This window comes from Donghicola sp. XS_ASV15, from assembly GCF_041224595.1.
GTDB lineage: Bacteria > Pseudomonadota > Alphaproteobacteria > Rhodobacterales > Rhodobacteraceae > Donghicola.
In genome coordinates this window covers 1-57,671 of record NZ_JBGFGN010000146.1, presented here as the reverse complement: position 1 = coordinate 57,671, position 57,671 = coordinate 1, and the positions used below count along the sequence as shown (strand labels likewise).

The following is a 57,671-nucleotide window of genomic DNA, read 5'->3' as shown; positions in this document are numbered from 1 at the left end:
TGAGCCCCAGATAGTCAGCACCCAACAGGCCAACGGTTTTGATATTCGATGAAATAGGTGGGCCGCTTTCTGCCGCCCCCTCGATCGGAAGATCGAGACCTCGCTTGAAAGAGTAGTGTTGCACTTGGATCGCCATCTCTTGATTTCCCGGCCCTTATGCAACGGGTTGTCGCCAAGAAAAACCGGTGATGGAACATTTTCTGTGTTCCGCGCCTCTTTTATCTATTTATTCGGGATTGTCGACGGTTGCAGACCCAAAGCGCAGGCCTTATTGAGACGCAACATCTAAATGTCAGGAGGCATGTACAGTGTCCGCAACTCTCCGATTCTCTCGTAGATCGTTCCTGATCCTGTCCGCATCGGCCCTGGCAGCCTGTCAGGCCGAAGATGAGGTTCTACGCCTCTCCGGCGCGACTATGGGAACGACCTATAATGTGATTGCCCTGTCCTCGGGCAACAGCGTGGACAAAGCCACGCTTAAAGCCGCGATTGAAGCCGCTCTGGCCGAAGTCGACACCCAGATGTCGAACTGGAACGCCGCTTCGGAAATCTCGCGCGTGAACGCCGCTGCCGCCGATCAGACAATGGCCCTGTCGCCCGCTTTGGCGCGTGTCATGCAGAACGCAGAGATGGTTCACACCGCCAGCGATGGCCGTTTTGACGTCACAGTTGGCCCGCTGATCGACCTTTGGGGCTTTGGCTCGGGCGCCGAAGTGCCGCATATCCCAGCAGACGCAGAAATTGAGGCCGCTCTGGCCATCAGCGGTCAGCCGCGCGTTCTGACACTGGTAGACGGCAGCCTGCGCAAGTCGGTCGACAATGCAGAAATTTATCTGCCCGCAATCGGCAAAGGCTACGGCGTTGACCGCGTTGCAGAAGCGCTGCGTGCGCTGGACCTGAAAGACTTCATGGTCGAAATCGGCGGCGATCTCTATGCATCGGGCCGCAACCCGAACGGCACACCTTGGCAAATCGGCATCGAATCGCCCGTCGCGAGCGAGCGGTCGCTGGATAGCGTCGCGACCGTGACCGGCATGGGCATGGCGACCTCTGGCGACTACCGCAACTTCTTTGAAGTTGATGGCAAGCGCTACTCGCACATCATCGACCCGACCACTGGCCGCCCAATTCTGCATGACACCGTTTCGGCAACTGTTCTGACCGAAAACGCGATGCTGGCCGACGCATGGTCGACGGCAATGCTGGTTCTGGGTCGCGAACGCGGCATGGAAATCGCCGAAGCCGAAGGGCTCGCGGTGATGTTCATTGACGATGTCGCAGGCCAAGGCCTAACCACTACGGCAAGCAGCAGCTACACAGCGCTTCAGGCCTGAGTGCTGTCAGCGCCGATAGATTGAAATGAACCGCCAGGCCCTTTGGGGCCTGCGCAGATCGGAGGGTCCCGTGCAGACGCTTTTTCTAGCTTTCTTCCTGCTCTGCCTCGTCATGCTTGGTATGGCAGTCGGGGTAATCTTCTCTGGTCGCCGGATCAAAGGAAGCTGCGGTGGTCTGAACGCGATCGCCGACGCGGACAAATGCCTCGTTTGCAAAAAAGAGATTGATCCGAACAGCCCGCTTCGCGAACGTCTGGCCTGCCCCCGGGCACGGAAGATGGTCGAAGACATGGAAGAGGGCCGCTGATCCGCTCTGGATGTCAGCCCATCGTAACCGGCACAAATCCCAACGTTAACAAGGAAACAGCCGCAACAAGTCCGTACAGCCAAAGCTGCCAGCGGGGCCCTTCGGCTTTCCAAACCGTGCGGTACCTCATTCCCGCCAAACATCCCACCACGAAAATCACGGTGGCGACAGCGGGGGTAAGATATGTCACAGAAGAAAAAATCTGAACCATTCCTGCTCGATTGCGGTTTAGACTGAGTACGTAAACGTTCAACTCAGGACACGCAAGGAGCCAGCGCATGCCCGAATCCTACCGCCCCCATCTGCGCAAGGATGACTCTCAGAACCGCACTGCAACGCAGTCGATCGAGACAAATACGACCGAGCAGCACGCTTTCGTCCGAGATGTCCTTGCCGAGAAAGACGGCACCCTTCACACCATCCGCCCCGAGCAGACCCTGCACGAAGCAGTCGTTCTATTGCGGGACCATCGCATCGGCGCCCTACTGGTGACAGACGTAGATGACTTGCTGGTGGGCATCCTGTCCGAGCGGGACATCGTCCGCAAATTGGCGGATGCCCCGGGCAAAACCCTGCCCCACAAGGTTGACGACGTGATGACACGCACGGTGGAGACCTGCAAAGGCGAAGACCCTCTGGTCACCGTCCTAACCCGCATGACCAAAGGCCGCTTCCGCCACATGCCGGTTGTCGAAGGCCCCAAGCTGATTGGGCTAGTGACCATTGGTGACGTTGTGCAGTTCCGGTTGAACCAGCTGGAATTCGAAGCGCTTCAGATCAAACAACTGATCGTAGGCTAGGCGCCTCCAGTGCCCTGCGTTCACGCGGGGCACCCTCTGCATCTCTTTGAACGCCCGCCAATCGCCATCACTTTGAGACAGTGAAGCTCGAACGTGCTAGGATTTCGCCAAAGACGATTTGATCCTACACCTGCTCGTTTCTTTCGGCCTTTGGATTTCAGAGAATGTTATTTCGCACGTCCCTGCCATCGCACCCCGCTTTTCGCGCCGTCCACTGTTTTCTGATCGCTGCCATCCTCTTTCTTGGATTATCCGGATGCGCCGAACGCCCGACCTCTGAAGTCCTGCTTCCGATCGCAGCACCGGACCTGAAAGGCACCATCGTCCGCGTCTATGCCGCCACAAACCGCGAGAGGGACGAGGCAGGTCGGGGGTTTGGTTCCGATCCCTCTTTTGAAACGACCTACATGTTCTATGACATCTCCGTGCCGCCTGTGCGCAAGCCAAACGTCGTACGATACAGATCGGAGCCCCCCAAATTCAGCTCGGAATTTCTGGTGGTCGCGTCTGGCACAATATCTCGTGCCGAATTCCGGCGCCGCGTGGCGCAAGAGACCCCCGCTGGATCGCAGCCTGGAATCTACGTTCATGGCTTCAACACGCGTTTTCCAGAAGCCCTTCTGCATCTGGCTCTCCTCAAGGCTGACAGCGGATACGATGGGCCGGCAATTTTGTTTTCTTGGCCTTCTTACGGGCATCCCCTAGAATATGTTGCTGACCGTCAGAGTGCGATCTTCTCTAGAGACGCGCTTGCCAGTGTGCTGACCGACACCACGGCAAACGGACAAAAGGCGCTGCTCTTTGCGCATAGCATGGGAAGCTGGTTGTCCATCGAAGCGCTTCGGACGCTCAAACTCAAGGCGCGCGAGGACGTACTGAAACGCCTCGAGGTGATCTTGGCTGCCCCTGATATCGACGTCATGGTCTTTGACCAGCAGATGCGCACCATCGGGAATTTGGGGCGACCACTGGTTGTTTTGGTCGCACGCGATGACAAAGCCCTGGCCGTGAGCTCATTGATCGGAACAGGGCGGCCCCGCTTGGGTGCGTTGTCGGTAGATGCGCCAGAGGTCCAGAACTCGGCCAAAGCGTCCAATGTTCGCATCATTGACATCGGTTCTGTCGCGGCGGACCCTATCGGCCACAGTCGCTACGTGCCGCTCGCCGCACTTTATACTTCCTTGCAAAAGGGGGGGCGTGGCGAGAATGAATTGGCCGTCGCAGGGGCGTACGTCCTGAACACCCTTACCGCCGAGATGCTGCGACCGGTTGCGGCGATCACACGCCAAGCACAGTAATAGATGGCAAAGCTTGTGACATTCTGGCCCGACTTGCTTAAACAGCGGTGAGAACAGCACTTTTTGGACAAGCCGATGCCCCACCCTACCCCTCTCAGATCAGAGCATGTTAAGCTCAACCGACGGGCCGGTCTTGCCTCCGTGGCGGTGGCGGCGACGCTTGTTGTTGCGAAAACTTGGGCACTGGCTGCAACCGGAGCGTTGTCCGTTGGGGCATCTCTGGCTGATAGTGCGCTTGACCTGATGGTGTCTCTGGCGGGGCTGGCGGCCATAACCTATGCCGCCCGACCGCCGGACGATGACCACGCCTATGGCCACACGTCGGCCGAAGATCTGGCCGCGCTAGGGCAGTCCACATTCATCCTAATCTCGGGTACTGCGATCCTTTATGCGGCTGGGGTACGCCTCTTCGGAGAGGCTTCGACCCCCTTGGCATCCGAGGGTGCAGGTATCGCCGTCATGGTCCTGTCGATTGGCCTGACACTCTCGCTTGTTGCGTATCAGCGTCACGTCGCGCGCAAAACCCGGAACAAGGTCGTGACGGCAGACAGCCTTCACTACATCGGTGATCTGGTGCCGAACCTTGGCGCGATCCTCTCGCTTCTCGCTGCGCAGCAGTTGGGGATTACATTCATCGACAGTATTGTGGCGATCGGTGCGGCGGTCTTCATGATGTTTGGTGCGGTGCGGATCGGCAAAGCGGCTCTAGATGCCTTGATGGATCGAAAAGCGCCGGATCACGAAATTGAAGGTATCGCAGAGATCGCGGGATCCTTTCCGGGCGTGCGGGATTTTCATGATTTAAAAACCCGGATGGCCGGGTCGCGGACCTTTGTGACACTTCACATTGAACTCGACGGCGATCAATCACTCTATGATGCACACGAGATAAGCGCGGGCCTAAGAGCCAAAATCCTGCTCGCCTACCCCCATGCAGACGTCATGATCCACAAGGATGTCTGGTTTCCCGCAAAAGACTAAAAAACCTTCCCCGCGGGGATGATCAGATGCAGGGCAGAACCAAACGCACGCGTGTCCCAACGCCTTCGGTGCTCTCAAGTTCGACGCGGCCACCACACTCATCAGCGAGCGCAATGACCGAGGCCGGACCCCTTCCCCTTGCCCTTGGTTGTGAAGTATTGCTGTCCGACTTTCTGAAGCAATTCCTCGCTCATGCCGCAGCCATCATCTGCGACGGTCAGGACCTGACACATTGGCTCACTACCAATGGCGGGAACCACATACTGCCGCACTGTGATCTGGCCCCCACCTTCGATGGCATCGCGCGCATTGGCGATCAGGTTGAACAGAGCAGAGCGAATACGCACAGGATCTGCCAGAACGCGGGTGGTGCTGTCCTCGGTGTCGATCTTCAGCGCAATCTGGCGCGACACCAAGTGATCCAAAAGCTCGACTTCGTTTTCCACGACCTCGGCGATATCGACAGGGACAGGCCCCTTGCCGTCGTCGTGCACAAAGTCCAACAAGCGACGGGTCATTTTTCGGCCAGAGCCGGCAGAGCGTGACAAGCGGCGCACAAGTGCGCTGAGAGCGTCATCCTCAATCTGCATTTCGAGCAAACGAGAGATCGCCTCTACAGCGGCGAGCAGGTTATTAATGTCATGCACAACATCCGAGGCCAGTTCGCCCATGATGCGCTGCCGTTCGGCCCGCTGTGCATATTCGGTTGCATCTGCAATATCGTGTTGCCCCAGCTTGGGAATAACACGTTCAGCAAAATCGATACTCTGAATCGGGCGTTCCAAAACCATGGTGCGAAGCCTTCTGTTTGTGCGCTCTTAAAAGATGTGTGCGCCTCTAAAATTAACTATTGCGCAACACGCCTTCGAAACAAACGACCATTACTGCAAAGGTGTTTATACAAATATCTATTGAACGTATTCCGATTAATGTAGGTGTATTCTACCTCAAACGACTATTTTGAAAAGCCCTGATCGCGCTACTGGATAGTCATTCTATCCTGCCGGATAGGCCTTCACGAATAATCCTTGTCTCAGGACAGTTTGGCACGCTTTTGGCTAGAGAGATCGTATGACCGATATACAGCACAACTTTGATCAAGCGATGCCCTGCCCCCGCGCTTTCCTGCGCTCTGACCCTCGATCCCTCGAGGTTGCGCTGGATTTCGGTGCAGGATTCGCCCCCCGTCCTGTCGGCACGCTCGACTGGGACGACACCCGCCGCCAGGCGGTCTTGCGATGGGACGCCCGATTCGAGGCCGACCCTCTGCCCCTCTCTCCTGTACTCGTGCGAAAACACGAAGGCAGCCTAAAGCCCCGACGCGGATGGGCCTTCGAAGGCGCACCTGCTTTGATCGGGGACAGCCTACCAGACGGGTGGGCGAGGCTGCTTGCCGACTACGAAATTCGCGCGAGCGGCGGGAGCCCCGAAGGCACCAGCCCTTTGACCCGCCTTTCCTTGGTTGGATTGCATGGGATCGGCGCCCTGACCTACAGGCCCGCCTACCCGCTCACCGAGCCCCAGGAGGTCTCCTTAGAATGGTTCGCAGGGCTTGCTGCGGATGTCGGCGATTGCGTGAAAATGGACGACCTCACGCGGCTGAACAACGCGTCTGGTGGCACCCACGGGCAAAAGCCGAAGTTTCTCGCACAGCTCTCTCCCGACGGGGAAACTCTACGGAACCACCGCGCCCCCCTGCCCCAAGGCTGGAAACACGTTCTGATCAAACGACGCAGCCGCAGCGATCGCAATGGCGCGGTCGAAGCCGAAGTCGCCTACGGTTTGATGGCCCGCGCCGCCGGCCTGCGGACCACTTGGATGGGCATGTTGGGTTCAAACACTCGCGAACAGTACTTCGTAACGCAGCGGTTTGATCGCCCCGGAACGAAGCGTCTGCACGTCCAGACCGCGGCTGCGCTCTTTGGTGTCGACTTCCGAACCGCAGACCTAGACTACATTGACCTGCTCAAACTGACGCGGGCGATCACACGAAACCAAGCGCAGGTCGAAGAGATGATGCTGCGCATGATCTTTAATGTTCGTGCGGTGAACAGAGATGACCACCTGAAGAACCACGCTTTTCTAATGGATGAACGGGGCAGGTGGGCTTTGGCCCCGGCTTACGACCTCTGCTATAGCTATGGTCGCGGCGGGCTTCATGCGCTTGGAATTGCCGGAAACCGAAACCAACCGGGCCGCATGCACTTCCACGATGTCGCCCGCGCAATCGGAATCGAACGCGAGTCTGTTTGGGATATGGTTTCGCAAGTCGATGCGGCGCTCGTCCGGTGGCCCGAATTTGCCGAAGCTTGCGGAGTCCCGCGCCTGCTGAAATCTAGCATTCAAGACGACATCGAATGCGCGCGAAGCTGGACATAACACGCGATTGCACCGCGCTGCTCCCGTTGGCGAGCAGGCGGTGACTCCCTATATCTCTGGTGCACACGGCAACTGCCGCATCAGAGGGTTTTTATGGGATATCTGAAAACAGCACTTTTTATGGCCGCGATGACAGCTCTGTTTATGGGGCTTGGGTATTTGCTTGCTGGAACAGGCGGTATGTTGATCGCCCTGATCATTGCCGCGGCCATGAATATTTTCACTTGGTGGAATTCGGACAAGATGGTCTTGCGCATGCACAACGCGCAGCTTTTGACCGCTGGCGACCGGATGGGCATTCAGCAAATGGTCGCGGATCTGGCGCGCAACGCAGACATGCCGGTACCAGCGGTTTACTTGATCGACACACCACAGCCGAACGCATTTGCCACGGGCCGCAACCCGGCGAATGCTGCGGTCGCTGTGACAAGCGGCATCCTGCGTGTCCTGAGCCGCGAAGAGCTTGCAGGCGTCATCGCGCATGAATTGGCCCATATCAAGAACCACGACACTGCGATCATGACGGTCACCGCGACCTTTGCGGGCGCGATCTCTATGCTCGCCAACTTCGCACTCTTCTTCGGGGGAAACCGCGATGAGGAAGGCAACGGCGGTCTCGGAATCGTGGGGACTTTGGCGATGATGTTTCTTGCCCCTATGGCGGCGGCGCTGGTTCAGATGGCGATCAGCAGGGCGCGGGAATACGAGGCCGACCGCATCGGCGCCGAGATTTGCGGACATCCTCTTTGGCTCGCATCGGCGCTCGAGAACATTCAAAGAGGCGCTGCCCAGATCGACAACATCGCAGCAGAGCGCAATCCAGCGACGGCGCATATGTTCATCATCAATCCGCTGCACGGAAGGCGGATGGACAACCTGTTTGCGACCCATCCGGCGACAGAAAACAGAGTCGCCGCATTGCGCAAGATGACTGTAAAAAAGGCATCCATGACACATCCAGAACCCACGGCCGCGACGTCTAGCATCCCGAAATCTGGACGCAGCCGTCGCAGCAAAGGGCCGTGGACGTAACGACAGAACCCGATCTTCCCCACGGGGAAGATCTTGCCCGACAGCTCCTTCTGACACATTCAGAAGATCAGATATCGCTTGCGACGACGCCCCAATACAGGGCATAATTTTGACATTCACGCTTTACTGCGGGCCTGTGCAAAGTAGATGTTTTCGAGTTTCCCCCGCTCTTTGGGAAACAAGATGGTACATCGTATCGCGAGCTTTCGGTACGCGCCGAAAATATCTGTAGCGCTTTCTATAATCGTTTTGGCGATCGCATCCATTGCTATGCTCGGATGGTTGCTTGGAATTCACGCCTTAACGAAGCCCTTTCAGAATGCCTCGCCCACACAGGCAACAACCGCAATCTGCCTTTTCTTAGGCTCACTTCCGACGGCTCTGAAAGGGAAAGCGTGGAGACCGGTTTTCGGGATATTTCCCTACCTCGCAGTGATGGTAATTTCGGGGCTCTCACTCACGTCGCACTGGGTCGAGGCAGTGAATTTTATCAATAGGCTGCTGCCGACTGAAACCATCGAAGCTGGCGCTCGCGCCGGTCAGATGTCAGTAAACACGTCGCTCTTGCTTTTAGCGACGTCTGGGTACGGCCTCTTTGTTCGCCTCATTCGGGGCCGACCAGTTCTCTCTGTCCTAAGCCAGGCCATCAACGTAGCGCTGCTTGGCGTGGTCATCTCGATGCTGGGGATGATCTTTGCCAACCTTCCACCGCCAATCCATTGGAGCGCGAACCCGACGGATACTGGGCCTCTGACCGCGCTCTCTTTGCTTCTACTCATTTTCGCTAAACTTGCTGCAAGCACCGATGAAAATGGGTTGCCTCTTAGGATTGTCGACCTCGCCGAGGTCGCCGCCACTGGGGCCATCGCAGGCGTCATTGTGTTCTATGGCGTTTTGTCCCTGACAGCGCCCATCTCCTTGAATGCGTCAAATATCGAACGCATTCACCGACATCTCGACGCAACGGCCACAGCAGCGACATCAAAATTCAAAGAAACGATTAATCTGGTCGGGCTAGGACCCCACAACGACCAGACCCATGCGAGGAATGATATTCGGGTGTGCCGCGCAGATCGTGGCACGTATGTCTTTAGCTTTGAGCTCCTAAAAAACCGCATTCACCAAGTCGACTGCGCTTATGGATTTGACCGTCCAAGTCCGGGTGGAAGCGTGTACTCTTACTTTGCCGATCTACATGAAGAACAATGGCTCAGCACAAACCCGACGTCATCGGGGGCTATTCTAAAACACTGTGAAACGGAGACACGCTGCCATTTGTTCCGGTCCGTGACCAGTAACGTGCAGCCTCAGAACGGTGCAATTTATGTCCTCATGCTAGATCTCAGCATCGAACTCAGGGACTACCTTCGGCTTGAGTTGGTGAATTCCGACTGGTTGGCGGATATCGACTTTCAAACGTGGATCAACACGCTTCCAATGGGCACAGATTATATTGACGCAGTTGAGAGCTTTGACGCCCATCTCACCGAAACGGGCTTTGCGTCCTATGACTTCCGTGGCAACCGGATCAAGACCGCAACGATCGCGATGACTGTGCTCTTGCTTCTGTCCATTCTTGGCGTGTTCGTTATGACGCAAATCAGCCAACGCACACATGTCCAGTTTATCGAGGCCTCGCGGCAACTCTCGATCCGTCAGTTCTACACGCGCCGCTTTGTCTATGCCGCTGCGCATGATCTGCGTGCCCCCCTGAGAGGGATCGAACAGCTCTCCGAATGGGCCCGGGATGACCTAGAGGAGGGTGATATCGAGGCACCCAACCGGTATCTGGGCATGATCAATGCGCGAATTCAGCATCTGAGCCGCTTGATCGAAGGCATTCTTGACCTTGCAAGGCTCGAGAACCGCGAGAGTCAAATCGAAGACCTGCCGTTGAGCGATGCCATCAACGCCGCCGCAAACCTGTATCGCGCGCCCAACATCACTGTTCTGACGAAATTCCAACCAGCAGGTCTAAGGTTGCAATATGAGTACGACGGCCTTGTGCGTGTACTGAACAATCTGTTGGCGAACGCCATTAGCCACCACGACCGCGAGACCATCAACATCGCTATCTCGTCGAGCGTACAAATCGACGCTTTGGAAATCGTTGTGACCGACGACGGACCGGGCATTCCCGAAGCTCGCCACGAGATGATCTTTGAGCTCTTTCGCACCTACTCAGAGAACAAAGAGCACAAGGGAGTTGGTATGGGGCTCGCAATGGTGCGCCGACTGGTCGAAGAATGGGGCGGCACCATTCACGCCGAGTCGCCAGTAGAACAGGGCAGGGGGGCCCGCTTTGTGATCAAGATTCCCCTTGATCTTGTTTGGAAGCGTGGTGTTTAGTTCCGTTTCGAACACAGCTGGAGACGCGCTTTGGCTCCCAAATCTTCTAGCTGGACACTGGCATGGCTGTCTTTGTTCTCGAGGCTCTCGATAATCGCTGTCAGTGCTGCAGAAAATTCATCCATACGAAACAGAGCGGCGATCCCGTGTAGCTTAAAGGCTGTAAAACATGCGCGCTGAAACTCTTTTTCAGCCACAAGCGTGATCATTGTATCGATGTCTTCGACCATTCGTGCAATGGCGTGGGGATACAGGTCCACCAAGTCTGGGTCTGTGAGCCCTTTGGGAAATGCAGCGTTCTTAAAATCTTCCATTGTCGTCATCCAAAACTCGCCTTCTGCGCGACTTTTTACACAGTTACACAGCCGCAAAAAGGGAGTTGCAGTCGTAGCTACCATTGAAAAGCGGCGTTCCCCGGCAAGAACAGGGGCTGTTTAGCCTAAAGAACAAAGAAAATTCCCTGTCTTTTGCAAAAATAGACACTGTGACCCAGACATTTCGTTCCAGATAGTGACCAATAAAACACGCGTAGACTAACAAAACTGGCGTCTGTCAGCCCACCAGAGACATCATATGGTCTAATATTTCTGAATCAGAACCCTTCGTCACTATATATAGTCCAGACTTCACCTTCCCCAAGGGGAAGAATGAGATGGGTACTCTGATACAAAGGCAGCTTTGCAATAAATTCGGTCTTACTAGGCCCATTTTTGGAGGCCAGAACGTATAGTCGAAGAAGGCAGCACATAGGCAGCGAACTTTACAATGCAGCTTTTCGAAACAATTCAGGAAATAACGCACCGACACGGTCGGAAACTGCGTTATGTGTTGCTAATTGCCTCTTGTGTCGCATTAGCGCTTTCGTGGATCTTCGGCGGTCTCACAATACCGTATGATCCAAAGACACTGCCATCAATGCCGGATAGCCTTGGTACCGCGCTTCTGGCATTTCTACTTCTCTACGGGGTTGGCGAAGGTTTGAAATCAAAAAGAAGGGTAGGGGCCTTGGCTCTACTTTTCACCGGTTTGATTTCTCTGATCGCTGCTCTCTATTTCAGTTTGCAAGCGCCATCGCCGCAAGACACTTGGCCCTACCATTGGTTCATGGACCCCGAAGTCGCCCTAGCGATCATCGTCTCCATACGCGCGAAGCTTCAGGACAAGAACGATACGGTGTTTATCCTGCTTTCAAGGCAAGCAATGGTCATCGTCATCGCAGGATTTGGGCTATTTTCCACGCTTACCGGGCTCTCCGCCCAACTCGAAAGCCATGGTTGGCAGCCGACACCTGGGATCAACCTATACATCGCAGCGATCCTCCTTCTCAGCGGGGCACTTGATTTCATAGATGCTTCCCAACGCGCGAATGCCAAAATCGTCGCGCTCGCCACTCCATTACCGGCGATCGCCTATTTCATATTCTCCGACATGTTCGCCCATCTCCAAAGCGGGGAGGGCGCGCACATCGCCGTCGACGCCCTTTTTATAGGAGTCCTCATATTTGGTGCCAGCAGCATCACCAAAGGGGTCGACGTCTTCCTAACAACAGTAAAGGAAAGCGAGACGCGTAACACGACGCTGGAACGTCAAAGCGCTGTTATTCAGGATCTCGTCTATGCTCTGGCTCACGACCTGCGCTCGCCAGCACGGGGGATTGTCCAGACCACCGATTGGCTGCGAGAGGACCTAGCAGATAAAGCCTATGATAAAATCGGATCGCGCGCGGATTTACTGGCAGACCGAGCAGAGACACTTTACGAGCGACTTGATGCTTTTGTCGCATATGTTGATCTGTGCCACTACGTTCCAAGGCGCACCAACGTCGCTATTTCACCCATCATCGAACGTCTGGTCTCAGCTCTCCCTACCAACGCGGTTGACGCCGTGGCGCTTCAGGGCGCAAACGTTTCTATTCATACGGATGAAAACGCATTGGCCTCGATCATCTCGACACTCATGGAAAACGCTCTCGGCCGCGCCGACCCATCGACGCCGAACGTCGTTGTCGCGTGGGCCATGGACCAAGAGGGCCTCGTCTTGACTGTAGAGGACAACGGCAGCCGTCTTTCCCACGCCGCACAATCCCGCATTTTTCAGCCATTCAGATCAAGCGGGACAGCCGAAACCCAGAATGATCTGTCGATGGCCTATGCGGGCCGATTGGTCGATGCCTTGGGCGGCAAAATCTCGGTCAGGCCCAACCCCACTACCAGTGGAATGCAATTTCGCTGCCTCTTCCCTAATATGGAAGAAGAGAACGCAGCCGAAAAAAAAGCCCTCCGGAAACCGGAGGGCCAGTGAGGCAGTCATCCCAATCGGGAACCGTTAATCCAATGATGTCAGCAGCTGTTTGATTGCAGCCTCAAGGCGCGCCTGGTCTATTGAAGAGAAATCTCGATCCAGTTTAATCTCTAGTTTTCCGCGCGCGGCCGTACACTTCGCCGAGCCTGATCCAACCGGCATTGAAAAAGTGCTGCGCGTTGGGGCAGGGCTCGCAGATTTTTTCTTGGCAGCTGTCACTTTTGCCCCGCCATCATTTGCAAAGCCACGCAGAATTTCGAGCTCTTCTTCAGCCGTGCGCGAAGGCGCAGCATCCAGCGCTTTGGCAATTTTCGCACCCGTCTCCAATTTTGCTTCTATGGCAGCAGCGAGCGCCAGCCCCAGAGACCGAGGTATCTGAGGCAGGTATTTGAGATGGCCGTCGAGTGCGCGAACAACACGGATGAAATTCCGAATGTAGCTGCGTTTCTGATAACCAGCCGATTTAAACAGAGTGGCAACAGCCTTGTCGGCGTCATGCTCTTCAGTCTCGGGATCATTCGCGTATTCCAAAGCAAGTTTTGCCATTTCCCCAAAGGAAATATCTTTGCGCACAAGGTTCTCATCGACCATACGCCGATATAGATCCTCGAGCGTATCGCCTGCCTCGGTCACAACGGCCGGGATTGCCGAAAATTCCGCATGTCCTGTCGCGTCAAATAGCTCTCGGTAGGCAGACAGCCGGCGATAGCCCTGTACCAATTCATAAAGACCATCCGAACGCGTCTCGAGCCGAATTGGGTTGGACAAGCCGATTTCCGAAATCGATTGCTTTAATTCCGCCAGCTCAAGGTCTGGGCCTTTGGCGCGATCCCGAGTCAACTTGCTCGTGGAAATGGCGTTTAAGGGCACCAATTCCATGATCAGGCCCATGCCCTTGAGCCGAACATGTTCATGAGCCAGCGCGTCGTTCTCAGCGCGGATCTTCGCTTCGATTTCCTGACGCTGCCGTGTGCTGTTTGCAGCCTCTGAGATCGCAGTAGCCATAGGCCCGCGACGCGGGGCAGGGGCGCTGCTCGGCACAGCCGCCTCGGGCGTGTCCGCAGGCAGATCCGTAGGCATGTTGATGTCGAACATCCGGCGTTTCTTGGCCATAGCCGTTCTCCTCAGATCTTGTCCCAAGCAGTGATGATGTTGCCGCGGAACTCCTCGTAGGCGCGATCAAAGCTGGCGCGCGCGCGGCGCCACGTCTCGCGTGTCATATCGCGGTAGTCGATCTCGTAGACCGACGCGAGAAAGCGGCCGGATTGCTCGACCGCACGCGTCATCTCAACAGGATTATTTGTCACGTGATCGCCAAAGACTTTCTGAAACGCTTCATACATTGCACGGTGCAGATCATTGCCGGGCTCGTATCGGGTCATCAGGAATTTTATGTCAGCAAACGCTTTGGGTAGGCTCATGTTGCAGCCCGGAACACTGCCCTCATAGCCAGCGGACAAATCCTCGAGCGCTTCGGCCAATTGGCCAATAAAGCTCGTTGTGGAGTCATACTCCCAGTATCCAGGTCCCGAGGGGATATAGAGCATATCAGCCGCGAAAACCGCATTCATCGACTGATAGCCAATCGCAGGGGGACAGTCGAAGATGATCAGGTCATATGCGTCGTCCGGCAGGCTATCCAGATAGCGCGATACACAAGCAAAGAAGCTCCATTCTGGGTTCAAATGCCGGTATTGGGCGCTCGCAAATTCGACGAAAGCTGCGTTGGCACAGCTGGGGACAACATCGATTGTGCTCCAAGCGCTCGGCTTGATGAAATCCGACGGGCGTAAGGAATCCAGACCCATCTCTCTGATCGATGCAGGAATCTGACGTTGGGGCAGGGCGGTTCCACTTGCCGCGCCGACCACAGCTGCGTTCATCCGGTCTGTCTCGCGGATCAAATCGCGCGCCATAATTCCCCAAACCGTGTATTCCTCGGCCACATCCGTAAGCCCCATCGAATGGGATAGGGTCGCTTGTGGATCGAAATCCACCAGCAAGACACGATAGCCATCCAGTGCAGCCGCATGAGCAAAGTGCAGAGCGACAGTAGATTTGCCTGCCCCGCCCTTGAAGTTGGCAATTGCCGCACGGAACGCACGCTTTCCTTCTGGCCGCGGGGGCATCAACGACTTCTTGTTGACCTTGATCCGACGGCGAAGCTCGTTGATTTCATCGAGCGTAAACCAGCGCTGACGTCCTTCGGGTTCAACCTCGCCACCGGGTAGGTTCGGATCCGCGGCCAGCCGCCCGCGAAACGTCGACTGATTGATCCCCAGGATCAGTTCGGAAACTTCCCAACTCGAAAAACGGCGCAAGCGCTTGATGTTTTCCGGGCTGAAGGTCTGCTGCCGGATCCAGCTCTGAAGTTTCAGAGATTGTGCCTGAAGATGGCTTAATTCGTCATGGGTGTACACGAGTTGTCTCACAACGTTATTTTCTGCTCTGCTCTAATTTACGTCGAAACCACTTCCAACGCAAAACAAAAACTCCTCACGATTAACGTTTACCGAGCCAATTATCTTGGCAAACACAACCAGATATCGTGTCGAATGCAACGCGTTCGGCATCACTCCCGCCAAATCTTGTCAAAACGCTTTTCCGAAGGACTTCCGGAAAAGTCTCGCACTTGTCACGAATGTGAGATCCCTTGGAAAAACGGTTTTGAAGTGATGGCGACGAAAAAACGCGTTCTCTCAATGAGTTGACAGCTGTCAACCTTTCCAACACCCCCCAAACTGCCCTGACCATCACACCGCCTTTTGGTTGTCAGTCGCCAACAACGCCATGATCATCGGGCCAGGTGAAAACGCTCCGTCCTCGGCCTTTGAGGTCAATGCACGCAAATATCCGCCCGGACTTCTGATCTCACTCGCGCGCTGCAAGATGCCAACGACAGTGATTGCGGCTGCCTCGGCGCCCATTGCGGTCTCGGCTCGTCGCCACGCATCATCGGATATGCCAAGCATAGGTCGAATGAAGTTGGCAGCTGCCACAAGCTCTGCCCATGAATGCACACCAGAGGGCACATAGTCATTCAGATCCGGACAAGCTTTCACGACAAGATAGAGAGGCAGCTTGCTCTTCGGTCCAGTTGAGGGCTCAGCATCCGCCGCCCTTTCCTTTTCTAAGGAAGGTTCAGAATCTGAGTGTTGTATGTTTGAATATTGTAAGTGCCGCTCAGAAACGTCGTCATTGCCGCCCATTAGTTCTGTATCAGATTTTACAAGCACGGTATTCACTTCTGTTAGAAGTGTCTCGGCTTCCTGATTTAACTGAGCCAAGTCGTCTGCATAGAGCTTGCGTCGCATCGAACGTTGAAGAAGCCGTAGTCGGTGCTGCAGTTCGTCCCAATCTGCTTGGACCTCTTCTTGCCCAAATGCGATGAGCTTTGCCGCATCGCGCAGACGTAGCACGACCGCCTCGCGCAAGCGCTTGAGCCGCAGCGCAGCAGCGCGTGCCTCGTGTGCCGCCGAGGCGATCTCTGGCAGCCGCACCAAGAGCGGCCTCAGGTCAAAACCAAAGGCCCGATCGATCCCCCCATTCACCCCACGCGCCGCGTAGCGTTTGCCATTCGGACTATCGTGACGAATAATCAACTGCGCGTTGACCAAAGCCGCGAGATGGCGTCGTAGCGTGCTTTCTGCCATCCCGTGAGCCCGTTCCGACAGCGCAGCGTTCGAAGGAAAGACAATTGTCCCCTCTCCCTCTGCAAGGCTATCGTGCGGATGAAAGCTGACCAACGCGTGCAGAACTGCAAGATCGCGATCCGTGACTCCAAAGGCCAAGCGCGCGGCAGTCAGTTCTTTGATGATGGTCCATTTGTCAGGCACGACATCAGGGATCGGCGCCTCGAGCATCGCTTGCGCCGCCAATTGACCAGCCGAAACTGATCGCCGCCCAAAGGGCGTCGTTGAAATGTGTTCCATATTTTTCACGACGACACAAAAAACCACCCATCGGACTCAACGATGGTTGACAGCTGTCAACTCCCAAGGGTAGGTTCGAGGTGCTAAGACGAATTGGCCTCTCGGGACGAAAGTTCTGGGGGGTCTTTTCTTATTTGGTGCCGGGTGTCGTGCCTCCTTTTCCTGTGTTTACTGCTCTGCTTCTATTCACCGGAGTTCTTCAGAAACTCCTGATGAATCCGATCAAGGTTCTGGATCAACCAATCGTCAAATCCGTCCTTGTCCTTGAGGGTCAAGACCGTCTTGTCGCCTTTGCGACTGACCTCACCCAACGCTCTGCCGTCTTCACTCCGCAGTTCCTTGCGGCTCGTGCGACGGGGTAACTTTTCAGGCGCCAAACCATCGAATACCGCTTGAAAGCGATCATCAGAGGTTTGTCCCTCGGCCAGCTGTGTAATGTGTTCCAGCGGCCGGCCTTTGATGCGCGCAGCCAACGAAAGCCAGCGGTCACGCCCAACGCTCGGCGCAGCGCCGATGGCCATGATAATTGGGTAGGGCACCGCATCTGTGACCGAGAGCATCCGACTGATCACTGTCTTATCGATATGGAGGGCATCGCAAATCACCTTACGGGTGAAGCCGTTCTCGACCATCTGCCTTGCAAAGTTCGCCTTCTCGATAAAGGTCAGGTCTTTGCGCGCTGCGTTCTCCTGGCCCTGAGCCACGATCAGATCGCGGTCGTTCAGAACCCGCACCATCGCGCGGACGGGCAGGCCAAGCTCGCGCAGCGCAGCGACGCGGCGGCGACCATAAACAATCTCGTAGCGGTTCCCATCGGTCGGCGACTGCCGCAGTAGGACAGGGACTTGCTGCCCATATTCGCGGATCGACGCAACCAGCGCTGCGAGGCCTTCGGGGTCGTCGTCCAGACGATCTTTGAGACCGGCATCGTCAATCAGCTCGGGCGGAATTTCAGCCAGTGCGCGGGTCTTCAGATCGGCTATCTGTTGGCTCACCGCGCCGATCGCGCCGGTGGTCCGACGCGGTTTGGCCGGAGCAGGTGCATCCTCTCCGGCTGGGTTCGACAGATTACCAAGAAGGTTCTTGCGTGCCATCAGCGCCCCCAAGCCTTCTGGATCAGATCCTCGATCTCGCCATTCACATTGTTCAGGCTTTCCATAGCCCGTTCATATGTGGCGCGGTGGAACTGGTTCTTCTCGACCTCGTAGAGGGTCTGCTTAGTGATCCCAGCATCACTGATCGCAGTCGACTTCAGCGCTGTATGATTCAGAACATGTTCCCCGAACATCGACCGCATGAAACTGACCATCTGGTTTTGCGGACCATCACCAGGCTCGTAGCGCGTCACCAGATAGCGCAGCCAATCGTAGGACATATCGCCCCCGGCTTCGGCCACGACCCCAAGCAAGTTTGATGTCATCAACAGGAATTGGCACATGGACATAACATCCAGCATCTGGGGATGCACGGTCACCAACACCGCAGTCGCCGCTGACAATGCCGACATCGTCAAGAAGCCCAATTGGGGCGGGCAATCAATCACCACAACATCATAGCTGGCTTCAACCTCGGCAAGCTTTTCGCCGACCCGCGTAAAGAACAGATCGCCCGAACGCTCTGCCAGAGCCTTTGGGGTGTCGTGTTCAAATTCCATCAGATCCAGGTTGCCCGGAATGATGTCGAGGTTGGTAAAGTAGGTGCTTTGGATGACATCTGCCAACGGCACAGGATCATCGTACCGGATTGCGTCATACAGGGTGCCGCCATCCAGTAAATCGAACTCCGGCTGAAACCCGTGCAAAGCTGACAAGCTGGCTTGTGGGTCCAGATCTACGGCAAGCACGCGATAACCATCCAACGCCAGCTTTTGCGCGAGATGTGCCGAGGTTGTGGTCTTCCCCGAACCACCCTTAAAGTTGATGACCGTTATGACCTGAAGATGATCCCCCTCGGTCCGGCCGGGCAGGTAGGTTCCAGGGGCTTTGGCGCCTTTTTCCAGCATCTGCCGAAGGGCCTGAATATCCTCGGTCGAATAATAGCGGCGACCCCCTGTTCGAATTTCAGGTTCTGGTCCCCGGCCGTCCAGATGCAGTTTTCTGAGATACGCATCCTTGACGCCAAGAAGTGCCGCGACTTCACCACTGGTAAACTTGCGCAGGGCACGGCGCGCATCCGGCGGAAACAGCTGCGTGCGATGCGCTTGCAGTCTCTCTGACAAGCTCGCGGCATGCTGCCCAACCAATAGATCTATGCGGCCCTGTTGTGCCATCGGTTTTGTCTGCCCTCGGTGCGACGCCGTTTGTTACGGTATAAGGCGTCATATTCTCTAGTTAGCGTAATTAATGACCTACGCGTCCCGAGTCTGACAAGCACTTTTTCAACTTGCCCTGTCTAAGCTGCTGATTCTTAACCTTTCGGATGGTAGAAACCGAGAAATCCTATCCAAAGGTCGCCTCCAGGCTTGGGGAACCCGCCTCAAAAACAAGAATCAACAAATGCAAAACGCCCCGCACAGGGCGGGGCGTTATCTCTTACTCGCGTCCTTCTCAGGACACAACTCAAGCTGCAGCGCGAGCCGAGGTTTTCGCTTCGATCGCTTCGGCATTCAGGTTCATAACCGCGACCGCGTCGAACACGTTCACGCGGAACAAGAACGACTTTTTCATCGTCTCGATCATTTCGGCGAAGAACGGATCTGCCTTTTTCAGGGTCTTTGCATCTTCGAACCCAGCGGATACAACCAGCTCGCCGGCCTTTCCGATGATCACCTTGAGATCGATGATCTGCAACTCATCAAGTTGTGTCGCGAGCCCCTCGACCATGAAGGGTGCGGCCATCTGGGCACCTTGAAGGTCGGGAAAACGCAGAATGAGTGATTTGTTCAGCATTTCGGTCTCACGGATTATTATGTTGTTTGGCGCGTCTTTAAGAGAAACGGCTGCCTTGAGACAAATTTAAAGCTGAATGCACATTTTTAGAATGATCTCGATGGGTGAGGAGCGTTACCCGTTCGTATGGGAACCTATCTTTGCTCTAAAATCGATTTTTTTTTCAACGCCGTGGCATTGAAAACAAACACTTTTCTCATCTAGGTGCTTTACGTCATAGGGAGCAGAAAAGTTTCAACTACTACATTTGGTACGCAAAAATCATGCAAACGAATCTTGGGGGCCGCAAAAAGATCGCGGTTACAGCCCCCAATCAGTGAATTAGGCCCACTCTCCCTTACGGAAAACAGGGACTCGGGTCCCGTCCTCGCGGATACCATCGATGTCGATCTCCGCGCTGCCAATCATCCAGTCAACGTGGATCATGCTACTATTTCCCCCGCGGGCGGCGATCTCTTCGCTGCTCAGATCTCCTCCGTTCAGGAAGCACTTGGAATAGCATTGTCCTAATGCGATGTGGCAGGCTGCGTTTTCGTCATAGAGCGTGTTGTAGAACAGAACTCCAGATTGCGAAATCGGCGAGGAATGGGGGACCAAAGCAACCTCGCCCAAACGGCTCGCGCCTTCGTCTGTATCCAAGAGCTTCAGCAAAACGGCTTCACCCTTAGATGCCTTGGCCTCAACGATCTTGCCAGCTTCAAAACGCACTTCGATTTCGTCGATCAAGCTGCCTTGATGGGACAAGGGTTTGGTGGATCGCACCACGCCATCGACGCGGGCCGAATGCGGTGTAGTAAAGACTTCTTCGGTGGGTATGTTCGGATTGCAGGTCACACCGTTCGTCGCAGTCGACGCGCCCCCATGCCACTCATGATCCTCGGCGAGGCCGACGGTTAGATCTGTACCGGGCCCCGAAAAGTGCAGTGCATCGAACCGCTGTTCATTGAGCCAAGCTGTTCGAGACCGGAGCGTTGCATTGTGGTTTGACCAATTGGAGACAGGGTCCTGCTCCAGAACGCGCGATGCAGAGAAAAGAGCGTCGGCGAGTTTTTCGACAGCTTCTTCTTCGGGCAGATCAGGAAAGACGCGCGCCGCCCAAGCTGCGGTTGGATAGCTCACGATCGTCCAGTTGATATCAAAGTTCGCAATCTTCTCGAGCGCTGGCTTGTAGGCAATCGAATTGGCCTTGCCCGCACGGGCGACTTTTTCAGGATCTTGTTCGGCCAGTAGCATTGGGTCTTCGCCCACAATCGCCAAGCGCGCAGCATTCTTTTTGTAGGCCTCAGCCATACCAGCATAGAGCCACTCTGCCGCCTTATCGAATGACGCGTCATTTGCATTTTCAAACCGCGCTAGCGTGATCTCTGGATCAGACAGGATCGGCGTTACGACCCCAGCACCCGCGCGATACGCGGCAGCAGTGATCCGGCGCACCAAGGGAAGTGCTTCGACAGGGGCGGTGATCACCAGGTCTTGCCCCTCTTGCAGGTTCAGGCCCACACGCACCGCCACTTCGGCAAGTTGCTCAAGTGCTTTTGGGGAAATGGGGTTGGTCATCATGAGCCTCCGTCTGGTCAATATGCCGCTCAACCTGTGATCCCGCACTCCGAAGGTCAAGGTGCTGACCACCCACATTCGCGGGACACGAGAAACGGACCGGATCGGTATTTTATTGATGACTCTTGAACAAGGCTTAACCGCATCTGCAATAAACTGCGCGAAGCGACCGGAAAACGCGAGAAATTCAGAGCAAATGGGCCGGACTTGCCTAGGATTCGAGAGAACTTCCCGTGGCAACCCCACTAGTTTCCACAAAATCCATTGATACCAACCATAACAAAATCTGGAGAAACCGATGACCGAGAAAATCGTCGTCGCGTATGATGGCAGTGAAAACGCCCACAACGCGGTGAATTTTGCTTTGGACGTAGCTAGGGCCAAAAACGCGACGCTTGTCGTCGTGCATGTGCTGGAATGGTCCCCTTATTCGTTCCTGACCAAGACAGAAATCGAAGAACGCCACATGCGCCGCAAAGAAGAGCTCGAGCGCGCAGACAAAGCGATCGTTAGTCCGTTGTTGCAAGAAATCCAAAGCAGCGGCGTCGCTGTCGAGGTCATGGTGAAATACGGCCATATTTCCGAGACCCTGCTCAAGGTCGTGGCGGACACGGGCGCCAAGCAGCTTGTCATCGGTCGCACAGGACAATCTTCGATATCGACACGCCTTTTCGGATCGGTCGCGGGCACATTGGCCCAAGCTGCGCCGGTCGCGGTCACCATTGTTCCTTAAGAACAAAGCCAACAGGGACCTACAATGAACAGATATTTCAAAGCGCCCCTCATGGGGGCCGCGGCTGCGCCGTTTCTGGCTGCGCCGGCTTATGCAAGCACCATCGACGAAACAGTAAATACGGCCTTTGCCAATGCAACCGGCTGGTTCGTCAGCTTTATCTTCAGTCCGTTTCCCGGCACCAGCTTTCCGTGGATCGTGGCGTGGCTCGTGATTGCGGCCACAATTTTTACCGTCTACTTCGCGGGCATTCAGTTGCGCGGCTTTGCCCATGCCATCGCGTTGGTCAAAGGGGACTACTCTGATCCCGATGATGCAGGCGAAGTCAGTCACTTCCAGGCGCTGGCGACTGCGCTTTCCGGCACCGTCGGGCTTGGCAATATTGCTGGCGTTGCGGTTGCAGTCGGCATCGGTGGCCCGGGCGCAACATTCTGGATGATCCTCGCAGGGCTAATGGGCATGGCGTCGAAATTCACGGAGTGTACGCTCGGCGTGAAATACCGGAACGAATACCCTGACGGCACCGTGTCGGGCGGCCCGATGTATTACATTACCAAAGGGTTCAAAGAGCGCGGCCTCAAAGGTGGCAAGCCGCTGGCAATCCTGTTCGCGATCTTCTGTATCTGTGGTGCGTTTGGTGGGGGCAACATGTTCCAATCGAACCAAGCCCATGCGCAATTAACCAACGTTCTTGGTGATTTCCCCGGCTGGATCACAGGCGTCATCTTTGCAGGTATCGTCTTTGCGACCATTGCCGGTGGCCTGCAATCCATCGCCAAAGTGACCGAAAAAGTCGTGCCCATTATGGCGGTGATCTACGTGGCGACCGCACTGGTCATCATCCTCATGAACGCTGACCAGATCGGTTGGGCATTCGGACAGATCTTTGAAGGGGCTTTCACGGGTCTTGGCGTGGCGGGCGGTCTTGTCGGCGCGTTGATCCAAGGTTTCAAGCGCGCGGCCTTCTCGAACGAAGCAGGGGTGGGCTCGGCCGCAATCGCACACTCTGCCGTGCGCACCAAAGAACCTGTGACCGAAGGCTATGTTTCTTTGCTTGAGCCCTTCATCGACACTGTCGTGATCTGCACAATGACCGCATTGGTTATCATCATTACCGGTCAGCTTGTCATGGATCCAGCAACCGGTCTCTATATTGTAGGTGAATCCGGCGCGATCGAGACTGTGAGCGGGAATACTGGCGTCGCGCTGACTTCCGCAGCGTTCTCGTCTTCGTTTGGGTGGTTCCGCTATATTCTGGCCGTCGCGGTGATCATGTTTGCCTTCTCGACCATGATCAGCTGGAGCTACTACGGCCTGAAGGCTTGGACCTTCCTCTTTGGTGAAAGCAAAGCAGCAGATCTATCGTTCAAGGTCATCTTCTGCATCTTTGTCGTGATCGGCGCAGCGGCTAGCCTTAACCCTGTGATCGACTTCTCGGATGCGGCGATCTTTGCCATGGCCGTCGTGAACATCATCGGTCTGTATTTCTTGATGCCCATCGTCAAAGCCGAGCTGGAGAGTTATGTAAGCCGTTTGAAGTCGGGTGAAATCAAGAAGTTCAATTAACCCAGCCCTCGCTTAACGTGACCCGCTCAGGCCCCGCCCCCGTCGCGGGGCCTGTTGCGCACTCGTCCCTTGTCGCAAATTTCCACAGCCAAAGGAGATTTTGTCGTGCAATGTCCGGCAGTCTGTCTTACCTGTGCATGTAACAAGAAGGCGCGCGCGCTCTGTCCGCATCCAGCGCATACAGGCATTCAAGGAGACTTTTCATGGCTGACGGGACTTTTGCTGTTCTAACCCTGGCTCTGGGTTTGCTCGATATGGGTGCGAATTACTGCCCGACCGGCAGCTGTATGGGGCCAAACGAAGTCGACAGCCGCATGTCATTTTCCTTGGGCGAGACCTACTTCCAAGAAGAGACTTTTGGCACCGAATTTTATGTCCGCCGTGACACGTCGCTGGCAATGGGACCGTTCCAGGTCATCTATGGTCTGTCTCTGACGAATGACAACGATGGTTGGATCGGGGTTGGCCAAGCGTGGGACACCACCTTTGGCGCTGGATACCTACAACTGCACGCAATGCCCGGCATCTATATCCAAGGCGACGGCGTAGATCTTGGCGGACCGGTTGAGTTCCGCTCGGGTATCGAGCTTGGCTACGAAGCCCGCAACGGTATGCGAATTGGCTTGGGGTATGACCACCGGTCGAATGCGGGTATCTACGAGAGCAACATGGGGCTGGAAACAGTTCACTTGCGGGTCTCGATTCCCACGAACTAAGGGCCGTGCGCAAAGGCCTGCCACAGAACCCCAACGCCCGCCGAACATGTTGACAGGGCGGGCGAAGTATGTGCCTTGCCTGCATCAAAGTCAGCAGAGGCAGATCCATTGAACGTCGCAGTTCCAGATAGCATCGGCGAGGCACAAGCAGCGGCCCTCACCCGCCGTCTTGTCGCGGTTGTCGTAACCTTCAATCGGCTAGAGAAGTTGAAGGTTACGCTCGAACGGCTGCTAGAGAGTAATTCTACAGAAATCTGCGCTGTCGTGGTTGTGAACAACGCCTCAACGGATGGCACGCGCGCGTGGTTGAACACCTACGAGGCTGAACAGACGCTGCTCGGGGATCACCGTCTGGATATCATTCACAGCGAGTTAAATACTGGCGGGGCAGGGGGCTTTGCGACCGGGATGCGCCAAGCGATGGAGCATCACACCCCCGATTGGCTTGTGGTCATGGATGATGATGGTCGCCCCGCCCAAGGTGCCTTGACCCGCTTCCACGAGATTCCAGATGACAAATGGGATGCAATGGCAGCTGCGGTGTATTTCCCCACCGGCGAAATCTGCGAGATGAACCGCCCCTCGCGCAATCCTTTCTGGCATGGCAAGGAGTTCATACGCACACTTTTCGGCGGGGGGCGCTCCGGTTTTCATGTGCACCCCTCTGACTACGAGGGGCCCGCGATGCAAATCGATGTGACTTCTTTCGTAGGGTTCTTTGTTGCAGCGCGGGCGATCAAGTCTATCGGATACCCTGATCCGGATCTCTTTATCTACGGTGATGACGGGATCTACACCCTGCAACTGACCAAAGCAGGCCATCGGATTGGATTTGAGCCGTCGATCCAGTTCGAGCATGACATGGCGACTTTCAAAAGCGCCGCGCAAGACAACGCGCAAAGGGGGCGCTTCGTCCCCCTTTGGAAAGCCTATTATTATCACCGAAATCTGCTCATACTTTACAAGATGGCGGCGGGCCTGCTGTTCTGGCCGGTCATGGCGGTGATCCTGCCGAAATGGCTTTTGAAAGCACGGAGCCACACCGGAGAGCGCAAACGCTTTCTTAAGCTGCTGTCCATTGCAATTGCAGACGGTCTCTTGGGACGTCGCAAACGCACACACTCCGACATCATGCGTCTAAGCGGCAAGTAATTCGAAAGCTACTTGTTCAGGATATCGTGGTGGAAGCGCCCCATCAGGATCAGCCCAAGAGTCAAAAGGCCGAGGGAAAGTCCTAGGATGTAGGTGACGCTCACGTAAGATGCGTCATAAGTAGAATAGAACGCGGCCCGCACCATTCCTGTGATCTGCATCAACGGATTGTACCACAGGATTTCCTGTGCCGCGTCAGGCAAGTCTCGATATAGAAACAGAACACCGGACGCGAGGAAAAGTGGCCTCGTGATCACTCCCCAAATCAGCTCCCACAGTGGAAAAAGGCTGATTAATACACAGTTCACCGTTCCGACAGCAAACCCGAGCAAGATCGCCAAAGACACACCAAGAATGGCCAGAGGCAGATCCAACATGGAGCGGCTATCAACCGCGAAGTACACGCCACCCACCAAAATAACCATGATAAGGACGTCGGTCAGACTGTTTAGAAACAGACGTGCCAAAATCGCGTGAACCCATGTGACAGCAGGAAACTTCAGAAGAGGCTTAGAGAAACTGACTGCTCTGGCAGTACAGTTGGCCATGTTCGCATAGATGTTAAACGGCAAGAAGCCAGTGGTGTAAAACAACAGAAAACTCGTGCCCAACGGCGGGGTCCGGATAATGAGCGAAAACCCCAGTGACAGGAACAGGATTGCCGCCATCGGTTCCAACAAGCTCCACAGGTAGCCCCCTGGCGTACGACCATATCGCGTCGACATTTCCCGGAGCATCAAAGCAAGGATCGTTCTGGCCGACGCAAAACTACGCTGCGTCCCTGTAGTGCGGCGTCGCGCTACCAAGCCTTCTGCGTTCGGATCAATCACTGTCTGTCGCCCGATCTCTTTATTCCGATGTCGCAAGGAATTCTGCGAAACTATCTAGCATTCTACCCATTCTGGCGGACTATGCCCCTATGGTAGGCCAATGGCAAATGCCTCCAGCTGGCGCAAGGGACAAATCACATGAACATGATGTGAGTAGCGCCCATCCCGCAACGCGTTGCATTTGATCCTTCAGAACAGTAACTGTCTGAAAAGGAAGCAGCAGCGCGCGCTGTGGCCCAATTGCCCGAGGACAGTAGAACTCCCATGACGGAAACAAAGCCCCCATCGCTTTCAACAGGAGAGCAGGCGCCCAAGCGAAAGCAAGGTGGCGCAGGAGCCGGGCCCGCTCAGGGTGGTCCCAAAGGGCAACTTGGCAAGAACAAGCAGATGATCCGTCAAAAACTGATGACCCGGATCTCCTCCTTGGAAAAGGAACTCGAGGAAGCCCGCGCAGGCGCCGCCGATTTCCCGCTAGCCCGCCCTGCGCGGATGCGCACGCGGCACTGGGGTGTTATCTTTAGCTTTATTCTCATTGTACTTGCGCCCGCAATTGCGGTGAACACGTACCTGTGGACGGTCGCCAAGGATCAGTTTGTCTCGACGACAGGTTTCACCGTCCGCAGCCAAGAGACGACTGCGACCAGCGATCTTCTCGGCGGTCTTGCGAGCTTTGCCTCCAGCGGTTCGGCCTCGGATAGTGACATCCTCTTCGAGTTCATCCAGAGTCAGGAAATGCTGCGCGCGGTTGATGAGCAACTCGATTTGCGCACGCATTTCAGCCAGCATTGGCCCGAGGATTGGGCTTTCTCTGTGTGGCCCAACGCCTCGATCGAGCAACTCCTGTGGTATTGGGGCCGCGTTGTCCGGATTTCCTACGACAGCGGATCTGGCCTCATCGAAGTCAAAACCAGCGCGTTTGATGCCGAGTATGCGCAGGATATAGCCGAAGCAATTTTAGGCGAGAGCCAGCTGCGGATCAATGCTCTGAACGAGCAAGCGCGTGCGGACGCCATGGGTTACGCCGAAGCGGACCTGTCCGAAGCGCTGGATCGTTTGAAAGATGCACGCGAAGCTCTGACGCAATTTCGGACGCGCACCCAGATTGTGGACCCGACCGCGGACATTCAGGGCCGCATGGGTGTGATGAACAATTTGCAGCAGCAATTGGCACAGAGCCTGATCGAATATGACATCCTGTTGGGCTCTGTCGGGGACGCGGACCCCCGTGTCAAGAAATCACAACAGCGGATCGAAGTGATCGAAGACCGCATCCGTGTTGAACGCGAAAACCTGACCGCATCAGGAGAAGACGCTGCCACAAACGGAACTGTATCAACTGATTATCCTGCGCTTCTTTCGGAATACGAACGCCTGAACGTCGATCTACAATTCGCAGAAGAAACCTACCGGACCGCCTTGGCCGCCCTTGATCTGGCCAAAGACAATGCCTCGCGTCAAAGTCGATACCTCGCCACTTACATCCGCCCCAGCTTGGCTCAAGAAGCCGAAGCCCCACAGCGGATCGTCATCGGTGCTTTGTCTGCGCTGTTCTTGATCTTCATCTGGTCGATTGGCGTACTGATTTATTACTCGATCCGCGACCGGAGCTAATCGGAAAAACACGATGATCAGGCTCGAGAACCTTACGAAGAGCTTTCGCATCAAGGGCGAGAGAAAGGTTGTGATCGACAACCTTAACCTCACGTTGCCCTCGCATACCTCGCTGGCATTGCTGGGTCGGAACGGGGCGGGAAAGTCGACTCTGCTCGAGATTATCGCTGGCATCTCCCGGCCCGATAGCGGCCGCATCGTCACGGATGGGACAATCTCTTGGCCAGTGGGGCTAGGCGGGTCGTTCCACCGTGACCTGACAGGCGCAGAAAATGTGAGATTTGTCGCGCGAATTTACGGGGTGGATACGGATGACCTCGTTGCGTTTGTCGAAGACTTCGCCGAACTCGGAAAATCCTACCATATGCCTGTGCGCAGCTATTCCAGTGGCATGCGATCGCGGCTCACGTTTGGTTGCTCTATGGGCATCAAGTTCGACACCTATCTTGTAGACGAGGTCACCGCCGTCGGTGACAAAACCTTCAAGAAAAAGAGCCGCCAGATTTTTGCCGAAAGGATGCAAACATCCAGCGCAATTATGGTGAACCACAACCTCAGAGAGGTGCGGAAATACTGCAATGCGGGCATCATCCTTGAGCATGGGCGTGCAGAATACTTCGATGACTTGGACGAGGCGATCGCGATCCACGAAACTATGCTGGATTGAGCGCCAACCGCTCTGCAATTCTTTGCCGCAGGTGCGAGAGACCAGCGAATTACCGGTACTCATCCCATAATACAAAGGGTATACCGCAGAAAAGTGACTTGGCCGCTCTGTATAAGTGAGCTGTGGCGTACCCGGTCCAAACAACGTTTCAGGAGTTCGAGAATGGCCATTGGCACCTTGTCTGCATCTTATTCCACACTGCAGTCGTTGATGTGGCCAGAGGCGGGAATTTGCACCGAAAGAGAACTCTATGTCCATACCGATGGACCTGCTGCCCTGTCGATCAGCAAAAGGGAGGTGCAGTTCATCGCGTCAGGGACCGCAGACTTCGGGACGTGGTTCAACCTTTTCAATACCGAGAAATGGAAACGCGAATGCGGGCTCTCGGATCTGGCTCTCGAACTTCAAGGTGAGGGCACATTCGAACTGACCATTACTCTGGCCGCGCAGGATCGCTCATGGGAGACGGTCCTGACGGAAATCGTCAGCTTCGAAGAGGCTGCGCAGGATGAGCCCCTTCGGTTTGATCTCCAGCATATTTTATCCGAACCCTACACGGACGGTCTCGTCTTTTTTGCGCTAAAGGCCATGAGCAATGGCAAACTCTCCGATGCCCGCTGGGTCAGCAGAGATGAGGCAAAGCGCAGCCCTTCGCTCAATCTCGCTGTCACAACTTTCCGCCGTGAAGAGGCCGTTGCCCGCACGATGAAGCGATTTGAAGGCTACATGTCGACTTCGGTCATCAAAGATCACTTGCACTTGACCGTAACAGACAACGGGCAGACGCTTGCCGAGCATTTTGATCTCAGCACTCTCCCTTCCTTTATCAGCGTTGTTCCGAATGCCAACCTTGGCGGGGCAGGGGGTTTTACGCGCGGTCTTCTAGAAACACGCGACCGCGGTGATAGCCATTGTCTTTTCATGGATGACGATGCCTCGATCCACATGGAGAGTATCGAGCGGACTTGGACGTTTCTTGCCTACGCAAACGATCCGAACACGGCTGTCTCTGGGGCGATGATCAGCGAAGCCCGTCGTTGGGCCATCTGGGAAAATGGTGCACTCTTCTTCGAACGCTGCCGACCGCTGTTTATGAACACTGACTTACGCGATCCGAGCGAAATGACGGAGATGGAGCTGGCGGCCACGCCTTCGGTTCCAAGGAATTTCTACGCGGGCTGGTGGTATTTCGCGTTCCCGGTCGACGCTGCAAACCATCTAGCGTTCCCGTTCTTTGTGCGCGGCGATGACGTCAGCTTCTCGCTCGCCAATGCGTTCAACACGGTCACATTGAACGGCGTAGTTTCCTTCCAAGAGAGCTTCACCGAAAAGGAAAGCCCTCTGACATGGTATCTCGATTTGCGCAGTCACATGGCACACCACCTGTCATTGCCCGATCTGGAGGTGGGGAAATGGCGCGTGCTCAAAATCGCCGTTTGGTTCCTTTTGCGGAACCTGCCGCGAATGCACTATAACTCCATCGCAGCGATCAATCTTGCGATGGAAGACGTGATCAGCGGGCCTGACTATTTTGACCGGAATGCCGATGTCGCTGCACGGCGTTCAGATATCAAAGCACTGACGAAAGCAGAAGCTTGGCAACCGCTGACGCCCGATGTCGTGCTGCCGCCGCATCGCGAAAATCCGACCCCAGCGTGGCATCGTACATTGATGAAGCTGACTTTGAACGGCCATCTTCTACCGGGATACAAGAAGCTCGGGAAAAAGATACTCCTGACCGGACCGCAGCGCGGATATATCGGCGTTATCTGGGGCGCCTCCGAAATCACGTACCTGAACACAGAGCGTACCAAATACTACACCGTGCGCCATTCGAAAGCAGAAGCTTGGCAAGCGCTCCGTGCATTTGCGAGGAATGCCCGTTTATTCGTGAGAAAATACGACGCCTTGGTGAAGAGTTACCGCGGCGCATACGGGACCATGACTTCTGAACCCTACTGGCGCGAAAAGCTTGGTATGCAGCACACGCCAGAAGCCAAACACAAAGAAGCCGCCGAATGAAAGAAGACCTGCATCCTTGGATGCGGGTCTTTTCTCTACCGGGGCTCCATAAGCGTGAAGCCAATCACTCCTGCCGGACGCAATCAGCGAAATAGCGTAGAACACCATCTTCACCGCGCTCTTGAACCAGGCCGTGGATATCCGTTTCGAAACCGGGACATTCGCGCGCAAACTCACGGTTGAATTTCAGGTATTCCACGATTTTACGATTAAAGACCTCGCCCGGGATCAACAGCGGGATGCCCGGAGGATAGGGCGTCACAAGTGACGTCGTGATACGACCCTCCAGCTCGTCAATCGGCACCCGCTCTGTCGTGCGGCGGGCAATATGTGAATAGGCATCGGCAGGGGTCATCACCGGCTGCAAATCGCTCAGGTACATCTCGGTCGACAGACGAGCCACGTCATATTTCGAATAGAGGGTATGAACGTGCTGACACATGTCGCGCAGGCCCATCTGCTCCCAACGAGGTTGTTTGGCGCAGAATTCCGGCATGATCCGCCACATGGGTTGGTTTCGGTCAAAGTCGTCCTTGAACTGCTGCAACGCCGCCACAAGCGTGTTCCACCGACCTTTGGTGATCCCAATGGTGAACATGATAAAGAAACTGTAGAGGCCTGTTTTCTCGACAACAACGCCGTGCTCGGCAAGGAACTTCGACACGATCGAAGCCGGAATTCCAGTCTCCTCGAAACGGCCGTCAAGGTTCAGGCCAGGCGTGATGATCGTCGCTTTGATTGGGTCCAGCATGTTGAACCCGGGCGCCATATCGCCAAATCCGTGCCAGCTGTCCTCGCCGTCAGAAGCATTCACCCCTTCGGCATCGGTCTTCTTTAGCTCCCAGGCTTTGGCGCGGCCCATGCCTTCTTCGGCCAGTTCCTCGGGGCCCCACACCTGGAACCACCATTCGTTCTCGCCAAACTCCTCGTCCACTTTGCGCATGGCACGGCGGAAATCCAGCGCTTCGTCGATGCTTTCCTCGACCAGCGCGGTCCCACCCGGAGGCTCCATCATTGCGGCCGCGACGTCACAACTCGCAATGATCGAATATTGCGGCGAGGTCGACGTGTGCATCAGATAGGCTTCATTAAATAGATGCCTGTCCAACTTGGTGTCTTCTGCGTCCTGCACCAGCACGTGGCTGGCCTGTGAGATCCCAGCAAGCAGTTTGTGCACCGATTGCGTTGCATAGGTGACAGACTCTTTGGTGCGCCCACGCTTGCGCCCCATAGAGTGGTAGGTGCCATAGAAGGGATGAAACGCTGCGTGCGGCAACCACGCCTCGTCGAAATGCAGATTTTCGACGTACCCGTCGAGCATACCCTTAATCGTCTCTGTATTATACAGAACGCCGTCATAGGTGGACTGCGTCAAGGTCATGATCCGCGGCTTCACTGTTTCCGGATCAACGCCTTCGAGCAGGGGGTTGGCCCGGATCTTTGCTTTGATGGTTTCCGGCTCGAATTCCGATTTCTGGATCGGACCGATAATACCCCAATGGTTCCGCGTCGGCTTCATGAAGACAGGGATTGCGCCCGTCATGATGATCGAGTGCAGGATCGATTTGTGGCAGTTGCGGTCCACAACCACGACGTCGCCAGGGGCAACGGTGTGGTGCCAAACCATCTTGTTGCTGGTCGACGTGCCATTTGTCACAAAGAAGCAGTGGTCGGCATTGAAAATCCGTGCTGCATTCCGCTCGGACGCCCCGATTGCGCCGTTGTGGTCCAGCAGCTGACCCAATTCTTCAACAGCGTTACAGACATCGGCGCGGAGCATATTTTCGCCGTAGAACTGGTGGTACATTTGACCAACAGGTGACTTGAGGAAAGCCACGCCGCCAGAGTGCCCGGGGCAGTGCCACGAATAGGAGCCATCCTCTGCGTAGTCCAAAAGTTCACGGAAAAACGGGGGTTGGATGCCTTCGAGATAGCTTTTCGCTTCTCGGATGATGTGGCGGGCAACGAACTCGGGCGTATCCTCGTACATGTGGATAAAGCCATGAAGTTCCTTGAGAATATCGTTCGGAAGATGGCGCGAGGTTTTGGTCTCGCCATAGATGTAGATCGGAACATCTTCGTTCTTCCAGCGCACTTCTTCGATGAAGTTGCGGATGTTCAGAACTGCGGGGTCCAGATCGGGTCCGGGGGTGAATTCTTCGTCGTCGATCGACAGGACAAAGGCGCTGGCTCGGGACTGTTGCTGCGCAAATTGCGACAGATCCCCATAGCTGGTAGCCCCCAGAACTTCGAAACCCTCTTCCTCGATGGCGGTCGCCAACGCCCGAATGGCGGAACCCGATGAATTCTCGGAACGGAAGTCTTCGTCAATAATAACGATGGGAAAACGAAATTTCATGGGAGTCTCCTACCGGCACGCTGAGGGCCGTGAATAGGGCGAGGCGAGACGCCGCGCTGAATCAATTACCCTACGAAAGGGGTCTTCTTGTTGTTTCGTTTCGCACTCACCCCGTCAAGGGCCTGCAAACGCGAAAAAGGGCAGATCACAGATGTGATCTACCCTTTTCATTTATCTAGACTACGCGCTTAAGCGTGTTCGCTCAGGAAGGCGTCTGCCTCTTCCTCGGCCTTTTCTTTGGTCCAGCCATACTTCTCTTGAAGTTTTCCGATCACCTTGTCGCGCTTGCCTTCCATTTCGGTGACTTCGTCATCTGTGAGGTCGCCCCACTTCTCTTTGGCGTTACCTTTAAATTGGTCCCACTTGCCTTCAACAACATCCCAGTTCATCTCATAAACTCCTTAACTACTTGATGTTTAGACAACGCAAGAGAGTGAAAAGAGTTCCCGCAGGGCGATTCAACTTAGCCTGTAAATTGCATCTCAAGAGCGCGAAGCTGCGCATCGACGAAATCGGTTTCGGCCGGACTGAGGCTGCGGTGGCGAGGGTATTCAGGCGCAGCGCGGTCGTTCTTTACAGGCGCGTCCCAACCATCCGTGGTCTCGAAAAATCTCAGTGCGCCAGCCTCGCCGAATTCACGAAGATAGCCTTGGATCACGACATCCAGATAGCTTAGCAAAATTGGGTGTTGCAGGTCAGGAACTTCAAGTTTTTGCGGTACCGCGTAGATCGCGACCTCTATGTCTCGGGGAACGTCGTGAGTGATCTGATGGGTTGCAGGCAGGCGATCATAGCCGCTTTCTCGTTGATCCAGTGCCGCCCAATCGCCATTTGGGACATGTGCGATGAGGCCTTCGATCTCTGTACGATCACATTGCACCGCAGTCAGAAAAGGCGCGGAATGAAGAGCAGTATGACGCCAGGTCCGGCGCCAGCCAGAAACCTTGGCGCGGTGCGCATCTTCGTAGACATGGGTGGTGCGGTTCACGAGGCTGCCGTAGCCGAAAAAAAATGGATCTGCCATGCCCGCAGAAGTGGGGCTTTGTCAGGGAAACGTCAACTCCTTCGGATGGCTGGTTGAGCCATCTTCGGTTTTCCCCCATGAACGGACTTGACCCGACTGCGCGTAAGTCACATCTAATTTGCAGAATACATAGCGGAGAGCCGATGGCACAGAACGACAGGATGACATGTATTGACTGCGGCACGCCCAATCGCGTCCCTCATGAGAAATTGGCTGATAACCCAAAATGCGGAAAATGCGGCGGTTGGCTGATCACGGGCAAGGTCGCAGAAATTGATCTCGCGATCTTGCAAAAAGCTTCGCAAGATACGGCTTTGCCGCTGGTCGTCGACTTTTGGGCGCCTTGGTGTGGTCCATGTCGCGCAATGGCTCCGCAATTTGGGATGGCAGCAGAGCGCCTCAAGGGCAAGGCGCGGTTGGCAAAGCTCAACACCGAGCAACACCAGAGCGTGTCTGGCAGATACGCAATTCGAGGAATCCCGGCCATGATTGCATTCCGGAATGGCCGAGAAATCGGGCGCCACGTTGGTGCACAGCAAATGCCCGGTATCGTTCAATTCGCCGCGGGACTATCGCGCAAGGCGCGCTGATCAGTCCTTTGCCCGCAGAACCCCTGCGGGCCGCGCCGCCAAAGGTCTCCAGGCGAAAGCCAGACCAGCCAGCAGATTGGCTGCAATCCCACCGAGGATGATCAGGATCGCCGAGGACCAGATCACTTCGAAGCCAGTCTCCATCACATACGCACTGACACCCCAACCGGCCGCGATACCGGCGATCAGCCCGACAATGCCAGCTGCTGCGCCCATCAACATCGCTCGTAGCGCAAAACTCCGTAGAATTTGAACGCGCGTTGCGCCAATGGTCTTTAGGATCGCAGCCTCGTAGGTTCGGCCTTTCTCACCCGCAGCCGATGCACCAATCAGCACCAAAAACCCCGTCAGCAGGGACATTCCAGCCCCATAAGAAGTCGCCGCGGCAATGCCCGACATGACTTCGGCAACTCGGTTTATCGCGTCGCGCACACCGATGGCCGTGACGTTTGGGTAGGCGTTGGAAATGTCCCGCAAGATTGCGCCTTCGGCCGCCTGCGTCGCATAAACCGTTGCGATGTGCGTATGAGGTGCGCCAGACAAGGCTGACGGGTTCATGGTCAGGACAAAGCCGATCCCCGCGGTTGAAAAGTCAACGTCACGAAAACTGGTGATCGTCCCTGTGATGTCCCGTCCCAGAACATTGACGGTCAGAGTATCACCGAGGGTCAGACCAATCTCTTCTGCCTCTTCTGCTGCAAACGAAATCTGCGGCGCGCCGGCGTAGTCTTCGGGCCAGAATGTGCCATCCGTCACTGTTGTTCGAGAGTCCGGTTTGGCCGCATAGGTGATACCGCGATCGCCGCGAACAACCCAATGATCCGGAGCGACTTCCTTGGCTGGCGTTCCATTAATTTCCGTGATCACTCCCCTCAGCATGGGCGCAGTGTCCACACGGCTGACCTCTGGATCAGTTGTCACGCGATCCAGAAAACCGTCAAGTTGGTCCGGCTGGATATCCACGAAGAAGTAGCTCGGCGCGACATCTGGTAGATCCCGAGAAATCGCATTGCGCAAGTTGCCATCTATCTGACCTACCGCCGCCAGAACCGACAGACCGAGCCCCAGAGACAAGATAACAGCAGACGTTTCTTGTTGCGGGCCCCCGACGGCAGCGAAAGCCCAACGCAAAGGGCCGTGTTGCCGACGTCTGTGGCTGCTCCACCGTGCCAGAGTCCGGATCCCGTAGGCAGCCAGCGTCAAGATAAGGAGCGCCCCAGCGATACCCAGCGCGGTCCAAAGTGTCAGAGTTGCCGCAGCTGAAAACGCCACAGCGGCCCCAACCAAAGCGATCAACAGAACACCCGCAGCAACCACATAGGGCCAACGCGGCAGCAACTTCGCGCTGCTCATCGCGTCGCGAAAGAGCGTCGCAGGCCGCACTTCTTCGGTCCGGGCGAGTGGCCAGAGCGTGAAGAGCAGCGCGGCCAGAACGCCGTACAACGCAGCTTCGATCAAGGGCGTTGCATACACTGTGAAAACCGCAGGAACAGGCAAATTTTGTGCGATCAGCGGAGACAAGAGCAACGGAAGACCAGCACCAAGTAGGAGCCCGATGGCGATCCCTGCAGCGCTCAGTATTGCGATCTGGATAAAATAAGTCAGAAAAATGGTCTGGCGGCTCGCGCCGAGCGTCCTCAATGTCGCAATCACGCCTGTCTTGCCAGCAAGGTAGGATCGAACGGCAGCAGACACGCCAACCCCGCCAACCGCTAACCCTGACAGCCCGACGATCACCAAAAATGAACTCAGGCGCTCTACAAATCTAGACACCCCGGGTGCCCCGTCCCGAGAGTCGCGCCACCTGATGCCCGCGCCCGAAAACGTTTCTTCGGCCATCGCGCGGCTCTGGTCTAGGTCGGTGCCAGCGGGCAACAACATGCGGTACTTGGTTTCGTAAATCGATCCGGCGGTTAGCAAACCTGACTGAGTCAAATCTCCAGAGCGTACCAGCGTGCGCGGCCCCAGCCCAAAACCCGCGCCGGCATCATCGGGTTCGCGCGTCAGCTCTGCCATGAGGGCGAATGTCTGATCGCCAAGGGAAAATTTTTCCCCAATCGACAGCCCCAGACGATCAATCAACGCAGGCGCCATCACTGCGCCAGGTAAGGTTTCGGTCCCCTCCAAGGCCTGTAACAAAGGCATATCCGGCGTCAGGCGCACATCACCTAGCAGAGGGTAGGCGGCATCGACGGCCTTGACTTGGGTCAGACCACGCTCTTCGCCGGCAACTGCCATTGAGCGAAAATCAACGACTTCTGAAACGCTTTCGGCAATGCCATCGATCCACGCGCGTTCTTCTTGGTTCGCGGTGCGGTAGGTCAATTCGATCTCTGCGTCGCCGCCGAGCAGGGCAGCGCCTTCGGACGCGATGCCTTGGTTGATTGCACTGCGAACGGTCCCGACAGCGGCAATAGCGGCCACCCCGAGTGCAAGACAGGCCAGAAAAATATAGAACCCACGTAGCCCACCGCGCAGCTCACGAAAGGCAAACTTCAAAGGCAGCGCAAGGTTCATACAGCTCTCTCCGAAACGGCGATATGGCCGTCAATGAGCCGCAACTGACGACTGCACCGCGCGGCCAATTCCGGAGCGTGCGTGACCATAACTAGCGTCGCACCATGTCGATCACGAAGGTCAAAAAGCAGATTGATCACCGCTTCTCCATTTGCACCGTCAAGGTTTCCGGTCGGCTCGTCCGCAAGTAAAATCTTGGGGCGCGTTGCGACTGCGCGGGCCAAGGCAACGCGCTGCTGCTCACCCCCTGACATCTGTCCCGGGTAATGCCCGGCACGATGCCCAAGCCCAACTGCTGCAAGTTCCGCAGACGCTCGGTCCATCGCGTCCACCTCGCCCGCGAGTTCCAAGGGCGTCGCCACATTTTCAAGCGCTGTCATGGTAGGGATCAAATGGAACGACTGAAAGACAACCCCCATGTGCTCTCGGCGGAAACGGGCAAGGCGGTCTTCGTTCATCTCGGTCAAATCTTGACCCAAACAAGAAATTGACCCGCCAGAGGCCCGCTCTAGCCCACCCAACAACATCAGCAAAGATGACTTCCCGGATCCCGATGGCCCGACCAGGGCGAGCGACTCACCTTTTTCAACCTCGAGAGAGATCCCTTGCAGGATTGTGACCGGACCGGCATTGCCATCCAGCGTCAAACTCACATCTTTGAGGGATAGCACGGAGGTACTCATGTCGGCAAAAATCCTTTCAAGCATATCGGTTGGATATGGGGCCTTGGGCCGCGGCAGCAAGGTATGCGCCGCCGCGCTAACTGTTTTAATGTGCACATACACCTCGGCTTTGGCCGCAGAAGTCAGACTTGTTGCACTAGGGGACAGCCTGACCCAAGGCTACGGTTTGCCGCAAGGAGAAGGCTTCGTGCCCCAGCTCCAGCAGTGGCTGATGGCGCAGGGCGCAGACGTCGAGATCATGAACGCGGGGGTGTCTGGTGACACAACGGCTGGCGGCCTTTCACGCGTTGACTGGACGCTTACTGATGATGTCGACGGGATGATCGTCACGCTTGGCGGCAACGACTTGCTTCGAGGGATTGCTCCAACCGCGATACGCGCGAACCTTGAGGGCATCCTCAAGGCCGCTGACGCCAAGGGCGTAGAGGTTTTGCTGGTCGGCTTAGGCGCGACAACCAATTACGGCGCGGAGTACAAACGAAACTTTGAGGCCATTTATCCCGACCTGTCAGAGCAATACGGAACGCTCTATTACCCCAACTTTTTCGCCGCACTGGCCGAGGATGGCGTCACAGCGGATGCCATTCAGACATACATGCAGCCTGACGGCATTCATCCCAACGCTTTGGGCGTCGCAGAGATCGTCGCAGATATCGGGCCAAAGGTTCTAGAACTCTCAGAAATCGCCCAATAGTTACTCTTTGACTTTCGCAGCGATCGCGCCTCTGGCTTTGCCAAGTGCGATCCCTTGTGCCGTCCAAGATACCCCTGCACGCGCAATTCTCGTGTTGTCCCACGTGTCAAACAACAACGTGAACCCTTCTGCGGTGATCTCGGTGCAACGGATATTGAAACGCAGGTTTTCTGACTGGGAGCTGTCCATCCCCGAAAGCCCGGCCGAAACGACCGGCGGCGCGGCAAAAGGCTGATCAAACGTAAAATCCCAGCGCACCTGACGCGCCCCGTCACCGCTCCACATATATTCGTCAGTGTCGCAGTGGTTAAATAACTCGTCTTGGGCAGAGATGGCCTGGAACGCGCCAGGGATCATCGTGATTTGCTGAACAAATCTGGACGACGCAAGCATCGCAAACTCCGAAAAACTGATTACACTACGGAAACAGACTGCTTCAGATGGGCACTCTGTTCAACCCATGAGAACCGGAGATGCTTCGCAGCCCCTCCGGTTCGCATGTTTTTGCCAAAACTGACGCGAATTAACGCGTGAACTTCTTGTGTTTGATGCGCTTGGGCTCCAGCGCGTCAGGGCCAAGGCGGCGCTTCTTGTCTTCCTCGTAGTCTTCGAAGTTGCCCTCGAACCATTCAACGTGCGCCTCACCCTCGAACGCCAGAATGTGGGTACAAATACGGTCGAGGAAGAAACGGTCGTGCGAGATGACAACCGCGCAGCCCGCGAAATCCACCAGAGCATCTTCCAGAGCACGCAGGGTTTCCACGTCCAAGTCGTTGGTCGGTTCGTCGAGCAACAGCACGTTGCCGCCTTCTTTTAGCAGGCGAGCCATGTGGACGCGGTTGCGTTCACCACCCGACAGCAGGCCAACTTTCTTTTGCTGGTCGCCACCCTTGAAGTTGAAGGATGAGCAGTAGGCACGGCTGTTCACCGAGGCATCCCCCAGTTCGATCAGTTCCGCGCCGCCCGAAATGGCTTCCCAAACGGTGTCATCGGCGTTCAGATCATCGCGCGACTGGTCCACGTAGGACAGTTTGACCGTGTCACCATAGGTCACCGAACCGCTGTCGGGCTGTTCTTGCCCGGTCAGCATCTTGAACAGAGTCGATTTACCGGCGCCGTTCGGACCGATCACACCGACAATACCGCCCGGAGGCAACGAGAAATCCAGACCTTCGACCAGCAGCTTTTCGCCATAGGCCTTCTGGATGTTCTCGACCTCGATAACCTTGGAGCCCAGACGGGGGCCGTTCGGGATGACGATCTGCGCCTTACCGACCTTTTCACGCTCGGACTGGCTGGCCATTTCGTTATAGGCCGCGATACGCGCTTTGGATTTCGCCTGACGGGCTTTCTGGCCCTGACGCATCCACTCAAGTTCGCGCTCAAGGGTTTTCTGCTTGGCTTTGTCTTCGCGCGCTTCGTGCTCAAGACGTTTGGCTTTCTGTTCCAGCCATGCCGAGTAGTTGCCCTCGTAGGGAATACCGCGGCCACGATCGAGTTCCAGAATCCAGCCAGTGATGTCATCGAGGAAGTAACGGTCGTGAGTGACGCAGAGGATGGTACCTTTGTAGTCGATCAGGTGCTGCTGCAGCCACGCGATGGTTTCCGCATCAAGGTGGTTGGTCGGTTCGTCGAGCAGCAGCATGTCAGGCGCTTCGAGCAGCAGTTTGCACAGCGCGACGCGGCGCTTTTCACCGCCGGACAGCTTCGACACATCCGCGTCATCGGGCGGGCAGCGCAGAGCTTCCATCGCGACGTCGATCTGGCTGTCCAGTTCCCACAGGTTTTCTGCGTCAATCTGGTCTTGCAGGACGGTCATCTCTTGCATCAGCTCGTCGGTGTAATCCTCGGCGATCTGCATGGCGATTTCGTTGAAGCGGTCGATTTTGCCCTTCTTCTCGGCCACGGCGAGCATAACGTTCTCACGCACGCTCAGGGACTCGTCCAGCTTCGGTTCCTGCGGCAGATAGCCAACACGAGCGCCCTCGGCAGCCCATGCTTCACCGCTGAAATCCTTGTCGATGCCGGCCATGATGCGCAGCAAGGTCGATTTACCGGCGCCGTTAACGCCAACCACACCGATCTTCACACCAGGCAAGAACGAGAGGCGGATGTTTTCAAAGCACTTCTTGCCACCGGGATAGGTCTTGGACACGCCGTCCATGTGGTAGACGTATTGATAGGATGCCATGGGCTTCCGCTCCTTGCAGGTAATCTGGGTTTGGGGCGGAGTCATAGCTAAGGGGCCGCTTAGGGGCAATCATAGAAAGGTCGTTTGCGCGTTCAATTCGATTTCGCTTGGGGTGCCCTAAAGAGTTGCGCGTCCCTTGGCTTGACTCTCAACCGCAGGCTCGGGTTTATGGGCAGGTTTTTTGCGGGAGCCCCGATGCCATACAATTTGCCTTATGTCGCACCCGGTCAAGTGGTCGGATTGCTGGGTGGGTCATTTGATCCGCCGCATCAAGGGCATGTTCAGATCACGCGCGAAGCGATCAAGCGGTTCGCTCTGGATCAGGTCTGGTGGCTCGTTAGTCCCGGAAATCCCCTGAAAGAACGCGGTCCCGCGCCCATCGAAGACCGTTTAAACGCGGCAAACTCTCTGATGACGCATCCCCGCGTTCACATTACAGACATCGAAGCTCGGATCGGAACCCGCTACACCGCCGAAACACTAGAGCACTTGCAGCGAATTATGCCCAACGTCCGGTTCGTCTGGCTCATGGGGGCCGATAACCTGACTGGCTTCCACCGCTGGGACCGGTGGCACGACATCATGAAAATGGTTCCTGTAGGCGTCCTTGCCCGCCCCGGAGACCGCATGTCAGCGCGCTTTAGCAAAGCCGCGCGGGTATTTGACCAAGCACGCATAGGTGGGCGAGACAGCTATGTTTTGGGAATGCGAAAGGCCCCGAGTTGGTGCTTTGCCGATATCCCGATGCGAAATGAATCTTCGACTGCAGTCCGAAGATCAGGCGAATGGCCCCAATAGTTCCTTCACATTTCTGTCGGTCAGATAAATTTCACAAGGCAAGCCTCAGTTAAGACTTGTTCACCCAAACGGCCTGCGGCTTAGTACGGCCATGGTATACGCTGTTTCTCGTCGCTTCTTTATCGGCGCCCTAGGCGCAACCGCCCTGCAGAGCGCAACTGCAGACGCGGCTGGTCTCGTTCAATCGTTGCGCCCGCAAGTCCGGCCCACTGCCAGCGGCACAAGAGCCGCTATGCCTGCCGCAGATGCTTTGCTCGCGCAGTCCGGCGTTTCAGGCCAAATTATATACGCTGTGGCAGACGCACGGACCGGACAGATCCTAGAGGCTCGGGACATCTCTGGCGGCTTACCTCCTGCGAGTGTTACCAAATCGGTTACCGCCATTTATGCATTAGAGACGTTGGGGCCTGCCTTTCGGTTCCACACCCGAATTTTTGCTGTAGGAACAGTTTCTGGCGGCGTCGTGAACGGAGACCTTGTGCTGGCGGGGGGCGGCGATCCGACCCTTGACACAGACGGCCTTGCAGATTTGGCGCACCAACTCAAAGCCGCAGGAATTCGCGAAGTCCGCGGCCAGTTTCTGGTGTACGGGGGCGCTCTACCCTACGAGAGCGAGATTGATAGCAATCAGTCAGATTACGCGGGCTATAACCCGGCAATTTCAGGCCTAAACCTGAATTACAATCGGGTGCATTTTGAATGGCGCCGCGGCGGTCAGGGCTATGCACTGACGATGGATGCGCGCTCGAACAACTATCGTCCCGACGTCACGATGGCCAAAATCAGTGTATCACAACGGAATTTGCCGGTTTTCTCTTACAAGGACCTCGGCTCTGCGGACAGCTGGACGGTCGCGAGCGGTGCTCTTGGAAATGGCGGGGCGCGTTGGCTACCTGTCAGAAAGCCGGAACTCTATGCAGGGGAAGTCTTGCAAACCTTTGCGCGCAGCCAAGGGATCGCGTTGCCCGCGCCCAAGGTGACGCGCACAGCCCCACATGGCAGCGTCGTTGCGCAGCGCAGCAGCGCACCACTGCAAGAGGTCATACAAAACTGTTTAAAATACTCGACCAACCTGACAGCTGAGGTTGTGGGAATGACCGCAAGTTTGAAACGCAATGGGCAGGTGCGCTCTTTGCGGGGATCGGCACGCCTGATGACAGCGTGGGCTCAGACGCGTCTTGGCATGAAAGGCTGCCTTTTCGTCGATCATTCGGGACTTGGCGACAAATCACGTGTGACGGCATCAACTCTGGCGCAGGCCTATTCTGGCGCGATTCAAAAAGGTCTTTTGCCGCGACTGATGAAGCCCGTGGCAATTCCTGATGCCAACGGGAAACCAATCCCAAAATCTGTTCTGAGTGTTCACGCGAAAACAGGAACGCTCAATTTTGCCAGTGGGCTGGGTGGGTATATCCGCACGGCAAGCGGGCGCGACCTGACATTTGCCATCTTCTCGGCCGATCTGCCCAAAAGGGCCAGCCTAACGGAAAATCAGAAAGAGCGCCCACCCGGAGGGAGGGCTTGGAACCGCCGCGCACGCGACTTGCAAAAGGCCCTCATCCGACGCTGGGGCGCAGTATACGATAGCTGATCACTCGATCATGTGACGCGCACGAGCACCACGCTCAATCGCTGCGGCATGTAGGCGATCGATATTCAACTCGTATCGCATCTCTTCAAGCAAACGCAGCTCAGTCTCGTAAAGGTGCCCGTCGGCCGCTGCTACATCGCAGGCCAGAGCATAGGCCGTTTCGTTCAACTTTGCCGGAAGTGCTTCCCGGATCAAACCGAACAAGGCATCAAGACCGTCTTCTTGCTGGAAGAGTTCAAAAACCAGCTGGGTGATCCGCGGGATTCGATCGGTGTCATATTCTGCAAAGACAGGTAACATATTGACCGCATTCTGGATTTCCACCAGCTCGGCGGTGCGCATATCTTCGTCAGAGGCCGAAATCGCCACCATGGTCGCCACAAGGGCGTCCTGAGCGCTGATGATGTGCTGGACTTCTTCGGTCACGTTCTTTCCTTTCAAATACGGCCTCGTTTCCAGAGAATATTGACGCCTGAGCCCCCTCGCAATAGGGAGGGCACAAATGCGCACGACTATGACGCGCTGTTGATGGAGTTACGGAAAATGTCTGATCTGCGCGAAGCCGCGATGCGTTCGAAAGCCTGGCCCTTTGAAGAAGCGCGCCGGCTGCTGAAACGCTATGAAAAGGCGCCGCCGGAAAAGGGCTATGTTCTATTCGAAACCGGCTACGGCCCTTCGGGTCTGCCGCACATCGGCACCTTTGGCGAAGTCGCTCGGACCACGATGATCCGCCGCGCCTTCGAGCTGATCAGCGACATTCCGACCCGCCTGATTTGTTTCTCGGACGACATGGACGGCATGCGCAAAGTGCCTGAAAACGTTCCTAATCAGGAACTGCTGCACGCGAATATCCAGAAGCCCCTGACCGCTGTTCCGGACCCGTTCGAAGAGTTTGACAGCTTTGGCGCGCACAACAACGCGATGCTGCGCCGCTTTCTCGATACCTTCGGTTTCGAGTATGAATTCTATTCGGCAACCGAGTTCTACAAGTCAGGCCAGTTCGACGAAATCCTGCTGCGTGCTGCCGAGAAATACGATGATCTGATGAAGATCATGCTGAAGTCCTTGCGCGAAGAGCGTGCGGCGACCTATTCGATCTTCCTTCCGATCCACCCCGAGACCGGCCGCGTGTTGTACGTTCCCATGAAGAACGTGGATGCTGTGAACGGCACCATCACCTTTGACGACGAAGACGGCAAGGAATGGACGCTGCCCGTTACTGGCGGCAACGTAAAGCTGCAGTGGAAGCCCGATTTCGGCGCCCGTTGGGCGGCGCTATCCGTTGACTTCGAGATGTACGGCAAGGACCACAGCACCAACACGCCGATCTATGACGGCATCTGCCGGACTCTTGGCGTGCGTCCGCCCGAGCACTTCACCTACGAGCTGTTCCTTGACCAGAACGGCGAAAAAATTTCGAAGTCCAAGGGCAACGGCCTGTCGATCGACGAATGGCTGACCTATGCCTCGACCGAGAGCCTGTCGTACTTCATGTACCAGAAGCCCAAAACCGCAAAGCGTATGCACTTTGACGTGATCCCCAAGGCGATGGACGAGTATCACCAGCAGCTGCGAGCCTATGTCGATCAGGACGCAGACAAGCGGGTGAACAACCCTGTGTTCCACATCCACGGCGGCAATGTTCCCGAGTCGAAGATGGTCGTTCCCTTCTCGATGCTGTTGAACCTCGCGTCGGCAGCTGGTGCGCAAGATAAAGAGACCATGTGGGGCTTTATCCGCCGGTATGCGCCTGACGCGACTGCGGAAACCCATCCCGATCTGGACGCGGCTGCCGGTTTTGCCGTGCGCTACTACAACGACTTCGTGAAACCTACGAAAACCTTCCGTGCGCCCGATGAACAAGAGCGCGCGGCGCTTGAAGATCTGCTGGGTCGTCTGAAATCGTACGAAGGTGCGAACGATGCCGAAGAGTTGCAGAGCCTCGTGTTCGCGGTCGGCAAAGACCACAACTTCGAGAACCTGCGCAACTGGTTCAAGGCGATCTACGAAGTGCTGCTGGGTCAAAGCCAAGGCCCGCGTTTCGGCGGCTTTATTGCGCTGTACGGTTTGAAAGAGACCGTCGCCCTGATTGAACAGGGGCTGGCGGGCGACCTTGGCTAGTACTGGCTGAAACCAAATGGCGCGCTACCTCGTCTAATAGAGGAAAGGAGGCGTGCCATGAAAACACTCACGCTTGCGGCGGCACTCTGGCTAGGACTGGCCATGGGTGCGGTCGCGCAATCAGACGACATCCGTCAAACCATCCGCAGCCAGTTGGACGCGTTCAAGTCCGACGATTTTACGGCGGCGTACGATTACGCCAGCCCCACCATCAAAAACGTGTTCCGAAATCCCGAAATGTTCGGGCACATGGTTCAGCATGGTTATCCCATGGTCTGGCGACCGGGCGCAGTGGTGTTCCTTGACCTAGAGGAGCGAGACGGACGCACATTCCAACCCGTCATGATTGAAGACCGATCAGGAAAAGTGCACGTTCTTGAGTACAAAATGATCCAAATCGACGGGCAATGGCAGATCGACGGTGTTCGATTGCTTGATAGCGATGGAGCGATTGCCTGATCCGAGCGTACGGTCACCCAATATCCGGTTAAGACGGCATTGATAGTTCCCTACTCCGATGCGTGCGAAATTGCGCGCCCTGCGGAAAAAGGGAAAACCCATGACGATTGCCTATACCGATCCAGCCGAACTGATGCCTGTTGCTTTTGACGAGGGTCTCTCGAACTGGTCATCCGGCGACGGCCTGAGTGGAAGCCAAACGCTCGAAGCAACCGGAGGCGTCTCTCTCGTGTCCGGGGACGGCGACTTTGGTTCATGCCTCGAGATTGTGAAAACCGCCAGCACCCAGCGCGTGCGCTGTATGATCCCAACAGACATGGTCGCGGGACGTTATCTTCGTGTCCGCATTCGCATCAAGGCCATTTCTGGCACACTTCCCGATGTCCGCGCCGCTGGCACTCCGATCGATGGCACCGGCGCTGCGATTAGTGGCCTAACCGGCATCGGAGCTTCGAAATCGATCTCTGGCTATGGTGAGATCAAAGAGGTTTCTGCCATTGTCGGCACCGGTGCCCGGGACGGCGTTGAGATGGTCTGGGGGGTGACCGCCGAAGGCGGGCATTTCGGCTTTGATCTGACTGGTGGCAACGGCGGCATTGTGCGTATCGCTAATCTGATCGTCGAAGATGTTACCGCACTCTTCCTGCCCCAACTTGTGGGCGCGGTGGATGTCAGAGATTTCGGTGCAGTTGGCGATGGCAGCACAGATGACAGTGCCGCCTTTGTTGCTGCAGACAACGCTGCCAAGGGCCGCGCTCTCTATATCTCGCCGGGTGAGTATTTTCTCGGCGAAAGCATAACGATCAAAAATTCCGTGCGTGTTGCTGGTACCGTTCAGATGCCTGCCGACGCGGTGTTGGTCCTGCAGCGCGACCTCGATCTGCCAACTTACGCGGACATTTTCGGCTCCGAGAGTGACGGCTTTGCCCGTGCCTTCCAAGCGCTGCTAAACAGCGGCACCCACGATTCGCTCGACCTGTGCGGGCGCAGTGTGCAACTATACGAGCCGCTAGACATGTCTGCCGCAGTTCCCAATCGCGACAGCTATGCTACTCGCCGCACGATCAAAAACGGACAAGTCGAAGCGGCGAATACGTCGAATTGGGACGACACAGTCGTCACCTCTATCGCCACATTCGATCCTGCGAACCCGTACTTCCTAGAGGGGGTGGCGAACGTCGCAAACATTCCTGTCGGCGCGCTGGTCGAGGGCGTCGGTGTCGGCCGTGAAGTTTACGTCCGAGACGTGGATGTGGCGTCCAATACCATCCGCTTGAACTGTCCACTGTATGACGCAGAAGGCACTCAGAATTTCACCTTCCGCCGTTTTAAATATCTTCTGGATTTCAGTGGCTTTGGTAATTTGGCAAAGTTTGCGCTGTCGGACATTGAATTCCGCTGCAATGGCCGTTCAAGCGGCTTGATGATCGCGCCCGCAGGGATTGGCCTTCATATCCGCGACTGTGTCTTCACGCGCCCAAAGAACCGCGCGCTCACGTCGCCCGGCGAAGGCTGCCAGGGCATGATGGTGGATCGCTGCCAGTTCCTGTCGGATGAAAGCCCGCTGACAGTGCCCGAGCGCATCAGTATCGCGATGAATGCCACAGGCAACGACGTCAAGATCCGCGATAACCGTTTCGTGCACTTCAAGCACAGCATTGTACTGGCTGGTGCCGGCAACATGATTTCGGGCAATCATTGGTTTCAAGGGGACAGCGCGTCGAATGGCATCCGTTCGGCAGGCCTGATCCTAAGCAAAACGAACTGCAAGACGACGATCACAGGCAATTATATCGATAACAACTACATTCTCTGGGCAAATGAACATGACCAGGCCCCCGAGCAAAGCGATGAATTCTCGTTCGGCGGCCTCACGATCAACGGCAATATCTTTACCGTAAACGACGTGTCCGAGGCCTTTCGCTTCTTCATTCTGCGACCGCACGGGGTTGGCCATTTCTTGAATGGTCTGACGATGGGAAACAACGTTTTCCGCGCGCTCAATGGAAATATTAATCGTGTGGAAGAAATTGATACGACCTACGCGGAATTGCTTTTGGACCGTAGCTACAACGTTATAGTCCAAGGTAACGTTTTCAACGCCGTGACAAACCAAATCCGCAACCCATTGGTTCTAAAAATGGATCAGAATACCGCGGCATCGGTTTGGACTGCTGAGTGCGGCGACTACCTTCCGTTCAAGGGCCGTGCACGCACCGTTGAAAGCGTGATCCCTGAAGGCCCCCTAAAAACCTCGGACGGCACGGTGACTTGGGCGACATCTTACGCCGAACCCGAGCAAGGCAGCGACGGCGACAGGATCAAGTTGTATTGGCCCGCCGCTCTAAAAGGACGCGTCACTTTGACGACCCGTGTCGACGCACCCCTGTAATTAACCTTTGAAGGAATTAATCCTGTCCTGCCATTTGCGGGGCAGGGTTCCCATATATGCTTGAGCTGCTTCATACTGGGGAAAGAGCGCTTGAAATGCAGCATTTTCCTGCTCTGGCGTCATGTCCAAGGACTTTCCTTCGTGGTGACGCACAGTCAAATCCGTTGGCATATAGTTCAATCCCGCGAACTCACAAAGTTTGCGCAGCCCATCTCCGTCGAAAATGTCTTCGTAGAACAGAGCTAGAAACTTGCCCTCTGGCAAAGATGGTGCGCGTTCAAGGACAGTGGCGTAATCGCCGCGCGCCCGCATTTCGGGCAGATTGCCATCGATTGCGGACTGCAACAGGTCAGCGCACCGTGTCTCGAATGGCGCGCTCTTCTTCGATTTCTCGGCATTCATCCGGACATGGCTCCAGAGGCGGGCGACTGGGTCGCGCATGAGATAGAGGAACCGAACGTCCTCGCTCACCTTCATCATGCGCTGATAAATCTCTTGGGACTGAATTCCATAAGACGGCGTAATATCCGCGACGACGGGCTTACCTGCTCGGCCGGACTTCAGGAAAGAAATATACGCATGATCGCGGTCTGCGTCGTCATCTTCGTTCAGCACCAGTAGCCAATCGAGCGCATCATCAAATCGTTTTCGAACGCGGTACCGCATGGGACCTTTGGCAGTCTCGGCACGCTCGCCCAATTCCTCGGCCTTGCGACTGACCTTCTGGCGCTCTTTGTTCAGCGCGGTGGGGTCAAGGTTATCAAAATAATGAAGCTCTTTGCGCGACCTGACATGACATTGCGGATGATCGGCCAAATAGTGATAGAGCCAAGTCGTTCCAGACTTGGTTGATCCCAAACCGATCAAGACCGTAGGTTCCTTGCCCATATGCCATCCGTTCTACGTTTTGCGCTAGTCTATTGCAAAACGACAAACGGTCAAACGAGCTTACATGCCTTGAACCAGAAACGTCAGAATGTTTGCCATAGAAGGATGCCCAGACGGGTATCGCCTGCGCCCAATGGCGCGTTTGCGCTGATCAAAAAGTCCTGATTGTCAGAGAGTTTGATCCCGGCGACAGACTCGAAACGCCAGATCGCCTCGCCTTGGACAAAACTGCTCTGAAGTTGGCCGTAGACTTTTGACCACCCCGTTGGAGAGACGCCTAAGGTCACTTCCAACTTGGTGACAGGGATCTCACCCAACCTTTGACTGCCGCCAACGGTCAGCCATCCCCCCTCTAGCACATTAAGTCCGCGTCCCCACGATGCCCCAAGCCGCACCGCCGGCCCTGTGAGATCAAGACCGTATGCCATGGTCGTCGGGTCCACGAGCACGAGCCCTTCGGAGCCGGTTTCGATTCCGAAATCCAACGCCATCCGCGAACCGCCCTCCAGTGCAAAAGACTTGCTGGCGAACAATGCGGCGTGACCATGGAACTGCCAATTCCCATAGGTCTCTATCCCGACGGTCCAGTCGTTCCCGAGCCCGTGCTCCGCGTATAGGGAAGCAGCCGGATCCGAGTTCATGCCCATCGCAGTGAACGTCGTGCCTTTGGCGCGCGGCCAAGGGCCCGCGTGTACCGCAGCCGTCATTACAAAAAGGAACAAGATCGCCAATCGCCACATGCCCGCGAGGGTGCCGCGACAAGGTTAATTAACCACTAACAAATTCCCCGAGCCCATGTGATCCGCGGAGTGAGCGCAAACGACCAACTAGTCTGTCTGCAGCTTTGCAGAGCGATAGAATTTCAGGCCCACGGCGACAAATTGCACACGCTTCTTCAGAAACAGGGGGCAAGATCGCCGTGTTTCGACTGCCCGTTCATACCCGTGTCACCGATCCGCCTACACTAAAGGCGACGCGCGCATGAGTCCGATACGGACACAGAATTTCAAAGGTTGGACAGATGGTTAACATTTACGAACTTTTCAATGAAGGCGGAACGATTCAACCGGCGCATGTTCAGCGGGACATGCTCCAAAAAATTTCAGGCGCGTTGCACCTTGGTATGCAAGAAATGACTGCGACCGCGGAAACGGGCCGCGTTCAGGCCACTGCGCTAGAACGGCACAGCCAGCGCATGATGGCCGAGCATTCAGAGCGCGCGCGGAACCAATTAGAAGATCTGTCCAAGCTGATCGACCAACTCGCTGCCGTCTCTGCACCTGACCGCTTGGCCAACGAGTGGGGACAGTATCTGCGCGACGCGACAGAGCGTGCAGTGCTCGCCGCAGACATTCTGCGCAAACGCGCAGACATGTTCCTCGCACACGAGGCAGCAGGGTGCCCACCGGTTCTGATCTACGACTATGAAATCGTGATGGACGGCGCCGACCAGCCTCTGCCGTCGAATTACATCCTGCTCAAGATCACGCCGCCCGAGGGGCAAGAAACCCACGACTGGAAGCGCCCCTATATTATTATTGATCCCAGAGCAGGCCACGGCCCTGGCATCGGCGGTTTCAAATCGGACAGCCAAGTGGGCGTTGCTTTGGCGGATGGGCACCCCGTGTATTTCGTCGCCTTTCGCAGGGAGCCTGCCGAGGGGCAATATCTGTCTTATGTAACACGAACCGAAGCTGCTTTTGTTCGCGAGGTCATGCGACGTCATCCTGATGCTGCAAAACCAATCATCACCGGCAACTGTCAAGGCGGATGGGCAACATTGCTCCTTGCCGCCACGAACCCTGATTTGACGGGTCCGATCGTGATTAATGGGGCGCCTGTGGCCACATGGTCCGGCACCGTTGGAGATAACCCAATGCGCTACAATGCTGGCGTCCTTGGCGGGACATGGGTGCCAATGTTCTTGTCCGACCTTGGGGGTGGGATCTTTGACGGGGCGCATCTGGTTCAGAATTTCGAAATGCTGAATCCGTCGCGCACGCTGTTCCGGAAATACACTGACCTTTTTCGCGACGCCGACACTGCAGAGCCAGCCTTTATGGAGTTTGAACGCTGGTGGGGCGGCTTCTTTTTGCTGAACGAACCTGAAATCCGGTGGATTGTCGAACAGCTCTTTGTGGGGAACCGTCTGGTCAAGAACGAGGCACGGATCGAACCGGGCCGGCCTGTCGATCTCAAGGCCATTCGCGCGCCCATCATCGTTTTCGCCAGCCACGGGGACAATATCACACCGCCCCAACAGGCCCTGAACTGGATTGTACAGACGTATGCAGATGAGCATGAAATCCGCATTCGTGGGCAACGGATCATTTACATGGTCCACGAAAAGGTTGGGCATCTGGGTATTTTCGTCTCGTCCAAAATCGCGAGACGCGAACACACCGAGGTTGCGTCGACCCTGAAAACCATCGAAGCGCTCGCACCCGGCCTTTACGAAATGACCATTGACGACATAGTCGAGCAAGACGGCAAAACCCATTTCGTCGTTGGGTTCAACGAACGCCAGATGTCAGACATTCGAAGCCTTAGCGACACTTTGCAGGACGAACGCCCCTTTGCTGCCGTGGCCCGCGCCTCCGAAGTTCAGGCGCAGCTTTATGATGCGATTGTCCGCCCTGCGGTAAAAACGGTTGTCACTCAATCCGCAGCCGAGGCGAGCCGCGCGCTGCATCCCCAACGCCTGTCCCGCGCAATGATGGCCTCGCGCAATCCATGGATGAGCCTTTTGCCCGCCGCCGCGCAACAGGTGACCGAAAACCGCGCCAAAGCCGCTGCGCAGAACCCATTTCTCGCTGCCGAGGCGCTCTGGGTTCAAGGGGTCGAGCAGGCTATCGACATGTGGCGCGATACCCGCGACATGATGACCGAGAACACCTTTTTTGCGATGTGGGCCACGCCTTGGGGCCGCAGTTTTGGCGCAACGCATGAAACACGCCGCACACTGAAGAATGCCGACGAATTGCGCAGCCTGCCCGAAGTGTCTCAGGCTCTGTATAACATCACCCGTGGGGGCTTTGCCGAGGCGGTGATCCGGATGTTGATTTTGTTAGCCGAGAACCGCAAGGGTGTCCGCCGGGACCGGTTAGAGCGAGCAAGCCGCGTGTTGACCCAAGATGCGCCCTTTGTCGCACTGGGGGCCGAGCGTCGGGCGATGATCATCCAGGAGCAAACACTGATCGCGACCTTCGCCCCTGACGAGGCTATTGCAACTTTGCCCGAGCTTCTGAGCGACGAGGAGGATCGCCAGAAAGCGCTGCTGGTCGTGCGCTACATCCCAGGAGCGATCGAGGAAATGTCCCCCCAAACGCTGAACTTGCTGGAGCGCTTTCATCAAGTTCTTGGAGAGCCTGCCTTTACCTCGGATGTCACGCAGGATCCGCTGGCTGCGAAACCGGCAGAGTTGGCCAATTCCTGAGCACAAAAGACGACGGCGCCGCCACTTGGGCCGCGACGCGTCTGCCAGATTAGCGAAAATCGTGCTCTGCGGCCTATGCTGCGGGCACCGACACACCAATGGCAAAAGGTCCACCGATGGGCATCGGCATAATCGTTTTCACCTTGTGTCTTCTGATTTTTCTGGCGTTCCGAGGGGTCTCGATCCTGATCCTTGCCCCAACGCTAGCTGTCTTCGCGGCAGCACTGTCCGGTTTGCCTGTGCTGGCGAGCTACACGCAAATCTTTATGCCCAATACAGGCGCATTTATCATCACCTACTTTCCGCTTTTCCTGCTTGGTGCGGTGTTCGGCAAGCTGATGGAAGATAGCGGAAGTGCCAAGAGCATCGGAGATTGGAGCGTGCACCGTTTGGGTGAACGGCGCGCCATGATGGCAATCATTCTCAGTTGTGGGCTCCTGACTTACGGAGGTGTCTCGCTCTTTGTTGTTGCATTCGCGGTCTACCCTTTGGCTGCTGCTGTGTTCCGCAAAGCGGACCTGCCAGCACGCTTAATCCCGGGGACCATCGCGCTTGGGTCATTCACGTTTACAATGACAGCATTGCCCGGAACACCCGCGATCCAGAACGCGATCCCGATGCCCTATTTCGGCACAACAGCCTTTGCTGCGCCGGGGCTCGGCCTTTTGGCCTCTGCGATCATGCTAGGGGTAGGGTATGGTTGGCTTCATTGGCGCGCCGACCACGCAGCTCATACCGGCGAGGGCTATGCCCAATCGCTCGCGCCAGACCAGCTCTGCGAAGGGACTGAGGGGCTGAATACCCTTCCCAAATGCCCGCTGCCACCTTTGGCGATCGCCCTTGCACCGATCGTGATGGTGGTGGTCTTGAATTTGGTCCTGTCGCGATATGTCTTCCCCCGCATGGACCTGAGGTATCTGGCCTCTGATCAATGGGGCGCCATAGACCCCAGTGACATCATCGGAATTTGGGCGATTACCCTATCGTTAAGCGCCGCGTGTCTCAGCATATTCATTCTGAACCCGCGGTGGGCTTCGAATCTGTTCCCATCCTTGGGCGAAGGCGCCACAGCGGCTGTCGTTCCGATCTTTAATACGGCTTGTCTGGTCGGGTTTGGGGCCGTAATCGCCACTTTGCCCGCGTTTGATCAACTTCGAGAGTCCATCCTGTCGATTGCCCCGGGCAACCCATTGGTTTCCCTGTCAATTGCGGTGAATATCCTTGCTGGCATCACAGGCTCCGCTTCGGGCGGAATGAGCATTGCACTGGATACCCTCGGGGCCCGCTATCTGGAACTCGGCACAGCTGCTGGGTTCGCACCGGGCGTGCTGCACAGAGTGACAGCTGTCGCCACCGGTGGCTTGGATGCCTTGCCGCACAACGGCGCAGTGGTCACCTTGCTTGCGATCTGCGGCATGAGCCACGCCAAGTCGTATCTCGACATTTTCGTGGTCGCATTGGTTGGCCCCTTACTCGCGTTGGCCGCTATCGTCGTTATCGCGAGCCTCTAGTCCGCCGCCTCGTTCTCTTTTGAGTTCTGGTCGATAATTTTCTGTGCCAATGCTAAGAATTGGGCCTGCTCGCTCTCGCTAAGCCCTCTGACGATGTCTGACTGCAAATCAATCACCGTTGGCAGAATTGCTATGAACGCGGCCTGTCCCGCCGCCGTAGCGTTGACCTCTCTGGCGCGGCGATCCTTGCGACTGACCGTCCGAGACACGAACCCTTTTTGCTCGAGCCGGTCGATCACACCACCAATCGTGGCACGGTCATAGGCGATGCGCGCCGCGACGCCCGCTTGATCAATGCCGGGCTCGGCCACAATCGCATCCAACGCGGCAAACTGAACAGGCGTCAAGTCATGCCCCGCGCCCTGCATCCGCATTGCGAAGACCTGAGAAGATATCTGATTCATCCGCCGGATCAGGTGCCCCGGCATTTTCCGAGCCTGCATCTCGCCACCTTAAACGCCAATAAAGTATAACAAACCAGTTACTTTTACAAATATGAAATGTATACATATTTTCTCTAGACAATTTAATATGTGTACATATCTTTTATAGGAGAGCAGATCGGGGAGGGATCCATGCAATTTTATCTGAACGGCTTTCGCGGCGGGAATCCGGACATCCAAAACGCAGCACCCAAGCAGCGGGACCGCAGTGCCTTTGCGCCCCTTCCTGACAAGGTCGACGTGCTGATCGCCGGCTGCGGCCCCGCTGGTCTGTGTCTGGCCGCCCAACTCGCCGCATTTCCCGAGATCGACACGATGATCGTTGAGCGTAAACCCGGTCCCTTGGAAAAAGGTCAGGCAGATGGCGTCAACACCCGCACGATGGAGATGTTTCAGGCCTTTGGTTTTGGTGAGATCGTCAAACGCGAAAGCTATTGGGTAAATCAAACCACGTTCTGGACCCCTGACCCCGATAACCGCGCGCATATCCGCCGCGTCGGCCGCGTGCAGGATGTCCCGGATGACTCCTCAGAGATGCCGCACACCCTGATCAATCAGGCGCGCATTCACGAGCTGTTCCTCGAGGTGATGCGCAACGCGCCCACGCGCCTTGAACCTGATTACGGATGGCAAGTGCTGGATGTGGTCGTGGATGCCGAGGCCACAGAATATCCCGTCACAGTCACATTGGAAAACACTGGCATCAACGCGGGCGACACACGCACTGTCCGCGCCAATTATGTGGTCGGATGTGATGGCGCTCGGTCGCGCGTGCGGCAGGCGATCGGCGGTACGCTGCACGGAGATGCAGCGCATCAGGCGTGGGGCGTGATGGATATCCTTGCCAACACCGACTTTCCCGATGTGCGCCAAAAATGCCTGATTGCGTCTGCAACCGAAGGGAACATTTTGATCCTACCGCGCGAGGGTGGATACCTCTTTCGTATGTATGTGGAATTGGACAAGCTGAACCCGGACGAACGCGTCAGCAGCCGCAATTTCACATCCGAGGATATGATCGCCGCAGCGAACCGTATCATGGCCCCCTACACAATCGACGTTAAGCAAATCGCGTGGTGGTCGATTTATGAAATCGGGCATCGCTTGACCGATCGTTTTGATGACGTTCCCGAGGGCTCGGACCAACTGCCGCGTGTCTTTACAGCGGGCGACGCCTGCCACACCCACAGCCCCAAAGCAGGGCAGGGGATGAACGTGTCGATGCAAGACACTTTTAACCTTGGATGGAAGCTGGTCCACGTTCTTCAGGGTCGCGCCGCGCCAGACCTGCTGCGCAGCTATTCGGCAGAACGGTGGGTCGAGGCCAAGCGTCTGATCGACACGGATCATCAATGGGCGAGGATCATGTCTGCGCCTCCGGGCCAATCAGAGTTGGACGGTGCAGGAATGCCGCGTTTCCAGAAACAATTCATCGAGAACCTCGAATTTACCGGCGGCCTTGCTGTGCATTACGACCCGTCGGCTTTGATCGCGGCACCAGACCATCAGCACCTTGCCACGGGCCTGCCAGTGGGCCGCCGCTTCCATTCCGCCCCGGTGGTGCGCGTGGCCGATGCGATGCAGATGCAACTCGGTCACATCGCGCAGGCAGACACGCGCTGGCGGCTCTATGCTTTCGGGGCGAATGATGGGGGGCAAACGCTCTTTGATTTGGTCAAATGGCTCGAGACCGACCCCGCCTCTCCCATCCTCCGCCACACTCGCAGCGGGGAAGACCCAGACTCGATCATTGATCTGCGTGCCATCTTCCCCACAACTTTTGATGCGATCGCGTTCGAAAACCTGCCGCCCCTTCTGCGTCCAGAAAAAGGCCAGTTCGGGCTGCAGGACTACGAAAAGGTGTTCTGCCTTGATCACAAGGGCCAAGGGAACATCTACGAAATGCGCGGTATCGACATGGACCAAGGTTGCATAGTCATCGTGCGCCCCGATCAATATGTGGCCCATGTCCTGCCCCTAGACGCAACCGACGCGCTCGGGGCGTTTTTCGAGGGGGTGCTTTTACCCGCCTGACAGCAGTTCAATGCCCCCGCGGATCAAGAGGATCACCGAGAGTGCAAAGAGCATCAGCTGAATGACCTTGAGATAGACATGCTCTGACAACAAGCCGGTCACCCAACGGCCGACAAATGTCCCCAGAATGCCTGTCACCGCGAGGCCCGCAATCAGCGTCCAATTCAAACCGTCAAGCTGCCCGATCGACCAGTAGGCCGGCAGCTTGACGATGTTTCCGATGGCAAAACTGATCGCCACCGTGCCCGCAAACTGCAACTTGGGCAGACGCTGAGGCAACAGATAGGCCTGAGACGGTGGAGCGCCGGAATGGGTGATAAAACTGGCGATCCCCGTAAGCGTTCCCCAGAAAATACCGGGCAAAACCCGTGCCTCTTCGGCTTCTGTCTGTGCGTGACGCAGCCATGTCCGCAAACAATGCCAAAGCCCGATTGCGCCGGTGAAAATAAGCAAGACAGACTCGGGCGTGTAGGGCGTGATCACGGTCGCAATCGCCACCCCCAGCAAGATCGAAGGTGTCAGGATCAACAGGTTTCGCAGTGAAAAGCTCTTGCGATAGAGCCAGACGCCTACCCAATCCGTAACAATATAAACAGGGAGCAAAATAGCTGCGGCCGCCACCGGGTTCATAAACAGCGCCAGCATCGGAACAGCGATGGCAGCAGCAGACGCGAGTCCGCCTTTGGATGCGCCTACGATCAAAGCCGCAAAAATCAGAAGAAATGTATCGGTCATGGCAAATTACCAAGGGCGACAGGCGCCCTCTCAGACCTCTTCTGACTCGGGATTGGGCAACCAACGTTTTGCGTCAGGATGTCCATCGTAGTCCATCGGAGCGGGCAATTGCTCGAACTCAATCAATAGGCCCCATGGCGCCTGCCCGAATTGGCCCCTGTTGCCCGGCCCTTCCTCTTGGTCGCCCAAATCGTAGGGCCCTTCCAGCAATGTTCCGCCTGCCGCAGCAAAGGCACGTGTTGCCGCATCGATATCATCGACGGTCACGCTGAAATGGCTGATGCCGTAGTCTGAAATCCCTTGGCCGGGCTGGCCTCCCGGCCGGTCAATCTCGAAAACTTCAACATTTGGCCCGTTCCGCAGCCGAAGCATGGACACGGCCACAATCGCTGTTCCTTTCCGCAAGCCGTTCTTTGGCCCCAAAGCTTCGTGGGTCAGGGGCTCTCGGGTTTTGTCCGTCAGCGAAAATAGAACCTCGGCATCAAATGCCGCTTGGAAAAAGGCGATCGCATCTTCGTGGTTCGGGACGGTGATCCCAACATGCTCGATCCCTCGAATGGTTTCTTTGGCAGATTGACTGGACATAACAATTTCCTTTTCGAAGACTTGTCTGTCAACGGCGGAGTAAAATTCGGCCATTGTGGCGGAGCAAAAGTCGGCCAGTTTGGGGCGAGCGCCTTGGAGCGTGCGGCCCTCATATAGCAAGCCCGGTCCAAGGCGCATTGGCCGTCAGGCCAATTCTGTGAGGTT

Annotated in this window: 50 protein-coding genes (1 of these 50 running past the window's edge); 26 read left to right on the top strand and 24 right to left on the bottom strand. The window is 56.1% G+C overall.

Features of this window, described 5'->3' with window-relative positions:
* Positions 1-124 carry the beginning of a Na(+)-translocating NADH-quinone reductase subunit A gene (locus AB9K37_RS12145; protein WP_369839109.1) on the bottom strand. 1,220 nt of this gene lie to the left of the window's left edge, so only the first 124 of its 1,344 coding nucleotides appear in the window; the start codon lies at positions 122-124; its stop codon lies beyond the left edge, outside the window.
* 184 nt (positions 125-308) lie between these two features.
* Here AB9K37_RS12145 and AB9K37_RS12140 point away from each other — a divergent pair, with 184 nt between their 5' ends.
* The 5 genes from AB9K37_RS12140 (at position 309) to AB9K37_RS12120 (ending at position 4,720) form a co-directional block, all read left to right on the top strand.
* The gene (locus AB9K37_RS12140) at positions 309-1,334 is read left to right on the top strand and encodes an FAD:protein FMN transferase (RefSeq protein WP_369839001.1); all 1,026 of its coding nucleotides are present in this window, start codon (positions 309-311) and stop codon (positions 1,332-1,334) included.
* A gap of 70 nt (positions 1,335-1,404) precedes the next feature.
* Positions 1,405-1,641 carry a (Na+)-NQR maturation NqrM gene (gene nqrM / locus AB9K37_RS12135; RefSeq protein WP_369838999.1) on the top strand — a complete coding sequence of 79 codons (237 nt, stop codon included), beginning with the start codon at positions 1,405-1,407 and terminating at the stop codon, positions 1,639-1,641.
* Positions 1,642-1,919: 278 nt separating this feature from the next.
* Positions 1,920-2,441: a CBS domain-containing protein gene (locus AB9K37_RS12130; protein WP_369838996.1), complete on the top strand. Its 522-nt coding sequence runs from the start codon at positions 1,920-1,922 to the stop codon at positions 2,439-2,441.
* 164 nt (positions 2,442-2,605) lie between these two features.
* Positions 2,606-3,739, top strand: coding sequence for an alpha/beta hydrolase (locus tag AB9K37_RS12125; RefSeq protein WP_369838993.1), 1,134 nt, complete (start codon positions 2,606-2,608; stop codon positions 3,737-3,739).
* A gap of 75 nt (positions 3,740-3,814) precedes the next feature.
* The gene (locus tag AB9K37_RS12120; RefSeq protein ID WP_369838990.1) at positions 3,815-4,720 is read left to right on the top strand and encodes a cation diffusion facilitator family transporter; all 906 of its coding nucleotides are present in this window, start codon (positions 3,815-3,817) and stop codon (positions 4,718-4,720) included.
* Positions 4,721-4,821: 101 nt separating this feature from the next.
* On the opposite strand, the gene AB9K37_RS12115 is transcribed toward AB9K37_RS12120, so the two are convergent.
* Positions 4,822-5,511, bottom strand: coding sequence for a sensor histidine kinase (locus AB9K37_RS12115; RefSeq protein ID WP_369838987.1), 690 nt, complete (start codon positions 5,509-5,511; stop codon positions 4,822-4,824).
* 280 nt (positions 5,512-5,791) lie between these two features.
* Between AB9K37_RS12115 and AB9K37_RS12110 the strand changes: the two genes are divergently transcribed.
* The 3 genes from AB9K37_RS12110 (at position 5,792) to AB9K37_RS12100 (ending at position 10,480) form a co-directional block, all read left to right on the top strand.
* Positions 5,792-7,099, top strand: coding sequence for a type II toxin-antitoxin system HipA family toxin (locus AB9K37_RS12110; RefSeq protein WP_369838984.1), 1,308 nt, complete (start codon positions 5,792-5,794; stop codon positions 7,097-7,099).
* 93 nt (positions 7,100-7,192) lie between these two features.
* Positions 7,193-8,131 (top strand): zinc metalloprotease HtpX, encoded by a 939-nt coding sequence (htpX, locus tag AB9K37_RS12105; RefSeq protein WP_369838982.1) that lies wholly within the window; start codon positions 7,193-7,195, stop codon positions 8,129-8,131.
* Positions 8,132-8,611: 480 nt separating this feature from the next.
* Positions 8,612-10,480, top strand: coding sequence for a sensor histidine kinase (locus AB9K37_RS12100; protein ID WP_369838979.1), 1,869 nt, complete (start codon positions 8,612-8,614; stop codon positions 10,478-10,480).
* Here AB9K37_RS12100 and AB9K37_RS12095 read toward each other — a convergent pair.
* Positions 10,477-10,794 (bottom strand): hypothetical protein, encoded by a 318-nt coding sequence (locus tag AB9K37_RS12095; RefSeq protein WP_369838976.1) that lies wholly within the window; start codon positions 10,792-10,794, stop codon positions 10,477-10,479. The two genes, AB9K37_RS12100 and AB9K37_RS12095, sit on opposite strands and share 4 nt — an antisense overlap.
* Before the next feature lie 451 nt (positions 10,795-11,245).
* On the opposite strand from AB9K37_RS12095, the gene AB9K37_RS12090 reads away from it, so the two are divergent.
* Positions 11,246-12,781 carry a sensor histidine kinase gene (locus AB9K37_RS12090; RefSeq protein WP_369838973.1) on the top strand — a complete coding sequence of 512 codons (1,536 nt, stop codon included), beginning with the start codon at positions 11,246-11,248 and terminating at the stop codon, positions 12,779-12,781.
* A 24-nt stretch (positions 12,782-12,805) separates the two neighbouring features.
* Here AB9K37_RS12090 and AB9K37_RS12085 read toward each other — a convergent pair whose 3' ends face one another.
* The 7 genes from AB9K37_RS12085 to AB9K37_RS12055 form a co-directional block, all read right to left on the bottom strand.
* Positions 12,806-13,894, bottom strand: coding sequence for a ParB/RepB/Spo0J family partition protein (locus AB9K37_RS12085; protein ID WP_369838970.1), 1,089 nt, complete (start codon positions 13,892-13,894; stop codon positions 12,806-12,808).
* Positions 13,895-13,905: 11 nt separating this feature from the next.
* Positions 13,906-15,201, bottom strand: a complete 1,296-nt coding sequence (locus AB9K37_RS12080; RefSeq protein WP_369839107.1) for an AAA family ATPase — start codon at positions 15,199-15,201, stop codon at positions 13,906-13,908.
* 333 nt (positions 15,202-15,534) lie between these two features.
* Positions 15,535-16,713, bottom strand: coding sequence for a plasmid replication protein RepC (gene repC, locus AB9K37_RS12075; protein WP_369838968.1), 1,179 nt, complete (start codon positions 16,711-16,713; stop codon positions 15,535-15,537).
* Positions 16,714-16,895: 182 nt separating this feature from the next.
* Positions 16,896-17,807 carry a plasmid partitioning protein RepB gene (gene repB / locus AB9K37_RS12070; protein WP_369838965.1) on the bottom strand — a complete coding sequence of 304 codons (912 nt, stop codon included), beginning with the start codon at positions 17,805-17,807 and terminating at the stop codon, positions 16,896-16,898.
* Positions 17,807-18,982 carry a plasmid partitioning protein RepA gene (gene repA, locus AB9K37_RS12065; protein WP_369838962.1) on the bottom strand — a complete coding sequence of 392 codons (1,176 nt, stop codon included), beginning with the start codon at positions 18,980-18,982 and terminating at the stop codon, positions 17,807-17,809. The genes repB and repA overlap by 1 nt, the downstream gene beginning before the upstream one ends.
* Before the next feature lie 289 nt (positions 18,983-19,271).
* Entirely contained in the window at positions 19,272-19,550 is a 279-nt protein-coding gene (locus AB9K37_RS12060) for a hypothetical protein (RefSeq protein ID WP_369838959.1), read from the bottom strand.
* A 372-nt stretch (positions 19,551-19,922) separates the two neighbouring features.
* Positions 19,923-21,161: an aminopeptidase gene (locus tag AB9K37_RS12055; protein ID WP_369838956.1), complete on the bottom strand. Its 1,239-nt coding sequence runs from the start codon at positions 21,159-21,161 to the stop codon at positions 19,923-19,925.
* 295 nt (positions 21,162-21,456) lie between these two features.
* On the opposite strand from AB9K37_RS12055, the gene AB9K37_RS12050 reads away from it, so the two are divergent.
* The 4 genes from AB9K37_RS12050 (at position 21,457) to AB9K37_RS12035 (ending at position 25,325) form a co-directional block, all read left to right on the top strand.
* Positions 21,457-21,891 carry a universal stress protein gene (locus tag AB9K37_RS12050; protein ID WP_369838953.1) on the top strand — a complete coding sequence of 145 codons (435 nt, stop codon included), beginning with the start codon at positions 21,457-21,459 and terminating at the stop codon, positions 21,889-21,891.
* Between the two features lie 24 nt (positions 21,892-21,915).
* Positions 21,916-23,457, top strand: coding sequence for an alanine/glycine:cation symporter family protein (locus AB9K37_RS12045; protein ID WP_369838950.1), 1,542 nt, complete (start codon positions 21,916-21,918; stop codon positions 23,455-23,457).
* 203 nt (positions 23,458-23,660) lie between these two features.
* Positions 23,661-24,173 carry an acyloxyacyl hydrolase gene (locus AB9K37_RS12040; protein WP_369838947.1) on the top strand — a complete coding sequence of 171 codons (513 nt, stop codon included), beginning with the start codon at positions 23,661-23,663 and terminating at the stop codon, positions 24,171-24,173.
* Positions 24,174-24,281: 108 nt separating this feature from the next.
* Positions 24,282-25,325, top strand: coding sequence for a glycosyltransferase (locus tag AB9K37_RS12035; protein WP_369838944.1), 1,044 nt, complete (start codon positions 24,282-24,284; stop codon positions 25,323-25,325).
* Positions 25,326-25,333: 8 nt separating this feature from the next.
* Here AB9K37_RS12035 and AB9K37_RS12030 read toward each other — a convergent pair whose 3' ends face one another.
* Positions 25,334-26,050, bottom strand: a complete 717-nt coding sequence (locus tag AB9K37_RS12030; RefSeq protein WP_369838941.1) for an ABC transporter permease — start codon at positions 26,048-26,050, stop codon at positions 25,334-25,336.
* Between the two features lie 492 nt (positions 26,051-26,542).
* On the opposite strand from AB9K37_RS12030, the gene AB9K37_RS12025 reads away from it, so the two are divergent.
* From AB9K37_RS12025 to AB9K37_RS12015, 3 genes are all read left to right on the top strand, one after another.
* Positions 26,543-27,766, top strand: a complete 1,224-nt coding sequence (locus AB9K37_RS12025; protein WP_369838938.1) for a sugar transporter — start codon at positions 26,543-26,545, stop codon at positions 27,764-27,766.
* A gap of 13 nt (positions 27,767-27,779) precedes the next feature.
* A complete protein-coding gene (locus AB9K37_RS12020; RefSeq protein ID WP_369838935.1) occupies positions 27,780-28,433 on the top strand; it encodes an ABC transporter ATP-binding protein in 654 nt (217 codons plus the stop codon).
* Positions 28,434-28,595: 162 nt separating this feature from the next.
* Entirely contained in the window at positions 28,596-30,455 is a 1,860-nt protein-coding gene (locus tag AB9K37_RS12015) for a hypothetical protein (protein WP_369838932.1), read from the top strand.
* 64 nt (positions 30,456-30,519) lie between these two features.
* On the opposite strand, the gene AB9K37_RS12010 is transcribed toward AB9K37_RS12015, so the two are convergent.
* From AB9K37_RS12010 to AB9K37_RS12000, 3 genes are all read right to left on the bottom strand, one after another.
* Positions 30,520-32,814 carry an Orn/Lys/Arg decarboxylase N-terminal domain-containing protein gene (locus tag AB9K37_RS12010; RefSeq protein WP_369838929.1) on the bottom strand — a complete coding sequence of 765 codons (2,295 nt, stop codon included), beginning with the start codon at positions 32,812-32,814 and terminating at the stop codon, positions 30,520-30,522.
* Between the two features lie 188 nt (positions 32,815-33,002).
* On the bottom strand, positions 33,003-33,203 hold the full coding sequence (locus AB9K37_RS12005) for a CsbD family protein (RefSeq protein WP_369838926.1): 201 nt from the start codon (positions 33,201-33,203) through the stop codon (positions 33,003-33,005).
* 74 nt (positions 33,204-33,277) lie between these two features.
* Positions 33,278-33,838, bottom strand: coding sequence for a gamma-glutamylcyclotransferase family protein (locus AB9K37_RS12000; RefSeq protein WP_369838923.1), 561 nt, complete (start codon positions 33,836-33,838; stop codon positions 33,278-33,280).
* A gap of 143 nt (positions 33,839-33,981) precedes the next feature.
* Between AB9K37_RS12000 and trxC the strand changes: the two genes are divergently transcribed.
* Positions 33,982-34,428, top strand: a complete 447-nt coding sequence (trxC, locus tag AB9K37_RS11995) for a thioredoxin TrxC (RefSeq protein ID WP_369838920.1) — start codon at positions 33,982-33,984, stop codon at positions 34,426-34,428.
* Here the strand turns inward: trxC and AB9K37_RS11990 are convergent, their stop codons facing one another.
* Both AB9K37_RS11990 and AB9K37_RS11985 read right to left on the bottom strand, forming a co-directional pair.
* The gene (locus AB9K37_RS11990) at positions 34,429-36,945 is read right to left on the bottom strand and encodes an ABC transporter permease (RefSeq protein ID WP_369838917.1); all 2,517 of its coding nucleotides are present in this window, start codon (positions 36,943-36,945) and stop codon (positions 34,429-34,431) included.
* Positions 36,942-37,628 (bottom strand): ABC transporter ATP-binding protein, encoded by a 687-nt coding sequence (locus tag AB9K37_RS11985; RefSeq protein WP_369838914.1) that lies wholly within the window; start codon positions 37,626-37,628, stop codon positions 36,942-36,944. The genes AB9K37_RS11990 and AB9K37_RS11985 overlap by 4 nt, the downstream gene beginning before the upstream one ends.
* Between AB9K37_RS11985 and AB9K37_RS11980 the strand changes: the two genes are divergently transcribed.
* Positions 37,627-38,322 (top strand): arylesterase, encoded by a 696-nt coding sequence (locus AB9K37_RS11980; RefSeq protein ID WP_369838912.1) that lies wholly within the window; start codon positions 37,627-37,629, stop codon positions 38,320-38,322. The genes AB9K37_RS11985 and AB9K37_RS11980 overlap by 2 nt on opposite strands.
* Here the strand turns inward: AB9K37_RS11980 and AB9K37_RS11975 are convergent, their stop codons facing one another.
* Positions 38,323-38,715 carry an H-type lectin domain-containing protein gene (locus AB9K37_RS11975; RefSeq protein ID WP_369838909.1) on the bottom strand — a complete coding sequence of 131 codons (393 nt, stop codon included), beginning with the start codon at positions 38,713-38,715 and terminating at the stop codon, positions 38,323-38,325. It lies immediately after the preceding gene.
* A gap of 130 nt (positions 38,716-38,845) precedes the next feature.
* Complete coding sequence (ettA, locus tag AB9K37_RS11970) at positions 38,846-40,513, bottom strand: energy-dependent translational throttle protein EttA (RefSeq protein ID WP_369838906.1); 1,668 nt, start codon at positions 40,511-40,513, stop codon at positions 38,846-38,848.
* Positions 40,514-40,708: 195 nt separating this feature from the next.
* Between ettA and AB9K37_RS11965 the strand changes: the two genes are divergently transcribed.
* Complete coding sequence (locus AB9K37_RS11965; RefSeq protein WP_369838903.1) at positions 40,709-41,311, top strand: nicotinate-nucleotide adenylyltransferase; 603 nt, start codon at positions 40,709-40,711, stop codon at positions 41,309-41,311.
* Between the two features lie 232 nt (positions 41,312-41,543).
* Positions 41,544-42,902 carry a D-alanyl-D-alanine carboxypeptidase/D-alanyl-D-alanine-endopeptidase gene (dacB, locus tag AB9K37_RS11960; protein WP_369838900.1) on the top strand — a complete coding sequence of 453 codons (1,359 nt, stop codon included), beginning with the start codon at positions 41,544-41,546 and terminating at the stop codon, positions 42,900-42,902.
* Here dacB and AB9K37_RS11955 read toward each other — a convergent pair whose 3' ends face one another.
* Positions 42,903-43,274: a tellurite resistance TerB family protein gene (locus tag AB9K37_RS11955; RefSeq protein WP_369839105.1), complete on the bottom strand. Its 372-nt coding sequence runs from the start codon at positions 43,272-43,274 to the stop codon at positions 42,903-42,905.
* A gap of 171 nt (positions 43,275-43,445) precedes the next feature.
* Here AB9K37_RS11955 and AB9K37_RS11950 point away from each other — a divergent pair, with 171 nt between their 5' ends.
* The 3 genes from AB9K37_RS11950 (at position 43,446) to AB9K37_RS11940 (ending at position 47,874) form a co-directional block, all read left to right on the top strand.
* Entirely contained in the window at positions 43,446-45,023 is a 1,578-nt protein-coding gene (locus AB9K37_RS11950; protein WP_369838898.1) for a lysine--tRNA ligase, read from the top strand.
* 57 nt (positions 45,024-45,080) lie between these two features.
* Positions 45,081-45,482 carry a DUF4864 domain-containing protein gene (locus AB9K37_RS11945; RefSeq protein ID WP_369838895.1) on the top strand — a complete coding sequence of 134 codons (402 nt, stop codon included), beginning with the start codon at positions 45,081-45,083 and terminating at the stop codon, positions 45,480-45,482.
* Between the two features lie 100 nt (positions 45,483-45,582).
* The gene (locus AB9K37_RS11940) at positions 45,583-47,874 is read left to right on the top strand and encodes a glycosyl hydrolase family 28-related protein (RefSeq protein WP_369838893.1); all 2,292 of its coding nucleotides are present in this window, start codon (positions 45,583-45,585) and stop codon (positions 47,872-47,874) included.
* On the opposite strand, the gene AB9K37_RS11935 is transcribed toward AB9K37_RS11940, so the two are convergent.
* Together AB9K37_RS11935 and AB9K37_RS11930 are read right to left on the bottom strand one after the other, a co-directional pair.
* Complete coding sequence (locus tag AB9K37_RS11935; RefSeq protein ID WP_369838891.1) at positions 47,875-48,762, bottom strand: sulfotransferase; 888 nt, start codon at positions 48,760-48,762, stop codon at positions 47,875-47,877.
* An 83-nt stretch (positions 48,763-48,845) separates the two neighbouring features.
* On the bottom strand, positions 48,846-49,484 hold the full coding sequence (locus tag AB9K37_RS11930) for a hypothetical protein (RefSeq protein WP_369838889.1): 639 nt from the start codon (positions 49,482-49,484) through the stop codon (positions 48,846-48,848).
* A gap of 299 nt (positions 49,485-49,783) precedes the next feature.
* On the opposite strand from AB9K37_RS11930, the gene AB9K37_RS11925 reads away from it, so the two are divergent.
* Positions 49,784-52,198 (top strand): DUF3141 domain-containing protein, encoded by a 2,415-nt coding sequence (locus tag AB9K37_RS11925; RefSeq protein WP_369838887.1) that lies wholly within the window; start codon positions 49,784-49,786, stop codon positions 52,196-52,198.
* Positions 52,199-52,296: 98 nt separating this feature from the next.
* Entirely contained in the window at positions 52,297-53,709 is a 1,413-nt protein-coding gene (locus tag AB9K37_RS11920) for a GntP family permease (protein WP_369838884.1), read from the top strand.
* On the opposite strand, the gene AB9K37_RS11915 is transcribed toward AB9K37_RS11920, so the two are convergent.
* A complete protein-coding gene (locus AB9K37_RS11915) occupies positions 53,706-54,152 on the bottom strand; it encodes a MarR family winged helix-turn-helix transcriptional regulator (protein WP_369838881.1) in 447 nt (148 codons plus the stop codon). The genes AB9K37_RS11920 and AB9K37_RS11915 overlap by 4 nt on opposite strands.
* A gap of 132 nt (positions 54,153-54,284) precedes the next feature.
* On the opposite strand from AB9K37_RS11915, the gene AB9K37_RS11910 reads away from it, so the two are divergent.
* On the top strand, positions 54,285-56,186 hold the full coding sequence (locus AB9K37_RS11910; RefSeq protein WP_369838878.1) for an FAD-dependent monooxygenase: 1,902 nt from the start codon (positions 54,285-54,287) through the stop codon (positions 56,184-56,186).
* On the opposite strand, the gene AB9K37_RS11905 is transcribed toward AB9K37_RS11910, so the two are convergent.
* Complete coding sequence (locus AB9K37_RS11905; RefSeq protein WP_369838876.1) at positions 56,175-56,921, bottom strand: sulfite exporter TauE/SafE family protein; 747 nt, start codon at positions 56,919-56,921, stop codon at positions 56,175-56,177. The two genes, AB9K37_RS11910 and AB9K37_RS11905, sit on opposite strands and share 12 nt — an antisense overlap.
* 30 nt (positions 56,922-56,951) lie before the next feature.
* The gene (locus AB9K37_RS11900; RefSeq protein WP_369838873.1) at positions 56,952-57,506 is read right to left on the bottom strand and encodes a VOC family protein; all 555 of its coding nucleotides are present in this window, start codon (positions 57,504-57,506) and stop codon (positions 56,952-56,954) included.
* Positions 57,507-57,671: the final 165 nt, after the last annotated feature.

Bases quoted from the DNA above. Each gene is read 5' to 3' on its own strand.
- AB9K37_RS11900 (WP_369838873.1), bottom strand. From the start codon at position 57,506: ATGTCCAGTCAATCTGCCAAAGAAACCATTCGAGGGATCGAGCATGTT.
- AB9K37_RS12115 (WP_369838987.1), bottom strand. From the start codon at position 5,511: ATGGTTTTGGAACGCCCGATTCAGAGTATCGATTTTGCTGAACGTGTT.
- AB9K37_RS12030 (WP_369838941.1), bottom strand. From the start codon at position 26,050: ATGTCGACGCGATATGGTCGTACGCCAGGGGGCTACCTGTGGAGCTTG.
- ettA (WP_369838906.1), bottom strand. From the start codon at position 40,513: ATGGCATCCTATCAATACGTCTACCACATGGACGGCGTGTCCAAGACC.
- AB9K37_RS11950 (WP_369838898.1), top strand. From the start codon at position 43,446: ATGTCTGATCTGCGCGAAGCCGCGATGCGTTCGAAAGCCTGGCCCTTT.
- AB9K37_RS12110 (WP_369838984.1), top strand. From the start codon at position 5,792: ATGACCGATATACAGCACAACTTTGATCAAGCGATGCCCTGCCCCCGC.
- AB9K37_RS11925 (WP_369838887.1), top strand. From the start codon at position 49,784: ATGGTTAACATTTACGAACTTTTCAATGAAGGCGGAACGATTCAACCG.
- AB9K37_RS12040 (WP_369838947.1), top strand. From the start codon at position 23,661: ATGGCTGACGGGACTTTTGCTGTTCTAACCCTGGCTCTGGGTTTGCTC.
- AB9K37_RS12095 (WP_369838976.1), bottom strand. From the start codon at position 10,794: ATGGAAGATTTTAAGAACGCTGCATTTCCCAAAGGGCTCACAGACCCA.
- AB9K37_RS12005 (WP_369838926.1), bottom strand. From the start codon at position 33,203: ATGAACTGGGATGTTGTTGAAGGCAAGTGGGACCAATTTAAAGGTAAC.
- htpX (WP_369838982.1), top strand. From the start codon at position 7,193: ATGGGATATCTGAAAACAGCACTTTTTATGGCCGCGATGACAGCTCTG.
- AB9K37_RS12120 (WP_369838990.1), top strand. From the start codon at position 3,815: ATGCCCCACCCTACCCCTCTCAGATCAGAGCATGTTAAGCTCAACCGA.
- AB9K37_RS12050 (WP_369838953.1), top strand. From the start codon at position 21,457: ATGACCGAGAAAATCGTCGTCGCGTATGATGGCAGTGAAAACGCCCAC.
- AB9K37_RS12060 (WP_369838959.1), bottom strand. From the start codon at position 19,550: ATGGCCGCACCCTTCATGGTCGAGGGGCTCGCGACACAACTTGATGAG.
- AB9K37_RS11990 (WP_369838917.1), bottom strand. From the start codon at position 36,945: ATGAACCTTGCGCTGCCTTTGAAGTTTGCCTTTCGTGAGCTGCGCGGT.
- AB9K37_RS11935 (WP_369838891.1), bottom strand. From the start codon at position 48,762: ATGGGCAAGGAACCTACGGTCTTGATCGGTTTGGGATCAACCAAGTCT.
- trxC (WP_369838920.1), top strand. From the start codon at position 33,982: ATGGCACAGAACGACAGGATGACATGTATTGACTGCGGCACGCCCAAT.
- AB9K37_RS11975 (WP_369838909.1), bottom strand. From the start codon at position 38,715: ATGCTTGCGTCGTCCAGATTTGTTCAGCAAATCACGATGATCCCTGGC.
- repB (WP_369838965.1), bottom strand. From the start codon at position 17,807: ATGGCACGCAAGAACCTTCTTGGTAATCTGTCGAACCCAGCCGGAGAG.
- repC (WP_369838968.1), bottom strand. From the start codon at position 16,713: ATGGAACACATTTCAACGACGCCCTTTGGGCGGCGATCAGTTTCGGCT.
- AB9K37_RS12045 (WP_369838950.1), top strand. From the start codon at position 21,916: ATGAACAGATATTTCAAAGCGCCCCTCATGGGGGCCGCGGCTGCGCCG.
- dacB (WP_369838900.1), top strand. From the start codon at position 41,544: ATGCCTGCCGCAGATGCTTTGCTCGCGCAGTCCGGCGTTTCAGGCCAA.
- repA (WP_369838962.1), bottom strand. From the start codon at position 18,982: ATGGCACAACAGGGCCGCATAGATCTATTGGTTGGGCAGCATGCCGCG.
- AB9K37_RS12000 (WP_369838923.1), bottom strand. From the start codon at position 33,838: ATGGCAGATCCATTTTTTTTCGGCTACGGCAGCCTCGTGAACCGCACC.
- AB9K37_RS11910 (WP_369838878.1), top strand. From the start codon at position 54,285: ATGCAATTTTATCTGAACGGCTTTCGCGGCGGGAATCCGGACATCCAA.
- AB9K37_RS12015 (WP_369838932.1), top strand. From the start codon at position 28,596: ATGGCCATTGGCACCTTGTCTGCATCTTATTCCACACTGCAGTCGTTG.
- AB9K37_RS12085 (WP_369838970.1), bottom strand. From the start codon at position 13,894: ATGGCCAAGAAACGCCGGATGTTCGACATCAACATGCCTACGGATCTG.
- AB9K37_RS11965 (WP_369838903.1), top strand. From the start codon at position 40,709: ATGCCATACAATTTGCCTTATGTCGCACCCGGTCAAGTGGTCGGATTG.
- AB9K37_RS11985 (WP_369838914.1), bottom strand. From the start codon at position 37,628: ATGAGTACCTCCGTGCTATCCCTCAAAGATGTGAGTTTGACGCTGGAT.
- AB9K37_RS12125 (WP_369838993.1), top strand. From the start codon at position 2,606: ATGTTATTTCGCACGTCCCTGCCATCGCACCCCGCTTTTCGCGCCGTC.
- AB9K37_RS12025 (WP_369838938.1), top strand. From the start codon at position 26,543: ATGATCCGTCAAAAACTGATGACCCGGATCTCCTCCTTGGAAAAGGAA.
- AB9K37_RS12020 (WP_369838935.1), top strand. From the start codon at position 27,780: ATGATCAGGCTCGAGAACCTTACGAAGAGCTTTCGCATCAAGGGCGAG.
- AB9K37_RS11980 (WP_369838912.1), top strand. From the start codon at position 37,627: ATGTCGGCAAAAATCCTTTCAAGCATATCGGTTGGATATGGGGCCTTG.
- AB9K37_RS12130 (WP_369838996.1), top strand. From the start codon at position 1,920: ATGCCCGAATCCTACCGCCCCCATCTGCGCAAGGATGACTCTCAGAAC.
- AB9K37_RS11915 (WP_369838881.1), bottom strand. From the start codon at position 54,152: ATGCAGGCTCGGAAAATGCCGGGGCACCTGATCCGGCGGATGAATCAG.
- AB9K37_RS11905 (WP_369838876.1), bottom strand. From the start codon at position 56,921: ATGACCGATACATTTCTTCTGATTTTTGCGGCTTTGATCGTAGGCGCA.
- AB9K37_RS11955 (WP_369839105.1), bottom strand. From the start codon at position 43,274: ATGGTGGCGATTTCGGCCTCTGACGAAGATATGCGCACCGCCGAGCTG.
- AB9K37_RS12090 (WP_369838973.1), top strand. From the start codon at position 11,246: ATGCAGCTTTTCGAAACAATTCAGGAAATAACGCACCGACACGGTCGG.
- AB9K37_RS11940 (WP_369838893.1), top strand. From the start codon at position 45,583: ATGACGATTGCCTATACCGATCCAGCCGAACTGATGCCTGTTGCTTTT.
- AB9K37_RS11945 (WP_369838895.1), top strand. From the start codon at position 45,081: ATGAAAACACTCACGCTTGCGGCGGCACTCTGGCTAGGACTGGCCATG.
- AB9K37_RS12055 (WP_369838956.1), bottom strand. From the start codon at position 21,161: ATGATGACCAACCCCATTTCCCCAAAAGCACTTGAGCAACTTGCCGAA.
- AB9K37_RS11920 (WP_369838884.1), top strand. From the start codon at position 52,297: ATGGCAAAAGGTCCACCGATGGGCATCGGCATAATCGTTTTCACCTTG.
- AB9K37_RS12010 (WP_369838929.1), bottom strand. From the start codon at position 32,814: ATGAAATTTCGTTTTCCCATCGTTATTATTGACGAAGACTTCCGTTCC.